We start from the raw sequence: 57,671 nt of genomic DNA, 5'->3' as shown, positions 1-57,671 counted from the left end.
ACTTGAGAAATATAGCCTGCCGGTAAAGGAATTTATGGAGATCACTACCGATAAAGGCAATAAGCTGAATGCGTGGATGATCAAGCCCAAAGATTTTGACCCGAATAAAAAATACCCTGTGTTCATGTACCAGTACAGCGGCCCGGGTTCGCAGCAGGTGAACAACGAATGGAATGTCTCCGACGATTACTGGTTTATGATGCTTGCACAACAGGGCTACATCGTGGCTTGTGTTGATGGCCGCGGGACAGGCTATAAAGGCGCGGAATTTAAAAAAGTAACCTACAAGCAGCTTGGCAAATATGAAGTGGAAGACCAGATCGATGCGGCTAAAGTAATAGGCAAATACAATTATGTTGATGCTTCCCGCATTGGTATCTTCGGGTGGAGCTACGGAGGTTTCATGTCTTCAAACTGCATCCTGAAAGGCAACGATGTATTCAAAATGGCGATTGCTGTGGCTCCGGTGACGAACTGGCGTTTTTACGATTCGGTATATACCGAGCGCTACATGCAGACACCGCAGGAAAACGCATCGGGCTATGATGACAACTCGCCGATAAACCACGTGAGCAAGCTGAAAGGCTCGTACCTGCTGATCCATGGCTCTGCAGACGACAACGTACATGTGCAAAATACCATGCTGATGGTTGAGGCACTGGTGCAGGCCAACAAGCAATTCGACTGGGCGATTTACCCGGACAAGAACCACGGTATCTACGGCGGCGCGACAAGGCTGCAGCTTTATACGAAAATGACTAACTTTATTAAAGAGAAACTATAATTAACAACACGAATTTTTATGGATAAGACAGCTACACAAAAAGGCCATCCTAAGGGTCTCTGGTATTTATTTGGCACCGAAATGTGGGAAAGGTTCGGCTACTACCTTATGCTTGGCATTTTTGCATTATATATGATGGACGGATGGAATAATGGCGGAATGGGCTTTAGCGCGGTTAAGAAATCAGATATATATGGAACCTATCTGGGGCTGGTTTATCTTACCCCGTTTATCGGAGGTTTGCTGGCCGACCGTGTACTCGGTTACAGGAAATCGATCGTTATGGGTGGCCTGATGATGGCAGCCGGTTACTTCCTGTTGTCGATTCATGATAATACAAGCTTTTATGCCGGATTGTTCTTTATAATCCTGGGTAACGGCTTCTTCAAACCGAACATCTCTACGCTGGTAGGGAATCTTTACAGCACAGATGAGCTTAAGCATAAAAAGGATTCGGGTTACAACATTTTCTATATGGGTATCAACGTAGGCGCCTTCATCTGCAACTTCGTGGCGGCTTATATGAGGCTTAACTTCGGCTGGAACTTTGCGTTTATTGCTGCGGGTGTGGGTATGCTTATAGGCGTTGTTATATTCCTTAGCGGTACAAAACACATTAAGCATGTAGATGTTATCAAGCCTTTGCAGGCGGGTGATATGCCTACAGGTAAGATATTAGGGTCTACTATATTGCCAATGTTTGTGTTCGGTATTCTTGGATACCTTATCCCGGGAAATATCCTTGGATCTGACACGAATGACGCCTTCATTTTTGGATGTGTGCCGGTAATTTTGTTCTTCATTTACCTTTGGTTCAAATCGTCAGGGCTTGAAAAGAGGGCTATTGCGGCGTTGCTTGCGGTGTTCTCGTGCGTGATATTGTTCTTTGCGATATTCCACCAAAATGGCGATGCGCTTACCGTATGGGCGGAAGACTTTACCGACAGGGAGATGCCGGCATCGGTAGCTACAGTTGCCGACAAAGTGGACATGGCGCAAACTGTGGAGAACAACGCTATCGTACAGCTTGACGATGCCGCTTTTAAGGCAAAAATGGAGCAGCTTACGGCAGAGGAAAAAGCAATGCCTGAAGTGACGAAAGAGGAAATAGCGGCTAAAAAAGAAAAATCGAAACTAATCGCGGGCTATGAGTCGTCGCGCAAATACTTCCACAACCTGGGTACGGATAAAGTCCCGGCAGAAGGAAGCAGCCTTAAATTATATTCTACTGAACTCTACCAATCGATAAACCCAATGTGGGTGATTGTGCTTACGCCAATATTGGTGGGCGTTTGGGGTTTCCTTCGTAAGAGGAAAAAAGAGCCGAGCACACCTACAAAGATCGCATTAGGTCTATTGATCACGGCGCTTTCGGCACTGGTGATGGTTGGTGCGGTATATGCTACTAATGACCTTACCATGAAAGCCGGCAGCTGGTGGCTGATGGCATCTTACGGTGTGATCACGCTGGGTGAACTTTGCCTTTCGCCAATGGGGCTTTCGCTGGTGTCCAAACTGAGCCCGCCAAGGATTACAGCGCTTATGATGGGTGGTTTCTTCCTGGCAATCTCGGTGGGTAATAAGCTGGCTGGTATGCTTTCGAGCCTTTGGGAAGATATGGAGCATAAAGAAAATTATTTCTACCTGAACTTCGGACTTGTACTTGGCGCCGCAATTTTATTGTTCCTGATGTTGAAATGGCTTAATGGCGTGATGAGAGAGAATAACGTAAATTAATTTTAGCATTTAAATGGAGATATCTAATCATACGGTAGAACTGGAAAAGATCCAGGATTTCAAAGGCAAATACCCAAAACAGCTTTGGTATCTTTTCCTTGTGGAAATGTGGGAGCGCTTTACGTTCTACGGGATGCGGGCGCTGTTGGGGCTTTATATTTCGCACCTTATCCTTACGGCCGATTACAAGCCGCTGGAGCCTGCCGAACTGGAAGCCAAAAAAATTGAATTCCAGAAGCAGAATCACGAGGAACTGACGAAAGACCATCCTAAATATTATATTGAGACTTCCCAGCAAAAGTATAAAGACGACGCGGAAAGTACATCCAATAAACAATATGGATTGATACAGGCTTTCATATATGCGATGGCATTTGTGGGCGGCATGTTCGCTGATAAGATATTCGGTTTCCGTAAATCGGTGTTCTGGGGTGGTATCCTTATGGCTATCGGTACCTTTACCATGGCATTGCCGGGAGCGTTTCCGTTTTATCTCGGGGTCAGTATACTCATTGTAGGGAACGGATTCTTCAAGCCTAATATCTCGACCATGGTTGGGGCATTATACCGTCCCGGCGACCCGAGGAGGGATGCAGGGTTTTCGCTATTCTACTCTGGCATTAATATAGGGGCCCTCTTGAGTGGCCTCACTATTGCATACGTAGGTACATCAATAAGCTGGTCTCTCGGTTTTGCTATGGCAGGCGTTTGTATGCTATGCGGACTGGCGCTGTTTTTGTACACGCAAAAAACGCTTGGCCCTATAGGGCTTCCGCCGGTGCCTGAAAAGCTTAAAGAAAAAAAATTCGGTATCAACAGGAATATGTGGGTGTATATTCTCTCAATAATATTCATTCCTTTCTTCTTCGTGCTTGTTTATTTTCCATTCGATGTTGACATGACGTTCCTGTTTGGGACGGAAACGAATAAAGCAGGAGAGATTTTACCTTATGTAGTGCAATTCAGTGACTTGTTCATGATCTCTATTGCAGTGATCATTTTTGGATTCCTGGTTTACACAACGATCAATGTTGCTAAAGAAGAGAAAAGCAAGATGTTTGTGGCGATCGTACTGATATTATTCTCGGTATTGTTCTGGTCGTTTTTCGAGCAGGGTGGAGGGTCATTGAATTTCTTTGCAATAGGAAATGTGAACAATCACGGGCTCAACATGACACAGGTGAATAACTCCGTTAATGCGCTGTGGGTAGTCCTTGCTGCGCCTTTTATAGGTATGCTGTGGATCGCCCTGAGTAAAAAGAAAGCGGAGCCGAATACCGTTGTAAAATTCGGATTAGGCTTTTTGTTCCTTGGGTTAAGCTTTTTAATATTCTACTTCAGCAAATTCCTGGCTACAGACAAAGGACTTACGCCGCTGTGGACATTTATCTTTGCCTATTTGGTAATGACAATAGGTGAATTATGCCTTTCGCCAATAGGATTATCGATGGTGACGAAACTTACACCGGGCAGGCTGCATGGCGTAATGATGGGAACGTGGTTCCTGGCCAGTGCTTATGGCCAATATGGCGCGGGACTAATAGGATCTAAGCTTGCAAAAGTAGATACATCCATTAAAAACCCAACTAACCTCGATAAGCTGGAGCAATATACTAATGGATACCAAAGCATTGCTTACATAGCTATAGGTGCCGGTATCGTGCTTCTGCTCATATCGCCGATACTTAAAAAGCAGATGAAAGGCGCGGGATAATTTTTCGGCATTGTTTTTGTCTAATACATAAAAAACGAATTATAAAATGAAAAAATTACTTTTAGCATTGTTTATAGGGCTTGGCACTTTGGCTGCCCAGGCACAGGAAATAAAGTGGATGAGCATGGATGAGGCGCTTGCCGCCCAGAAGAAAAAAGCGAAGCCAATTTTCATGGATGTGTATACCGACTGGTGCGGACCATGCAAAATGCTTGATAAAAATACCTTCCACGACCCGGCAGTAGCAAAATATATCAGTGAGAATTATTATGCTGTAAAATTCAATGCCGAAGGCAAATCTGACATTACGTATAAAGGTAAAAAATACAGTAACCCTGGCTTTGTTGAGGGCCGTAGCGGCAGGAACGCCGTTCATGAGTTTGCAACATTCCTGCAGGTGCGCGCTTATCCTTCGATGATCGTGTTTGATGCGAAAGGCGAAGTAAAAGCCCCGATAGTAGGTTATTACCAGCCTGAGCAACTATTGGAAACGCTAAAAAAATAGGTTGATTATTTAATTCCGTAAAATCCCTTTTCTGCCGTGGCATGGAAAGGGATTTTTTGTTTTCGGCAGGTTGCCGCCCACCGTGCCACATAAGTTTTATAGTTGGTTGCGTCGGCAACAACCTGTTTTGGCTTTAGCTGCTCCAGAATCCTTTCGAAGTTCACTTTAGGTGACTGTGTAAGTAACAACACGTCCGGTTTCATTTCGGGGCTGTAGGCTGCCGTACTGTCTATCACCAGAACCTTGCTGCCCTTCCTCCATAAAACGTCTGCTAAGGGCTTTACTATAACTTCTGTTGCAAAGCTGCCTTTACGGTAGGATTTTACGACAGGGTTTTTCAGTGCCAGGCTGTCTTCGCTCATTAGAGTGATACGGCTATTCTCTTTTACGGCAAGCAGCGTACTGTTCCTGTTATGGAATACAATAAGCTCATCGTGGTTCTTGCTGTTCCACACCGTTATGGTATAAACGGATTGGAACAGCAGCACCGATAACAATAAAGCAGCTGTGCGCGTGTAACTCTTTTTATAAAGCCACAGCACCATCAGGATGATCACTGCATAAAGCGATATGTTTAGCAGCAGTGTAAAAGGAATGTCCTTTAAAATAAAATTCTCGAATGAGGCGATCCATGCGATGAAGCCGTTCATTGCTATAATCAGCCATTCTAAAACATGCCCGACAAAATTGGCCACAGGCGGCGCAATGAAATTCAGAAGCAGGACAATTAGGCCTGTTACTAACACCACGTTCGATAGCGGGATCACCACAAGGTTTGCCAAAACGAACAGCAGCGGGAACTGATGGAAATAATACAGGCTGAGTGGCAGCACGCCTATTTGAGCGGCAAGCGATATGAGAACTGTATCTATGGCATAGTTAACTGCCCAATATCTTGAAACGTGCGCTCTCTTATACATTGGCTGTAGCCAAACGATAGAAAATACGGCAATGTAACTTAATTGAAAGCCGACATCGAACAGGAACATCGGCTTAGCCAAAAGCAGCACCAGCATCGATACGGCGATGGAATTGTATATGTTGGCGTTCCGGTTGAAGTATTGTCCCATCATTATAAAGCTGAACATCACTACCGAGCGCACTACGGATGCCGATAACCCGGTGATGAAGGCAAATCCCCATAACAATGCGAGGATAACTATGAGCTGCAACAGCTCGCCTTTTCGCCGAAAGCGGTTTAATGGTTTGAGGAGGGTGGTGAGGATAAGGAATAGCATCGAAAAATGCAGTCCCGAGATGGCGAGTATGTGGAGTACGCCAGCATTGGTGTAATTGTCGGACGTTTCCTGGTCCATGTCCTGCCGTTGGCCGATGAGCAATGCGTTGATGACATTGCGCGTTTCGGGGCTGTAATTATGGATATCAAAGCTATGGATGAGTGTTTCCCTTAGTTTCCCCACATAAGCATCAAAGCTATTGATATGGCCTGCCTTTATAAAGTTATCCTTCAGGCGTACCTGGTGGAAAACACCCTGCTTTTCCATATAGGCGGCATAATCAAACTGGCCCGGATTCATCGCGCCCGGTATAGGCTGGAGTTCATCGGCAATAATAAAAGCATCACCGGCATGCAGCAACCTGTTCAGGCTGTCTTTAGGGACTGTAACCAATAGTTTTCCGGTGGCTGTTTTTCCGTTAGCAGATAATACCTCAAAATAGTACTTTTCAGAAAAAGCATTTGGTTTCAGCCTTTCGGAAACAACGGTTTTCAGGACAGGAATATCGTCATTCAGAAAGTTTGTGTAATGCAGCTTTTGGTTGGGCGGGTAGTGGAGCGTTTGCACCAGCATTCCGATAATGAACGCAAACAGCCAGGCCGCACTACCGAAATAAGGTTTCTGGATGAGGTGTTTTTTTGCGATGAGGTATGTTCCCAAAACCAATGCCGATGCGCCGCCGGAAATGATGTAAAGTAAAGAAGGGGATAGGCTAAGGTAATAGCCGGCCAGGATGCCCAGTGCAAGAAAAAATGTGATGGCAATAACGGGATATCTCAATACCTTCATACGTCGGGGATTGAAACAAACATACGGAAAAATCTTATTTGTAAAGCATATGTGGATTTTTTACCACAAGGAACACTCAAAGATTTTCACTAACTACAAAAAAAACTGGCTGATCCTATAATGTGCACACTGTATTACACATACAGTTTTGTGACCCTTATGTAAATACTTCGTGGCTATGTGGTAAAAAACCTTGTGGTAAAAAATTTACTCTTCGATAACCCTGTTCGCCTGAACGAATGTCCTTGCATTGTAAGGCTCGTTCATAGAAGATACCATAACGCCTGAACTTGTGGAAGAGTGGAGGAATTTAATTTCGCCCTCATCTGTGATCTCAACAACAATACCTACGTGGTTGATGCCTCTCCTGTTGTGGCTGTTTTTGAAAAGAAGCAGGTCGCCCCTTTTAACTTCAGAAAGCTGTACTACCCTGCCTGCTGCTGCCATACCGGCTGAACTGCGTGGTAACGTGATGTCGAATATCTTAAATGTGGCATAAACCATACCTGAGCAATCCATTCCTTCTTTTGTAGTTCCGCCTGCCCTGTAGCGAACGCCTTCAAAATCCATGGCATTGTTTACGATCTGCACCGCAAGGTAGCTTTCGGCAGATTCCGGCACGAAATCCGGCTCTGTAGTATCGTCCAAAATTACAGTTCCTTTACGTGCAGGATTTTTCTTTGGCAGTTCAATTTCAGATTTTTTTGGGCCTCCCCTGCCTATTTCTTTTTTCTGAACAGGTTCATAAGCAAGAATATCCCTGTCGTTTAATGAAGCTATTTCTTTCATAACGGCAGCCTTGTCTATAGACGGTGCCGGTTTTGAAGCTTGCTTTTCAGTGTAAGAATAGATACCCTTTTTTTGGGCTTCTTTTTTAGAAGTTACTATTTGGGCCGAAGCGGTAAATGACGCTATCAGAAACAAAATCAGGGTTGTGGGACGGAGGTTTTTCAAATCTTTAATCTTATAATTCTACATCGGTTTGGAGCAAATATAGCAAAATAATTTTAAAGAAATTTTAAGAACCTATGTTAAATGTTTGATTATGAGACTGGCTGTTTTTTCACTTGCACCAATTCCGCCCAGCCTTTCTTCCAGTAAATCGTACTGTTTCAGGAGGTTCCGTCTATATTCGGGTGTTAATAACTTTTGGAGTTCTTCTCTTATGTTTTTTTTGTTAAAGTCATCCTGAATAAGTTCTTTCACCACCTCTTTATCCATGATAAGGTTCACCAGCGAGATGTATTTCAGGGTGATAATCCGCTTGGCGATTTGGTAGGAAATCCATCCGCCTTTATAGCAAACTACCTCAGGAACCTTGAACAATGCAGTCTCTAAAGTTGCCGTTCCCGAGGTCACCAAAGCCGCGTATGCAATGCTCAAAAGGCCATAGGTTTTGTTCGAAATAAACTTTACATTGCTGTTGTTTAAGAACTGCTCATAAAATGAATAGTCCAGCGAAGGCGCCCCTGCAATCACAAACTGGTAATCGGGGAAATCATCGGTCACAGAAAGCATCACAGAAAGCATCTTGGCAATTTCCTGCTTCCTGCTTCCGGGCAGCAGCGCAATAACCGGCCTTTCGTCCAGTCCGTGCTCTTTTTTGAAGGTTGCCGCATCGGTTTTTTCACGGTTGTGTACGGCATCGATAAGCGGGTGGCCCACAAACTCGACAGCGAAATTATGCTTGTTCTCGTAAAAGTTTTTTTCGAAAGGCAGTATGATATACATGTGATCCACATCGCGCCTGATGGCCTTGATGCGGCTCTCTTTCCAGGCCCATATCTGCGGTGAAATATAGTAATGCGTTTTGATGCCCAGCTTTTTCGCCCATTCGGCAATGCGCATATTAAAGCCTGGGTAGTCTATAAAAATAATCACATCCGGCTGGAAGGCAAGGATGTCCTGCTTGCAGAATTTTATGTTGTTCAGGATCGTTTTCAGGTTCTGTACTACTTCGGCAAAACCCATAAAGGCGAGTTCGCGGTAGTGCTTTACCAGCGTTCCACCAGCAGCCTGCATGAGGTCACCGCCCCAAAAACGGATATTGGCCTGCGGGTCTTTCTTGAAAAGTTCCTTCATCAGGTTCGATCCGTGCAGGTCGCCCGATGCTTCCCCGGCTATAATGTAATATTTCATTGCCTGTAGTTTACAAGCCCAAAAGTAGTATTTATTGGCAAGAGGAACACTGATGACACGGATATTTTTGATGTACACAGATAACCATCGAAGGCAAATCAGTGGCCATCCACACAATCGGTGTCATCCGTGTCCATGTTTGTATAAATCTTATGCCAATAAAAATGCCCCACATAAGCAGGGCATTTAGATGTTATTCGATAATGATTACTGTTTGGTAAATACCAAAGTAGCATCAATGCTGTCATAGGTCGTCTGGCCGTTTACAGTTACTTCTACCTCATAAAAATCAGGCACCATTGCAGTAAGGGTGTTGCCGCTTTGTGTGTAAACGGTAGTTTCGGTGTCGCCTTCATAGCTAACGGCAACCGATACGCTGTTCCCGTTTACACTATATGAGCCATCTGCAGATGCAGAGAAACAGTTTTCCTCAAACATAGGAGCACTAATGAAGTTTGTAACGGTGTTGTTGGCGCCGAACTCCAGATACGAATTCGTAAAGCACGTGCCGCCTTCTGTAATAAGATTGGTAGACGTTACACCATCACCATTGCCGTCAACGGCGTGAGATGCAGTTACCTTGGTAAGCATCCATTTTCCGGATACTGCTACATTGTTTGTAGAATTGTTGTCGTCATCTGAGCACGAGAAAGCCATAAAGGCTGAAGCCGCAAGGGCTAACATGGTAAGTTTTTTCATTGTTGAAATTGATTGAGAATTATTTTGTTAATGCCAATGCGTTTGCAACAAGCATGCCGTAAAAAATAATTTAATGTATATATTTTTAAAATATTTTTATTTTACTAAATAAATCTTTAAAAGTCAATACATTAACTATTTAAAAATTCAGGATTTAATTAAATTTTTAATCAACAGTACCGCTTTTTCAAACTTTTCGTCAAAACTTCCGCCTATCTCTTGGTAGGGGATTTTATGGTCGTCTAAAACCTGCCTGTGGGAAACATCGAGCAGTCGGGCCTTCGCTTCATCAAGCCTTGTCCCGTCCTGGAAATAGCCGCTATCGTTGGTGAGGTAGATGTAGAGGCTGGCTTTGTTTGCAGTATAAATAATATCACTCACCTTAAGCTCCTCACCAAAAGAATATTGTGCATACGACTTTGTAATGTGCACATCGGTATCAATAATAATGAGCGGGCTGTTGCCTTTTTCGGCTTCCTGTATCCTTCGGGCATGTTCACGGGCGGTGGTATACAGGTCTTCTATTGTAAAAGAATTCGAATTGAGAATGATGTCCCTAGCGGCCTCGCTTACAAGCGTGGCATTAAAGTGCGCCGACAGCCTTTCGGCCAATGTAGTCTTCCCGGTAGATTCGGTGCCGAGTATTACAGCCTTAACGCTGTAATAGGGCTTTACGCTATCCGGCAGATAATCCCACCATTCAAAAACATCGTTCCGTATAAGCGTTGCCGATACGGGATACAGCTGTTTCGGGATATCGAAAGCGATGTGCCTGATGCCCATGAATCCGGCAACATAATCGCCATAAGGTTCGGAGGTGATGAGGAGGGAATGATCCAGGAATAACTTACTGAATACCGGTGCCCAGATTGCCGATACCTCTTTAGATGAGGCTGAAGTATTGGGGAACATACTTTCCTTATAATCCAGTGTGAGGACTTCGATATTGTCGTTTCCTTCAAAAGTTGCATCTATCCAGCTTTTTCTTATTTCGGCAGGAATATTTTCCTTATCGCTGGAGCAAACAAGCACCGAGACAAAGTCTGCTTGTGTTAATGCAAAACGTATCATTGCCTCATGCCCTTTATGGAAAGGCAGGAATTTCCCAAAGAGGAACGCCTTAACCATGATGTTGTTTTTTATGCCAGTTGTACAATCCGTAAGAAGCCAGCACGAGAAAAACCACATATTCGAGTGAAAGAAAATATATGCCCTTGGTATAGTACACCATTATGCTGGCAATATTCACCATGAGCCACAAGTACCAATTCTCTATTTTCTTTTGTACCAAAAGCGTCGTTGCCGTAATGCTGGCCACCATGATAAAGGAATCGGCGTAGGGATAGGCCGCTTGGATCTTGAAATACTGCGGCAGGTATTTGTGGATATGGGAGAATAAATAACCTGCAATAAGCGTCGCGCACACTACTACGGCTCCGGTGACGAACCTGCCTTTTGCCTGGAGGGTTGTAATATCCTTATCGTCTTTCTTTTTATTCCAATAGTACCAGCCGTAGAGCGTTACGATGAAAAAATAAACCTGCAGGAACATATCGGCATACAGCTGCACCTGGTAAAAAAGCACGAACAGGAATACCGCATTGAACGTACCCGTGGGCCAGGTGAGGATGCTTGCCCGCGATGCACAATATACCGATACCAGCCCACTCAGGGTGGCGAGCAGCTCGATATAGCTTATCGGGTAGCCGTACACTTCGCCTATGATATTTGATATGTCAAAAATGTCTGTCACAGGCGGTACTCTAAGGATGCGTAAACATTCACCGGTGCCTGCACAAAATATTTTTTGGTACCATCCGTCTCCACATAGCCGTTATTGAAATATTTGGTATTGGTGATGTTGTTGGCAAAAACGGCAGCCTCCAGTTTTCCGAAGGTATATCCGGCGCGGGCGTTCAGCAGGAAATAGCCGTCTATTTGTGCACTGTTGGCAAAGTCGATATACGATTTATCCTGGTAGCGGCCTGTAAGGGAAAAAGAAAACTTCTCAAAAGTATAGGCCGCTTCCTGGTTGATGATGAACTTAGGGCTCAGTATCGGGCTGAACGATTCGTCCTGCTCTTTAATGCGGCTGTGGTTCCATGAGGAATTATTGGTAAACGTAAAGCAGCCCATTGTATACGAAGCGCTCAGCTCCACACCGGCGCGGATACTCTGTTTCACATTGTTGGTAAGCGCCAGTCCGTTCGGTCCGAATTTCCCGTCAAGCACAATTTCGTTTTCAAAATCCATATAATAGGCATTCGCATCAATGTGCCAGCTGCCTTTGTTGTAACGAATGCCGATTTCATGGTCGGTCACCTGTTCTGCTTTTTTGATGAATAGGAGGGCATTGCCATTCTCGTCTGGCAGGAGGTCATCGCTTCCGCCAAAAATGTCGTTTCGGGTGGGTTCCCTTTTAGTCTTTCCCACGCTGTAATACAATGTCGCCGTTGCGGAAGCTTGGTAACTAAGTCCGGCCTTCGGGTTGAAAAAATCCCATTTCATAGCATCGAAAGGCACGCTGCCGTCATAACTGAATTCTACATGGCGGTATTGCAGGTCGGCAAAAAGACTGAACCTGCCGATGGTATAACTCGCTTTTGTGAAAACGCTTTCCTCGTGCTTATGGCCTGTGTTTTCGTAAAGCTCGCCCAGTGTTTTCTCGCTTCCGGTATGCCTGCGGCTGTAGGTATTCGCATGTATGCCGGTTGTCCAGCTGAGGTTATTTTTGGAGAACGTGTAATTCGAAAATACTCCTGCAAGGTTCGACAGGAAGGCGTAATTGTATAATTCTGAAGACGGAGGGTAGCCGTAATTGTTGGGGTCGAAATCATAGTTGCCTTTCAGGAAGGTGTAGTATACCGAGGATTGCAATGTCGATACCGTGCTTATCCGCCAGGTATTGAGTACCTGCGACATCGCCTGTACAAAATGGTCGTCTTCGTTATTGTTGACATTTGTCCTGCGGTCTCTCGCGATAAGCGAATCGGCAACACCAAGCCAGGCCAGCTGGTTTTTCTGCTGACCTGCAAGGAGGTTAAGCTTCCAGTCCGACTTTTTCCCGAAAAGCCCGCCGCTTAGGAAAACGGATTGCGACTTGTTGGAAGAGTGGTATTTGTATCCGTCAGAATATATTTGCGATGCCCGTGCATAGAGTGCCTTATTATTTTTAATGCCGCTGTTGTATTCGGCGAATGCCCTTGCGCTGTTGAACGAGCCGTACCCAACACCAACGGATGCACTTTTCTTATCATAAAGATCTGGTGAAAAAAGCTGTATGCTGCCACCATAGCCTGCGGTTCCGTTTTTAGAAGTGCCAACGCCGCGCTGCACCTGTACATTGCTTACGGAATTGAATATGTCCGGGTAGTTAGAAAAATAAGCGCCTTGGTCCTCTGGGTCGTTGAGCGGTACGCCGTCGAGGGTCATGTTAATGCGCGTCTGGTCGATGCCCCGCAACCTGAAATACGTATAGCCCTGTGTATTGCCGCCATCGGAATAAACAGTGATAGAAGGTGTTTCGGAAAGTAGGAAAGAAGGCTCCTGCCCAACAGATTTCCTGTCAATCGTGGCCGCATCGATATTCATATACGTTACCGGCGTTGTGCGCCCTGCCTGGTAGGTAAGCTTTACTTCGGGCAAACGTGTTATCGTATCGGTTGGTATGGTATCCTGGGCGTGTGCAAAACAAGTAGCGAAAATAAGGAAGGGCAGTAGGCGGTATTTTTGTATCATCGGGCGGTGCGCTGAGGCTGTTATTAGTTTATTGGCTTGGTTGTGATGCAACGGTAATGCAGCTGCAATGTCAAAAATACAATTTTTTATTTGGGGTTGTATCCAATAAAAAATGCCCCTGCGTTGGCGGGGGCATTAATCCAATTCAGAGAGGAATTATTCTTTCGTAAATATCATTTTTGCATTAAGGGTTACAGTATTGGTTACTCCGTCCCCGTCATCATCTGCTTCAACTTGGTATATGCCCGGAATTGACAGCATGAGCAGGTTGCCGGTCTTAACATAGGTCGCGTGATCTTTAGTTCCATCGGTATGGACAAAGGTCGACTCTACTTTATACTGAACCATTTTGTAGGTTCCCTCTTCCGTAGTTGTAGTACAAGCTGTTCCCTCTGAAGGAACCAGGCTCATAAAGCTTTTAATGGTATTACCATTGCCAAATTCCAGATACGAATCGGCATAGCATGACCCAAGTTCGGCAAGCATGTCGGTAGATAATGTGCCATCCCCATTACCGTCAAAAGCCCGTTGTGCGGTTGCTGAAGTAAGTTTCCATTTTCCTTGTAATGCCGGGGTGTCAGTAGTCTGGTTGTCGTCGTTTGAGCATGAGAATGCCATAAAGGCGGCTGCCGCGAAAGCAGCCATTGTGATTTTTTTCATTCTAATTGATTTGATTGATGATTATTATTTTCAGTTGCGAACAACTTTCCAATAAGTAGACTGATAACGGTATTTGTTACACTTTTCTTATAAAAAAATTCAAATATTTATCATTTTTTTGTTGACTGAAAATATGTAGTTGATTTATAGTTAATTGTATTTTTTAGTAGAGGATAAGATATAGGGTTTTAATCGGGGCGAATGTGGCTTTTTTGTATTTTCAATAGTAATGCTCAATAAAAGCAAGGCATTTATAAAATGTGTTTGGTAATTAGTCTTTTGTGAATTCATTATGGCAGAGATATGTTCAAGTTATGTGTTGATTTGTAAGCCGTCGATAATTTTTTGAACTAGCTCATCGAAATCTCTTTCTGAGTAATCTTTGCTTTTAAAAGCGCTAAAATCTAATGTGTTTACTCGCTTAATTTCTTCAATATTTTCCCAATATTCATTTGCTAACTCTATTGGTCTTATATTGATTTTTTTAATTTCAAAAAGATAATTATCAATGGATATTGGGAAGAAAACATTTTCCCAAGAGGCTTCTTGCTTTTTCCTTGCTGTAGTTAATTCGAATTGACAAGCTCTGCTTCGTATGGAGTTTTTAGATGCAATAAATAAAAGTTTATCATGAGCGCTTATATTCGATGTCATTATTTCCTCCAAAGGTTTTCCTCCAGGAGCGTCTTTTTCCCAAATAAAGGTCCTGATGCCATGATTATTTAATCTTTCTGCGATTTTTTTTGCAAAATCCGAATCTTTAAAACTATACGATATAAAAACTGTTGAAAAATTTTTTTGTGTTGTCATACCAGAGATAATTTCTTTAAGATTTACTTTATTTTTAATATTAAAATAATATGATAGAGTTTTTTGTCCAATATCTTCACTTTGTAAAATAGTTTGAAAATCCATACTAGCATAGCTTCCATATTGTAATTCCTTATTTAATATAAAGCTTTCAGTTTCTAAAACACAATCCATAAAACCAACTTTATATAGAATAGAATCGACAAAGCGACCATTTTTAAAGTCCATTCTATGAAAGTTAGTGCTGGTTAAATTACAATCTTGAAATAATATATCAATAAACTCATCATCTCGATTTACCACTTCATCATATTCATAGTGTTGCATAGATTGGAAAAGTGAGTCATCTATATTGGAATTATAAAATCTAATATTTTCAGAAGGGATAAGGCTTATAAAACTGCAATTATTTAAATGACATTCATCGAAAGTTAGGTTAAAAGCGCAACCTTCATCTATTTCGATATTTCGAAAATAACATCTAAGGAAATACACCGCATTCCAATCTAATTCTAAGTGAGAAAACCTGCAATTACGAAAAGAACAATCCTCAAATTCACATTCTTGTAGTAAACAGTAAAACCCCCAAATTCCTTCAAATTCACACCTTTTAAATTTTACTTTTTTAAACTCAATACTATGAAAATCGCCTTTGAAAGTAATATTTCTAAATGTTTTTCGAATTATAGTGTTCTTTGGAGGGAAGACATTGGCAATATTAGTTTTAATGCTTTTTAGCGAATTCTGTTCCAAGTATTCAATTAAGCCAGCAGCATGTGTTATGGTCAGATTCGTTTTCTTTTTAGTCATAAAATAAACTGGTTAAGTGATGAATATCTGTGTTAGTTTATAGGCGATAAAATTAAAATACTATATGAAATTATAACTTATCAATCAGCTTTTATTCAAATTCCAACCATTAAGCCCCTGTATCGCATGGTGCGCGGTAAGGTCAAATTGTACAGGTACCATCGAGATGTAGCCATTCGCCAAAGCCCATTCATCGGTGTCCTCGCCATTGTCAAGGTTGACGAACTTGCCGCCCAGCCAGTAATAATCGCGCCCCATCGGGTTGGTACGTTTATCAAAACTTTCTGCCCACATCGCTTTTGCCTGGCGGCACACCTTTATGCCTTTGATGTCTTTCTCCTGTAGTTTTGGGAAGTTCACGTTCAGGATAACGCCTTCCGGCAACCCTTTCTCCAAAACCTGTTCTGCAATTTTTTTAATGAAAGGCTTTGCAGGTTCAAAATCGGCATTCCAGTTATAGTCCAGAAGGGAAAACCCAATGGCGGGAATACCCTCGATACCGGCCTCGACAGCCGCGCTCATTGTGCCGGAATAAATAACGTTGATGGAAGAGTTGGACCCGTGGTTCACACCGCTAACGCAAAGGTCGGGCTTGCGGTGCAGTATCTCGTTTACGGCGAACTTCACGCAGTCTACAGGCGTTCCGCTGCAGCTGTATTCGGTCTCAAGGTCTGGGTCTATATTTACTTTGTTGATATAGAGGGTGCTGTTGATTGTGATGGCATGCCCGGTAGCCGATTGCGGGCTGTCCGGCGCGACCACGACCACATCGCCTAACTGCTTCATTACCGATATAAGTGCGCGTATGCCGGGAGCCGATATACCGTCGTCGTTCGTAACCAATATCAAAGGTTTTTTCTTCATAGCTATGACAGAATTAAAAATAAGTATTGTACTTTTACGTTTGCTAAATTACGCAATTTTGCAAAGCCTGCCTTTTGATGAAGTTTTTTTGGATTGATGAATGTTTGGCACGCTTTTTAATGTAATGTTGATAATACGATAATCTAATGAATGCCGTTATAAAGTTTATGAAAAGAAATTATAAAATAGTTATAGTTGTCGCTGTGCTTTCAGTGGCGCTATGGAGTTTTATGCCCGGTAAGCCGAAAAAAGCCAACGATCCCGAAAAGGATAAACTGCTTCTCGAGCTCCTGACGTTTGTAATAGAGAAAGGCCACTACGACCCGGCTGCAATTGACGATACATTTTCTAAAGGCGTTTACAAAAGCTACCTGCAGCAAATAGACCCTTCCAAAAGGTTTTTTACCCAGGCAGATATCGATGAGTTTTCAAAATATGAAGACAAGATAGACGATATGATCAACGAAAGGGACCTGACGTTTTTCGACCTTACTAATGAAAGGTTGTTAGACAGGATCAAGGAATCTCAGGGCTTCTATAAAGAAATATTAGCTAAGCCTTTCGACTTTACTAAAAACGAGGATTATAGTGTTGACTATGATAAGCAGCCTTACGTAAAAAATGATGCCGAGCTGAAGGAGCGTTGGGAAAAACAACTGAAACTATCGGTATTGTCAACGATTACCGATAAGCAAAAGCTACAGGAAGAAGTGGCGAAGAAAAATACTGATAAAGCATCCGAACCGCAAAAATCATTTGCTGATCTTGAAAAAGAAGCACGTGAGTCTACCCTTAAGTCACTTAATGATTACTTCACTTTTATGAAGGACTTCAAGCGCGACGAATGGTTCAGCATTTACCTGAATGCCATTGCAGAGCGTTTCGACCCGCATACCTACTACTTTGCACCGGACGATAAAGAGAAATTCGATACCAGCATGAGGGGTTCCCTTGAAGGTATTGGTGCAAGGCTCCAGAAAAAAGGCGATTATATTGAGATATCAGAATTGATTCCGGGCGGCCCGGCATGGAGGGGCAAAGACCTGGAGCAGGGCGACCTTATCATGAAAGTAGCGCAGGGCACTGGCGATCCGGTTGATATTGCAGGTATTCGCCTTGACGATGTGGTTAAAAAAATAAAAGGGCCAAAAGGTACCGAAGTGCGTCTTACCGTTAAAAAAGTGGATGGCTCTATAAAGGTTATCCCGATTATAAGGGAAGTGGTAGAGATCGAGGAAACCTACGCTAAATCGAGCGTGGTGAACAAGGATGGTAAGCTTTACGGCATCATCAACCTTCCGAAATTCTACATTGACTTTGAAAATAAAGACAGCCGTGATGCAGCAAAAGACGTTGCGCTTGAAGTGGAAAGGCTAAAACAACAAGGGGTTGAAGGTATCATCATGGACCTTAGGGATAATGGTGGTGGCTCTTTAAAAACGGTTGTTGAGATGGCCGGGCTGTTTATCCAGGATGGGCCTGTTGTTCAGGTAAAATCGAAAGAAAAGAAAAAAGAAGTGCTTAACGATACCGACTCAAAAGTGCAGTGGGATGGGCCTCTTGTAGTGCTTGTAAATAATTTCTCGGCTTCGGCATCAGAGATATTCGCAGCAGCCATACAGGATTACCACCGCGGGCTTATATTGGGCAGCAAGCACACCTACGGTAAAGGTACAGTGCAGAATATCATCGACCTGAACCAGTTTGTAAGGGGCAATTCGTTGGGCGACCTTGGTGCGCTTAAAACAACTACTCAGAAATATTACAGGATAAACGGCGGGTCTGTACAAAGGGAAGGCGTTTACAGCGATATCATCATGCCGGACAGGTATGCTTACATCGACATGGGCGAGCGCGATACCGACAATGCCATGCCTTATGATAAAATTGATGCAGCCAACTATAAAGCGGTGAAAAATAACTTTGAAGGTGTTATTGCCAACAGCAAAAGAAGGATGTCAGTTAACCCGCAATTCAAACTGATGGATGAGAATGCGAAATGGGTGAGCGAGAAAAAAGACGACAATACCTACAGCCTGAATGCAGACAAGTTTAAAGCTGAGGTTGTGAAAATGGAAGCAACAACCAAAAAATTCAAGGCACTTAACGACTATAAGAACAGCCTGAAATTTGAAGCCCTGCCTTACGAAAAAGAGATCTTCAAGAAAGACCCTTCTTTGGCAGAGAAAAAAGAAAGATGGTATGAAAGTTTGTCAAAAGACATATATGTAGAAGAAGCGTTGAATATCCTTAACGATATGCAGCCGAAAGCTTCAGGTAAAAGTGCGGCCAATGTTCAGAAGCCGTCACTTGGCAAAACAAAATAATGATTGATGGATAAAGCAAATCAATCGCTTACAGGCTTAGCGCTCCAAAAATTCAAAAAGAATTTTTGGGGCGTTTTAAGTTTAGTGTTTATTGCAATCCTGGTGTTCATTTCGATTTTTGCCTATGTGCTTGCACCTGATAAGACAAAGGATGCCAACTGGGGCGACCTTTCCATACATTCTAAATCACCGGGCTTTACCGTAAAGATGCTTCATTTCCCATCAGACGGGATGACATTCGGGGAGTACTTTACCGGAAGGGAAACACCCGAACAAAAAATCCCCATCCTGAGATATGAGGTCAAGGGGGACAGCCTTACCTACTACGACTATACCGACGAGCCTTCGCTTGCGGTTTCCAAGACCATTCCCCTTTCCGATTTCGGACCTAAAGCTACTGCACAAACCGTTGCCAACGACTATTTAAAAGACCAGAAATTTATCCTCGGCACCGACAGCCAGGGGCGCGACCTCCTGAGCCGCCTTATGGTAGGATCAAGGGTTTCAATCGCTATAGGATTTGTGGCGGTATTCATTTCGCTGTTGGTCGGGATTTTCTTCGGGGCGATTGCAGGCTACTATGGCGGCAAAGTCGATGCGTTTGTAATGTGGCTTGTCAACATCATCTGGTCAATACCCACGCTGCTGCTGGTTATTGCCATCACGCTGGCGCTTGGCAAAGGCTTCTGGCAGGTTTTTGTGGCCGTAGGACTCACCATGTGGGTTGAGGTTGCAAGGGTCGTAAGGGGGCAGGTGATGAGCATTAAGCAGATGCAGTTTGTCACTGCAGCTCGGGCGTTAGGTTACCGCAATTCGAGGATTATCTTTAACCACATACTACCTAACAGCATGGCGCCGGTAATCGTTATCTCGGCAGCCAATTTTGCGTCTGCCATATTAGTCGAAAGCGGCCTGAGCTTCCTTGGACTTGGCGCGCAGCCGCCGATACCAAGCTGGGGCGGAATGATAAAAGACCACTACAACTACATTATATTAGGCAAGCCTTACCTGGCACTTGCTCCCGGAATTGCGATGCTTTTATTGGTACTTGCCTTTATGATGGTGGGTAATGCACTGCGGGATGCACTGGATGTGAAGAGCGAGTGAATCGATTGGCCTCACCCCAACCCTCTCCAAAGGAGAGGGGGCAGCTTCACTCATGCTGAATACTTTGTTCGATATGTTATCCTCAAGAAATCAGTGCATATCCTTCCAATCGGCTTTATCCGTGTTCCCTTCTGAAAACTGCGACTGCGACTGAAAACTAATCTACCACTCATTCACCTTATTCGCATCCATCTTAATAAAGACGAACAGCAATATGGTGAACGCCCACAGGCTCGATCCTCCATAGGAGAAGAAGGGTAGGGGAACACCAATTGTTGGGAACAGCTTGATAAGCATTGTTATATTCACAAAGAAGTGTGTGAAGAGAATGGCCGCGACACAATAGCCATACGTCCGGCTGAATTTTGACTTTTGCCGCTCGGCGAGGTATAGAATACGGAGCAATAATGTTACAAATAGTCCAATTACAACCAAAGCGCCCACAAAGCCCCATTCTTCACCCACAGTAGTAAAAATGTAGTCGGTATGCTGCTCCGGTACAAAGCCTCCTTTGGTCTGCGTACCTTCCAGATATCCTTTGCCCAGCCATCCGCCGGAACCTATCGCAATCATCGACTGGTTAAGGTTATACCCTTCGGCCTGTTGGTTCACATCTTTGTCAAAAAGTACATTTATGCGGTCTTTTTGGTGGTCTTCGAGTACGTTTTCATAAACATAATCGACCGAGAAGACAAAACCGCTTATCCCTACGAATATGAGCGTGGAAAGTATAGGGTTGCGGAAAGCCCTGCGCGTAAGTATGAACTGCACAATGATGATTACCAATGCAGCCCCCACTATAAAATAAGGCTTTACTAATAACGCCAGCAGGAAAAGCAATATTGCCACAGCACCGGTAGAAAGGTACCAGCCCGGCAGCCCTTCGCGATACAGCACAAGGAAAAGCGATGCAAATATCATGGCGCTGCCAGCATCGGGCTGCATCATGATTAGTAGTACAGGAAGTATTAGTATGGCAAATGCCAAAAGCTGGTGGTTAACTTTTTGCAGGTTTATCTGCACATCGCTGAGGTATTTCGAGAGCAGGAGTGCGGTGCCTATTTTGGCAAATTCCGAGGGCTGCATACTGAATCCGCCAAAGGAATACCAGTTCGTTTGCCCCTTTATGGTCTTACCTAATACAAACAAACCCGCCAGCAGCACGAGGCCTAGTGCGTAGAATACAAGCGCGTACTTTTCATAGATCTTGGCGTCAACAGTAAGCACTACGATAATAAGCGGGATGCTGGTCATGATGAACATGATCTGCTTGCCGTATATCTGCCCTATATCAAATATAGAAGTAGTCTGGTCGGGCAGTGAAGCCGAGTAGATTGTCATCCAGCCCATGCCAACCAGTAGTGCATACAGCAGGATGGTTATCCAGTCCAAATTCCCTACAACGCTCTGGTTCTTCATTTTAGTTATTAATCGAAAAAGGCTGCCCGCTCGTTACTTTGGCATATTCTGCCTTAAGCCCCTGAGTCAGCATTTTGGTTTCAAGATCGGTACGGGATATGGTTCCCTTCAGGTATTTCTCAATCATTAGGCTGGCGATAGGGCCTGCCCAGCGTGCACCCCAATAGCCATTTTCTACAAATACGGCAATGGCGATCTTCGGGTTGTCGCGTGGTGCGAAAGCCACGAAAATAGAGTGGTCGCTCAGCTGTGTCCGCACGCCGTTTATCTTGGTGAAGTTCTCTGCCGTCCCTGTCTTTCCGCAAATTTCAATACCTTCAACTCGTAGCCCGCGTGCGGTTCCGAGATTGTACACATCGAATAGTCCATCGATCACCGGCTTGAAATACTGTTTGTCGATAGTGGTAACATGTTTTGTCCTGAATTTTTTGTCTATCTCACGGCCTTCTATTTTCTTGATCATGTGTGGCGTGTAATAGTATCCCTCATTCGCTACTGTTGCCATCATGTTCGCAAGCTGTATAGGTGTCATTGATACCTCTCCCTGCCCAATAGAGTTGGATATAATGGTAGAGCTTCTCCATCCGCCATTAGGATAAAAACGCTTGTAAAATTTAGAATTCGGTATGTGCCCCTTACGTCCCGGAGGGAGGTCATAACCCAGGAATCCTCCAAGCCCGAAGCTCTTCAGGTGGCTGCTCCAGGCATCAACGCCATAATCCGGTTTAGGGTACTTGTCTATCGTGAGTTTAAAAACATTGGCAAAGTAGGCATTGCACGATTTGTAAATACCATTGTGCAGTTGTATAGCACCGCCCGGGCAGTGGCATTTCATAAAGGCACCACGTCCGTAAGAAAAGCCGTGGTTACAGATAAACGTGCTGTTTTCATCGATAACTTCTTCCTGCAAGCCTACCAGCCCCGAAAGGATCTTGAACGGCGAACCGGGAGGATATTCTGCCAATAGCCCGCGGTCGAACAGCGGCATGGCGATAGTGTCATTATACATTGCAGTGTAGTTCTTTGAACGCTCACGACCCACTAACAGTGCAGGGTCGTAAGACGGTGCGGTAACCAAAGCCAGTATTTCGCCTGTTTTTGGTTCGATCGCAACAATACCACCGCGTTTTTCGAACATCAGTGCCTCACCATATTTTTGAAGTTCGGCATCAAGCGACAGGGTGATGTCCTGTCCCTGTATAGCGATAGTATCGTATATGCCGTCTTTAAACGAACCGATCTCTCTGTTAAACCGGTCTTTCTGGATATATTTTACGCCCTTAACGCCGCGCAAAATTTCTTCATACATTTCCTCAACTCCCTGTTTTCCAATATAATCGCCACTTTTGTAATACGGGTTACTTTTAATTATGGGGTCGTTTACCTGCTGTATGTACCCAAAAACATTCGCTCCTACATTTACCTGGTAATCGCGCAGGGAGCGCTTCACGATATCAAAGCCCTTGAATCTTCGAATCTTTTCCTGGAAAGCGGCAAATTCCTTTTTACTCAGCTGTGGCAAAAATACCGATGGCAGCTTGTAGCTGTATACTTTTGCTTTTGCAACCCTTTCTTTAAAGTATTCTTTCGAAATGTTCAGCAGTTTGCATATCTCTAAAGTGTCGGTGCCTGTTTTAGGCATATCATTGGGCGTAACCATGATATCATAAGACGGTTGGTTTGCCACCAGCAGTTTGCCATGGCGGTCATAGATATAACCCCTTTCAGGATATTCATATTTGATCTTGATGGCATTATTCTCAGATTTCTTGATGTAGGAGTCGTCAAGTATCTGCAAATAAAAAAGCCTTGCCACTATCAGTAATGTTGCGGCAATTATAACTGCTGGCAGTAAGATCTTTCTCATTGTTGTTTGCCCGGCTTAATTAAGTAAATAATAATGATGCAGGTGATTAAGGTAAACACGGTGGTTAGCAGTGTCCGCACTAAAATATCCAGTATAAGGCTGAACCTGAATATCTCCAAAAGATATAAAATTAAATGATGCGTTACAACAGAAATCAGGATAAAAGAAAATCTTTCGGGGGAAAGGCGGTCGTTTATCCGTACGGTCTGGTATTCGTAACTGATACCGAAGGAGAACTTAAAGAACACAGGACGAAGATAGGCCAGCGTTACACAAGCCACAGCATGTGCCCCGCCCGAATTCATGAACATATCCAGTACAAGCCCTAAAAAGAATGCCGATACCAAAAGTCCGGCCTTATTGCCATTAACAGGATAAAGCAGGATAAAAAGGATATAGGGATAAGGGTCTATAAAACCAAAAAGGTCAATATTGTTGCATACTACAACCTGTAGCGCAAGCAAAAGTATAAACCGGACTATATTTATGATGACAGTACTATTCATTCCCCGTAGTGGTTTCCTCCAGCTGTATTATTTCTTTTCTGTCTTTGTTCTCTATCACATACACGTGGCCCAGGCTGGTCATATCGTTAAACAGCTTTATTTCCAGTGTATAATAATTCGTTTTTTTGTCAACATATACTTTTTCGATAATGCCTACAGGGATATTCTCCGGGAATATTCTAGATTCTGCCCCGGTAACTATCGTGTCGCCTTTTACAACTGTGGCCAGGCGCGGAACATCGGTAAGCTGTGCAAAACCGGTGTTTTTTCCATTCCATGTCAGGGTGCCTATATGGTTGTTCTTCTTGATCTTTACCGGTAGCCTGAACTTAAGGTTCAATACGCTGATAACGGTAGAATAGCTATCTGATGTATTTTCGATAACGCCAATAATACCCAGGCTGCTTACAACCCCCATATCCTTGCTGATGCCATCTTTGCTTCCGCTATTAATCGTGAGGTAATTTTCGTACACGTTGTAGGAGTTCTTAATAACTTTTGACTGTATCACCTTGAAATTGCCAACTCCCGGCGGTACTTTTACCGGAGGTACATTAGCGGTGTCCTGTGTGTTGTAAAGCAGTCGTTTCAACTGTGCATTTTCGGCGGCAAGCGCATCATTCTGCGATTTCAGGTTCAGGTAGGCCTCTACGGTATTTATCTGTTCATACACATAGCCGGTCATGGCATTCGCCGAAGACACAGCGCGGCTCTTATGGTAGGAGTGCGACTGTATAGTGAGCGTTAATGATATGCCCAAAAGCAGCAAAAACAGTAATAAGATACTGTTTTTAAATATAAAATTAAATATTTGCTGCATCGGTTACCCCTTTATTTTATAAGTATGCTCCTGAATTTTTGTATATTTTTTAGCGCCATTCCCGTTCCGCGTACAACGGCCCTAAGCGGGTCTTCGGCAATGTAAACCGGGAGGTCTGTTTTTTGCGATATTCGTTTATCAAGCCCCCTTAGCATCGATCCTCCGCCGGCAAGGTAAATACCTGTGTTGTAAATATCGGCAGCAAGTTCGGGAGGTGTTTGCGATAAGGTTTCCATAACGGCATCCTCTATCCGCTGTATCGACTTGTCAAGCGCTTTGGCGATCTCACGGTAAGAAACATCTACCTGTTTCGGCTTACCGGTAAGAAGGTCACGACCCTGTACCGACATCTCTTCAGGAGGGGTTTCCAAATCTTCGATGGCTGCCCCTATGGTGATCTTTATCTTTTCTGCGGTGCTTTCCCCAACAAAAAGGTTGTGCTGGGTCCGCATATAATATACAATATCATTGGTAAATACGTCACCGGCGATCTTAACCGACTTGTCGCATACAATACCGCCAAGCGCGATAACCGCGATCTCGGTAGTACCACCGCCTATATCCACGATCATGTTTCCTTTAGGTTGCATGATGTCTACCCCAATACCTATTGCCGCTGCCATCGGCTCATGGATAAGGTACACCTCTTTGCCGTTTACCCTTTCGGCCGATTCCTTAACTGCACGCATCTCCACTTCTGTAATGCCCGAAGGGATACAGATAACCATGCGAAGGGCCGGCTGGAATAAACGTTTCTTGAGTGCAGGGATGCTTTTTATAAACATCTGAAGCATCTTTTCAGATGCATCAAAATCGGCAATAACACCGTCCTTAAGCGGGCGTATGGTTTTTATGTTTTCATGGGTCTTACCCTGCATCATGTTGGCTTCCTTGCCCACGGCTATTATTTTGCCGGTTACGCGGTCGCGTGCCACTATAGACGGGCTGTCGATGACTACTTTGTCGTTATGGATGATAAGGGTATTTGCGGTACCAAGGTCGATGGCAATGTCCTCGGTCATGAAGTCAAAAAATCCCATACTGGTGTATTATATTAAGGTTCTGTATTAAAAATAGTTTAAGCCTACAAAAGTAGTAAAATTAATGTTTAAAATGACGGGTTCCTGTAAATACCATTGCAACATTATTTTCGTTGCAATAGTTGATGCTTAACTCATCTTTTATAGACCCTCCTGGCTGGATAACGGCTGTGATGCCGGCTTCTTTTGCAAGTTCTACACAGTCTGGGAACGGAAAGAAAGCATCGCTGGCCATAACGGCGCCATTTAGGTCGAAGTTGAAGGAAACCGCTTTCTCTATCGCCTGCTTCAGGGCATCAACGCGGGAGGTCTGTCCTGTGCCTGCCGCAAGCAGCTGCCCGTTCTTTGCAAAAACGATCGTATTCGATTTGGTGTTCTTGCATATTTTTGAGGCAAAGATCAGGTCTTCAACTTCCTGTGTAGTAGGAGATGTTACGGTAACGGTCTTTAGGTGTGCTGCATTGTCGGTAACGGTATCTTTATCCTGTACGAGCAATCCGTTAAGGCAGGTGCGCACCTGTTTCTGCGGAAGCGCCACTTCATGCTGCACCAGTATGATCCTGTTTTTCTTCTCCTGTAGTATCGCTGCTGCATCGTCATCATATGCAGGTGCTATAACCACTTCGCAAAACAACTTAGTTATTTCTTCGGCTGCGGCCTTGTCAATTTTTGCATTCGATATCAACACACCGCCAAAGGCCGATGTCGGGTCTCCTGCAAGCGCATCAAGGTACGCTTCTTTCACCGTCCCCCTTGTAGCTATCCCACAGGCGTTGTTGTGTTTCAGGATGGCGAATGTCGGGCCGTCATTCTTGAATTCATTGATAAGCGTTACCGCGGCATCTACATCAAGCAGGTTGTTGTACGACAGCTCTTTGCCGTGGAGTTTGGTGAACATTTTATCAAATTCGCCAAAGAAAAACCCTTTTTGGTGCGGATTCTCGCCATAACGAAGCTCCTGGCCATTGCCAACGCTTTCTTTATAGAAGGTTTCCTCGGTATTGAAGTAGTTGAATATTGCAGTATCATAATGCGAAGAAACGTGGAAGGCCTTTGTTGCGAATTGTTTGCGTTCTTCTAAAGTTGTGCCGCCATTGTTTTGTGTAAAGGTGTCAAGGAATAGCGAATAGTCGTCAACCGAAGCTACAATCACGGTGTCCTTAAAGTTTTTTGCCGCAGCACGTATCAGCGAGATCCCGCCAATATCTATTTTCTCTATGATGTCGGCTTCAGACGCGCCCGAAGCCACTGTTTTTTCGAAAGGATAAAGGTCTACGATAACAAGGTCGATCTGCGGGATGTTGAATTCTTTCATTTCCTGCACGTCACTTTCGTTATCCTGTCGGTTCAATATGCCGCCGAATACTTTTGGGTGGAGCGTTTTTACTCTTCCGCCAAGGATGGAGGGGTAAGAAGTTACATCTTCAACCGGCACTACGGGGATGCCAAGGTCTTTTATAAACGATTCGGTTCCCCCTGTAGAGTAGATGGTTACCTCGTGTTCGTGTAGTTTTTTTACAATAGGTTCAAGCCCTTCCTTATCAAATACTGATATCAGTGCCGATGAAATTTTACTTACGCTCATGTTGTTGTGTGTTTTGAAGTTGCAAAAGTAGTTATTACAGGCTTAACATTAAAAAAGGCCATGCCTAAATTTGAGTGATTTTTTAAAAATTTATTGGTTTATAACACGGGGTTTTTAAAAAAATGCAGAATTTTACGCAAGTCAATATTATAAGTATGCTGCTATACCTCCGTTTGTTAAAAGAAAGCCTTGCATTTGCCATGAATGCGCTAAGGAATAACATGCTCCGTACGTTCCTTTCGCTCCTTGGCGTTACCGTTGGGATATTCTCGATCATAGCGGTGCTCGCTGCTGTCGACTCGCTCGACAGGAAGATCAAAGCCGATATGAGTAGTGTGGATAAAAACACCATGTACCTAAAACGGTTCTCTTTCGGGCCATCTGAAATACCCCGCTGGAAACGCGAGCAGTTCCCGGATGTAAGCTATGACGAATATCAATACCTTAAAGGGGCAGTAAAATCGGCGCAGGATATGGCCTTCCAGATTTTCACTAAAAACGAAACGGTAAAGTATAACGACGAGTCGGTAAGCAGTATTAACATGGTGCCGGTTTCTTTTGAATTTTCCAATATCCAGAGCGTTAAGATCGAGCATGGACGCTTTTATAATGAAGCGGAATCTAACTCAGGTTCCGGTGTTGCTGTAATAGGCTACGAAATAGCGCAAAAGCTTTTCGGGAATGAAAACCCGCTCGAAAAAAAGATACGCGTATACGGACGGAAGCTCACGGTAATTGGCGTGATCGAAAAGCAGGGGGCGGGCACCTTTGGGCAAAGCAATGACACATCCATATTTTTTCCTGTAAATTTTTTAAGGAAAATGTATGGCGACCATAACGACTTTATGACGCCCGTGATCGTGATCAAGCCTTTTCCCGGAGAAGAAGCCGAAGCGGTAAAAGCCGAAGTGGGCCAAAAGCTCAGGGCTTACCGGGGGATTAAAAATGGAGAGATTGACAATTTCATGATCGATATACTTTCCGGCTTTACCGATCTTATCGACCAGATGATAGGAATGATGAATATGGTAGGGTGGGGTATCAGCTTCTTTTCACTATTGGTGGGAGGTTTTGGTATTGCCAATATTATGTTCGTATCTGTAAAAGAACGCACCAACCTTATTGGTATCCAGAAAGCGCTTGGTGCCAAGAATAAGTTCATACTATTCCAGTTCCTTTTTGAGGCGATAATACTTTCGGTGATAGGAGGAATTGTGGGGATGCTGCTTGTATGGGGTATGACAATACTGCTCACGAAAGTTTTTGAGTTTGAATTTGTGCTCGGTCTCGGCAATGTGATTATAGGAACCGGGCTGGCTACTGCAATCGGACTCGTGTCCGGAATACTTCCTGCTATTTCAGCTTCGCGACTGGACCCTGTAGAAGCTATTCGCAGCGGCATGTAAAAAAATGCGATACGGTACTGCCCCCAATACCGTATCGCTAAAACAATTTTATAAAATTGCTGGAAGAATATATTCTCTTGCTGATATATTCGGGTACAAACTAAACACTTTTATGTCAGAAAAAATACTTTTTAGTATAGACAAAACCGCGACAAAAATGTATTTCACGCTGTTTTTCATGCAAATTGCGACAAAATTGAGTGGAAGGGTATTTGTAGGAGGACTTATGTCGTATCTATAACATTCAACTACTTGAAACCAATAAAATGCGTATACACAATCATTACACGAAAATCGGCGTTAACAATATAGTCTGTGTCATGCGTGTTCCCATAAAAAAATCCCGCTATTTGCGGGATTCATTTCTTATCGTACTGGTTGATTCTGTATCAGGTCCAGGTAGAGGTTTATTTTGTCTTTCAGTTCTTTTCTCGGGGTTATAAAATCCAGAAACCCATGTTCAAGCACGAACTCTGCGGTCTGGAAGCCTTCAGGAAGGTCTTTTCCGGTAGTGTCTTTTACAACCCTTGGGCCTGCGAAGCCTATCAGCGCGCCCGGCTCAGAAATGTTCACGTCGCCAAGCATGGCGTACGATGCGGTAGTACCACCTGTTGTAGGGTCGGTACAGAGTGAAATATAGGGTATCCCGGCATCGGCAAGTTGTGCCAGCTTGGCCGATGTTTTGGCAAGCTGCATAAGTGAGTAGGCTGCTTCCATCATCCTGGCACCCCCGGATTTGGAGATCATCAGGAACGGAATTTTATTTTTGATAGAATAGTCTATGCCACGTGCAATTTTTTCTCCAACCACAGCGCCCATAGAGCCGCCGATGAAAGAAAAATCCATACAGGCGATCACAATGTCTTTGCCTTTTGATTTTCCTACGGCTGTCCTTACGGCATCCTTCAGTTTGGTTTTCTCCATAGCATCTTTAAGCCTGTCTCCATACTTTTTAGTGTCAACAAACTTCAGTGTGTCTTTGGATGTCATGTCCTTATCCAGCTCCTTGAATTCATTATTGTCAAAAAGGATATTAAAGTATTCCTTACTGCCAATCCTTACATGGTAGCCATCTTCCGGGCTTACATAAAAATTCCTGGCAAGCTCTTCTGCATCTATAATTTTACCCGTTGGCGATTTGTACCATAATCCTTTGGGTACATCTTTTTTGTCTTCGGTAGCTGTTGTTATCCCTTTTTCCGTTCTTTTAAACCAAGCCATAATTCTTTTGGATTTATGGGTTGTCAGTTGCCGGTTCTAAGGAAATCCCATTAACCGGCAGCGATCAACCATCAACTATATTATAATGTATTCACGTTGTTTAGGTCGGCAAAAGCCTGCTCCAGCCTTTTGTTGAAAGTCAGTTCACCTTCCCTTACCCATTTCCTTGGGTCATAATGTTTTTTGTTTGGCGACTCCGGTCCGTCAGGGCTGCCTATTTGTGTTTTCAGGTAGTCAATTTTGCCTACCATATAATCACGGATACCTTCGGTAAATGCAAATTGCAGGTCGGTATCAATATTCATTTTGATAACACCATACGAAATAGCTTCCCTGATCTCCTCAAGCGTAGAGCCTGAACCACCGTGGAATACAAAGTCTACCGGGTTAGGCCCTGTGTTGAATTTGTTCTGTACATATTCCTGTGAGTTCCGTAGGATCTTTGGTGTAAGCTTTACGTTACCTGGTTTGTAAACACCGTGTACGTTTCCGAAAGCAGCTGCGATAGTGAATTTATCAGATACTTTACTAAGTTCTTCGTAGGTGTGTGCTACCTCTTCAGGCTGGGTGTAAAGTTTTGAGCTGTCAACATCAGAGTTGTCAACGCCGTCTTCCTCACCGCCGGTAATACCCAATTCGATTTCAAGGGTCATGCCCATTTTGCTCATTCTTTTAAGGTATTGCACGCAGATCTCAATGTTTTCTTCGAGAGGCTCTTCCGAAAGGTCAAGCATGTGTGAGCTGAACAATGGTTTTCCTGTTTCGGCAAAATGTTTTTCGCTGGCATCAAGAAGGCCGTCAACCCACGGAAGCAGTTTTTTCGCGCAATGATCGGTATGTAGTATTACTGTTGCACCATACGCTTCAGCAAGGGTGTGTATGTGTTTTGCACCGGCAATGGCTCCAAGGATGGCTGCACGCTCTCCCTCATTAGAAAGTCCTTTACCCGCGTTGAAAGCAGCGCCGCCGTTTGAGAACTGGATAATTACAGGGGCCTTTAGCTTTGCCGCTGTTTCAAGGACACCGTTTATGGTGCTTGAACCGGTTACGTTTACCGCCGGAAGGGCAAAACCTTTCTCTTTGGCATATTTAAAGATCTCCTGAACCTGGTCTCCCGTAGCTACGCCGGGCTTAATATTATGGGCCATTGTTTTTTGGGTTTTAAAAAATTGATTTACAAAAATAGTATTTTTATTTTGAGACAGTTGAAATTTTCGATAAATATGATGAACTGTATAGCGGATAGTTTGGAAGATAACGTTTAAGCTAAAGGTAGCGCTAAACCATGAGTCACTAACTTTTGTGCACTGTTATACATCTGGTATATTACCTGTTTTTCCATTCACTATATCGTTTTGTGATTATGGGGGCAATTAAATCATAGTTTTCCCGGTTGTCTTCAACATGATATAAGGTTCCATACTTGTTGAAAACTTCAGTATAATCATCAATATATTGCCTGTAACCATTTTCATCGGAATAATAAAAATTTGCAAACAGATTGCCTTCCTCATTTAAGTCTTCCGGCCAAAATTTACTGTCACATTCTTTAATTAAAAAGTCCCTGCCTGTCATCAGGCGATCTTTTACTTTTTCAATTAACCTTACAGGGCTTTCAGTATGTAATGCCCCTATTAAATCATTATTGATCATCCAGGCGAGAAACATCCCGATATGGGTACCGCCATTTTCAGGATGCAGTTCCGGTGGAAAATTATTTCTTGAATGCCAGTCAATTTTATCGTATGTCATAACTCATATTTATTTTATCGACGCTCAATTCTGTCCTCAATAATTGATAGTTTGTATACTTTTTAAAACGGATAATTTATCCCCACATTATAAACGCACCTGGACATATTGTATTCCTTAAACCAGCGCTCGCCTTCCGGCTTGCCCGGGTTGTAGGTTTTGAAGCCTACGTCAAAGCGAACAATGAAGAAATTAAAGTCATACCGGAATCCAACCCCTGAACCGAAGGCAAGGTCTTTAAAAGATTTCAGCCCGTTAAAGGTAAAGTTGGGGTCGTCTACCTCATCAAAAATATTCCAGATATTGCCCACATCGCCAAAGATCGCGCCATTAAGCTTTCCGAATATATTAAAGCGCAGCTCGGCGCTGTAGGCCATTTTAAGGTTGGCTTCGTTAAAGTCGTTCACCCCGCCGCTGCGGCCCGGGCCAAGGCTGTAGGACTGCCATGCCCTGTTGTCGTTGGATCCACCGGCAAAATAGCTTCGCGCAAAAGGTATGGATGTAGAGTTGCCATAAGGCACTGCCAGCCCAAAAAAGGCACGCATAGCGAGCACTTTTCCGCGCCTGAGGTCAAAGTGCTTTACAAAATCAAGTTCACCTTTTATATATTGGGAATATTTCACATCGAATAATGTCCTGTCACCTACCGCTACATCCTTGTTTTCAACCATAAAGGGTGCTATCAGCGAAGGAATGCTGCCCGCGGCTTCTACCTTGGTTTTGAAAATAAAGAAGGTATTGTCAACAAGCCCTTCTTTTGAATTGGTAGTGTAAGTAAAATTCGTGGCAAATATCAGGTTGTTCTCGGTAAGCCTTTGCCTGCGTTCCTCAATCCGGTTGATGTTTTTGCGGTCTTCTTCGTTCACCGTTATATTGTTGTCCTGAACGTCGGTAATAAAGCCGGTCGTGCCTGATTCTATCTTTAGGTCCTTAGCATCGCCCGGATTTAGAGGTGCATTAAAATAATCCGGGTCTACCTGGCTTTCGTAGGCATTGGCATACTCATTTAGCCGGTTGTAGGATGATCTGTATACGTTGAAGTAATTGCCCGCATTTACGTTTCGGATGTACTGTATATTAAAGAGGTCCAGCTTTGCTGTCCGGCCTCTTTGCGGCGTCCAGTTATAGTTCAGGATGCCTGTAAAATTCTCTTTATCAAGCCCGATGTTCCGCTGCCTGCTGATGCCGAAACTCATTATCGTAGAAGGTATCATGCTTTTAGGTATGATCTTTTCCGTGTTGAAAGGGAAAAATATCCGTGGAAAGGTGAGTTTGAGGTCGGCGCCATATTCCAGTATATTGAAAAAGGACCTGTCCGGGATGGCAACGTCTCGTGACGAACCGATATTGCCACGTGTGGAGATCTCCAGTATTTCAGCGCCCTTAAAGATATTCCGTATCGATATCCCAAGGCTTCCCTGTATACCAAAATCCTGGATATTGGAATGGGTAAAATCGACACTTGGGGTAAACCTGAATTTCTTCCTGGGATTCAGGTAGATGTTGGTAATCAGCGATGTGCCGGTCGGGTCTTTGGGGTCTTCCTTATATTCAATAGTCGGATAGTTAAAAACCCTCAGGTTGGTAAGGTACCTCGAAGTAAGCACCCTATTGCGATCAGAAAATATACCTCCCTGCGTTATGAATACGGCATCCGTAAGCGCTTTTGGCCTGTAGTTCAGCTTTCCTGTACTGTACAGGTTAAAGCCGTTAAAGCTTACGCTGTCAATGGCCTGCTCCGGGCTCGTTGGGTTTTTGGTATAAATATTTACCTGGCTTATTTTGTATAGTTTGAAAGGCCTTACAAAGGTAGAATCTCCCTGCTTTACGGTTTCATTGTCAATAATTAAATCAACATTGGCCTTGTAATTGTTGCCGACGGTATCTATAATGTAAGATATGTTATTCTGTTGAAAGGTATAAGCCCCGCGATTCCGGAAATAGGTAGTGATCCTTTCCCTTTCACCCGTAAAATTCGCCTCGTTATACTGGTCGTTTTTCTTTATCAGCGATACTTCTTTGGTAGTGTTGTAAAGGCTGTCGAGCGCAGGAGTTTCTATAAACGCTGCAATAGAATCCAGGATATAGGGCTTTCCGGTTTCAACGTCATACCGCACTTCGGCACGTTTTTTTTCAAGGGTATCAATGGTATATTTCACATTTGCTCTGAAATAACCTTTTTTGTAATAAAAGGCAAAAAGCCTGTTGCGTGATTTTTTTATCCTGTTTGGGTCGATGATTACCGGTGGCTCGCCGGTTTTTTTGGCAAAGTTACTAAAGCCCGAGACGAAAAAGGAGTTACCCAGGCGCTGTACCTGCTTTTCAGAAAGTGTTTTTCTGAAAAAATTATGCCATCCGGGATTTTTAACGAGCCATGCCTGGTAGGAAGAGTCGGCGTCCTTGTTGGCAAGGTTGTAAATGCTCAGCCGTACGTGCCATCCCAGGACGCTGCTGTTCGGCAGCTGGTAGAGCTGTGCTTTGTGCTCGTCGTCGTTTTTTTCTTCGCCGTTTACCCTTACATCGTTTTTCTTCAGCAGGTGTTTCCCTTCCGGAACGTTCTTTACAAGCGAACAGGAATATAAAAACCAACCCGATACAAGAATTAGTGCTATTTTTGTTGTTATATTTCTCAAGGCAATTGCGGCAAATAGTAATTCAAAAATACATTTTTTATGGTTAGCAAAAACCAAATTAAGACAATAACGGGTTTACAGCAAAAAAAATACCGGAAGCAGCACAAATTGTTCTTTGCCGAAGGGATAAAGGTAGTGCAGGAATTGCTGAATTCCAATTTTGAGTTACACCAATTGTTTACCACGGGGGAGATATTCAACGGTATTCCGAAAGATAAGATTATACTTATCACTGAAGCTGAACTAAAAAAGATCAGCGCCCTGGCAACACCCAATGCCTGCCTTGCCCTGTTTGTTATTCCCGAAGAAAAACCCGTGCCTGAAAACGGGCTTATCGTTGCACTTGACGCTATACGTGACCCTGGCAACCTCGGTACAATTATCAGGCTTTGCGACTGGTTTGGAATTGGCCATTTGGTATGTTCCGAAAACTGCGTAGATGTATATAACCCAAAAGTAGTTCAGGCTACCATGGGGTCTATTACAAGGGTGAATGTGGTGTATACCGATCTGCCGTCCTATATTGGCAAAACATCATTGCCGGTATTCGGCACCTTTATGGATGGGGCGACCATTTATAGCGAAACACTGCCGGAGAATGGTGTCATCGTTATGGGTAATGAAGCTAACGGTATCTCTCCCGAAATTGAGGCTTTGGTGACCAATAAGATCGCCATACCGCGCTTTGGCAACCTCCAACTTACCGAGAGCCTAAATGTGGCAACGGCAGCAGCAATTACTTTAAGTGAGTTCAGGAGAAAATCAGTATAGTATATTTTATAGAGGTGTTTGTCATTCTGACGCAGGAAGAATCGCTATCGTAAATTGAGATTCTTCACTCCGTTTCTCTTCGTTCAGAATGACAAACAGGGTTCAATATCATTAATGAAAAGTAAAGTTGACGAAAACCCCACGCGTTTTCATAGAGCCAACATTCCCGGTATAAGGGCTGTTCGGGTCGTTATCCCGTATGATCTCATCATCAATGCCGAACACCCCGCGTATTGAGGGCGAGAACTTGAAGTATTCGAAGTAAAGGTCAATACCAACGCCCAGCTCATAATTGCTGGTCCATTTCACCATCCTGAAGTTACCGCCGGTCATATTATCGTCTTTGGCATCGGCATTACTGCCAAGGTTCCAAGAACGCGAAAAGCCTCCCAAAAGGTACGGCCGTATATTGCCGGTCCTTTTAGCAGAAAATTTCAGCAACAGTGGGAAATGGATGTAAGTAGATTTTACTTCCCTTTTATTATCAACAAGGCCGTTCTCATAAAAAGTAAGGTCGCGTTGTGTATAATACAACCCCGGCTCAAACCTCAGGTCGAGGTATTCAAAAATCCTCAGGTTGCCCACAAGGCCCACGTTAAAGCCGGTTGTGCCTTTTACTTCAATGTCTTTGCCCGGATTGTTAAGGTAATCGAATTTAAAATCATAATTATTGAAACCAAGAAAATACCCCCAGTGTGTACGCTGCTTATCGAAGTTTTCCAGGTGAATAATAGGGTCGCGGCCAAATATGCGGGTGCCAAACTGCGCCTGGCTTGCAAGGCCCGATAACAGGAATAGGTATAAAAACAGTTTCTTCATTTTATTGTTTTGAAGCGGAATAAATAGTGGCCACACCAAAAGTCTGCGGCATATTCTTAACCTCTATAAACCCAATTTTGCGTAAAATATTGTTCAGTGCCTCACCATGAGGGAAAACTGAGGCCGATTCGCTTAAGTAAGCATACGCCGAGCGATCTTTAGAAAACAGCCTCCCTATCATCGGAAGCATGTATTTACTGTAAAATGTATAGCCCTGCTTAAAAGGGAATTTTTCAGGGACCGATGTTTCGAGTATCACAAAAATACCGTTGGGTTTCAGTACGCGCAAAATTTCTGCAAGGCCTTTTTCAAGGGTTTCGAAGTTGCGTACACCAAAAGCCACGGTTATCGCATCAAAGTGGTTGTCGGCAAACGGCAGGTTTTCGCTGTCGCCAAATACCAGTTTTACCCTGCTGTCAAGGGTTTTCTCGGTCACTTTTTTGCGCCCGACTTCCATCATCCCTTCAGAGATGTCCGCACCGATTATCTCTTTGGCGTTGGTTTGCCCCATAAGTATCGCCAGGTCGCCGGTACCGGTAGCAATATCCAGTATCCTTTCCGGATTTTTGGCAGCAACAAGTTTTAGTACTTTCTTCCTCCATTTCACGTCGATGCCAAAGGATATTACGCGGTTCAACCCGTCATAATTGCCTGATATGGTATCGAACATCTGTGCAACCTGTTCTTTCTTGCCGAGGCCGGAATCTTTGTATGGGGTGATCTGTTGTGACATTGCTTTTATTTACGGCGCAAAGATATAAGAAGTTTTGTTAATGGGGAGTTATAATGAATGGATTGTGTAGTGCTATTTTTCTGGATTTCTCCTCAATTGCATTGCAGTCCAAATGGAATCAGGCTACTTTGTCATTTCGAACGCAGCTTGCGGAGTGAGAAATCTCTTTCACAAACGATACTCCATATCATACAAATCAAATCCCTCCGCCCAGTAATCTTTGACAACTTCCTTCAGCCTAAAACCCATCTTCTCATAAAATTTATAAGCGTGCTGTGAGGTACGGATACCAATAGCGATCCCCATTTCCTGCATCTTTGCAATCCTGAATTTTACCAAAGCGCTGCCTACACCCTTACCCTGAGCATCCGGATGGATGATATCCCATGACAATACACCCTTACTGCCATCAGCCGCAATGTTGAACCCACCGCAGCCCATGATCGCTCCATCGATCTCTACAATATAATAATGGTCGATGTGGTTTGCGAGGTAATCAACAAGGTCAGCTTCTTCGCTTTCTGCAAAATATTTTGGCGTGTTCAGGCGCAACAGTTCAAACAGTGCCGGGTCATCTGAAGGGGAGTAGGAGCGGATGGTCATTATACTAAGCAGCAGTATTTTCTACCGGCTTAATGTTTTCAAACTCATCCTGTTTGGAATTGCTTTCTTCTTCCAGGTCATAATCGTCCTGTAAGCCAAGCCAGAATTTTGCCGAGGTTCCAAAATATTTGGCAAACCGCAATGCAGTATCAGCAGTGATCCTGCGGTTCCCTTTGATGATTTCACTTATCCTTGTTTGGGGAATGAAAGTTTCCTTAGACAGCCGATAAGCGCTTATTGCTAATGGTTCAAGGAATTCTTCTTTAAGTATTTCTCCGGGATGTATATTCTTTAATTTTTCCATAAAATAAAATATTAATGGGAATCTACAATTTGGACTTCAAAGGCGTTGTCATTATTCCAGTTGAAAATGATGCGCCATTGTTTATTAATCCTGATACTGTAAAATCCTGACAAATTCCCACTGAGTTTTTCCAAATGATTTGCCGGAGGAATTCTAAGGTCATTAATGTTTTGGGCATTATTGATTATCCTTAATTTCCGTCGGGCTATATTTTGGATATCGGCAGGAAGCTTTTTTGACTGAATGCCATTCCATATTTTTTCAGTCTCTTTATTTCCAAAACTTCGTATCACATATCAGAATTTATTACTAACGCCAAAGATAAGTAATTGTTTTGATTTTGAGAATTAATTATTTCCTCAACCACGTTTGAAACGCCATATCATACGCATGCTTCTCATCTTTCGGATGAAAAACCTCTTCCGCGAGTTTCCATTTTTCAGGGTCAATTTCCGGAAAAAAAGCATCGGCTTCGGGAGACGTGCCATATACTTTGGTAAGCTCTATTTTGTCGGCTCTGTCGATGGACTGCTTATAAATTTCGCCACCACCTATTACAAAAACCTCTTCATCCTGTGGGCAGGCTGCGATAGCGGCATCGAGGCAGTTTACTACAATGCACCCTTCGGCTTGATAAGCTGGCTGGCGTGTAATGATAACGTGCGTCCGGTTCGGCAACGGCTTAGGAAAGCTCTCAAAAGTCTTGCGCCCCATGATGATATAGTGGCCGGTGGTAAGCTGCTTAAAACGCTTAAAATCGTCCGGCAGGTGCCATATCATCTGGTTGTCTTTGCCCAGGGCGTTGTTCTCTGCGGCAGCTGCAATAAGGGTAAGGGTCATTATAAAGGAGTGTTGTTGTCTTTTTCTATTTTCTTTTCAAGCTGGCTTATTTTCCGTTCCTGGCGGGCTACAAGTTTAGCTATTTGTTCCTGTTCCCATTTCTTATTGATGAAGCTTTCGGTTACGAACACTTTTATAAAATGCAGTATAAAAAGGAAGGCCCATGCGGTTATGGCCCAAAGGTACCAATCGTCCTGCGGGTCTACGTCAAGCCACTTGTTGATGATGTAAAAAAAGATACTGCTGACAAAAAACAGTATGAAATGGACATAAACATGTTTTTTATGCTTTAACCGCTTTCGGGCATATTCGTAGAGTTCCTGTTGATTTTGTTCCATATTTCCCTGATTTTTGGAACCTAAAGATAGCGATTTTTTTTATACCGCCACTGCTCCTTTAATATGCGGGTGCGGATCGTAGTTCTCAAGGGTGAAATCCTCAAACTTGAAATCGAATATATTTTTCACATCCGGGTTCAGCTTCATTTGCGGTAATGGCCTTGGGTCGCGGCTCAGTTGCAATTCAAGCTGATCCATATGGTTATTGTAAATATGCGCATCACCAAAGGTGTGGATGAAATCGCCTGCTTCCATATCGCATACATGGGCGATCATCATTGTAAGTAAAGCATAGGAGGCAATATTAAAAGGAACACCCAGGAAAATATCCGCACTGCGCTGGTACAGTTGGCATGATAGTTTCGGTTTTCCTCCCTCTTTAGAAGGTGGGCCTACATAGAATTGGAAAAAAGCATGGCAGGGTGGGAGTGCCACTTTACCATTGGCAACATTTTCGGCGAATGACTTTGAGGTATCCGGCAGCACGCTTGGATTCCATGCCGAGATCAGCATCCTGCGGCTGTTCGGGTTGGTTTTCAGGGTTTCGATAAGCTCGGTGATCTGGTCGATCTCCTTGTCGTCCCAGTTGCGCCATTGGTGGCCATATACCGGGCCAAGATTGCCGTCCTCGTCAGCCCATTCGTCCCATATCTTTACGCCGTTCTCGTTGAGGTAGCCAATATTGGTATCTCCATTCAGGAACCATAGCAGTTCGTATATAATCGATTTAAGGTGCAGTTTTTTGGTTGTAACCATAGGGAAGCCTTCGCTCAGGTCAAAACGCATCTGGTATCCAAACACACTCTTTGTGCCCGTGCCTGTGCGGTCGCCTTTCTCGTTGCCGTTCTCTAAAACATGCTTTACTAAATCTAAATACTGCTTCATATTACCAATTCTCTAAATTAAAAATGTATACAATGTATCAATTCTCTACTGCTGCAAATTAAAAAATATAATGGAGTAAAATTTAAAAAGCAACGGTTTTTATAAATGGAGTTATTCACAAAAAAAGCCATCCTTTCAGGTAGCTTAAATTGTTATATTAGAGAATTGAAAAATTGATATATTAACTTTCTCTTTTAGATATTTCATCGCGGATCTTTGCCGCTTTTTCATAGTCTTCATTCTGCACGGCGCCTTCCAGCTGCTCGTGGAGTTCCTGCAGGTTATACTGCGAGTAGCCTTCTCCCGAAACGGACTCGGTACCAAAAGTCTGGGGCTGCGTGAGCACGTCGTCGTTTTCTGTTTCAGCATGTTCGGCTTCAGGGTTTATCTTCAGGTAGATGCCTGCTTTGTCCAAAATGTTCTTATAGGTAAATATAGGTGCATTAAATCGGAGTGCCAATGCTATCGCGTCAGATGTGCGTGCATCGATGATCTCCTCGATCTTGTCGCGTTCGCAAATGATGCTCGAAAAGAAAACACCGTCAACCAGCTTGTGGATGATCACCTGCTTTACCACGATATCAAAGCGGTCGGCAAAATTTTTGAATAAGTCATGGGTGAGGGGCCTTGGCGGCTTGATCTCTTTCTCCAGGGCAATGGCGATGGACTGGGCTTCAAATGCCCCGATAACGATCGGTAATTTCCGTTCTCCGTCCACTTCATTCAGGATCAGGGCATACGCTCCGTTTTGCGTCTGGCTGTATGAGATCCCTTTAATAGTAAGTTTTACTAAGCTCATATAATCTTGCTGTAATACAAAAAAGGCTATCCGGACAAAGATAAAACTATCGCGTTCCGGATAGCCCTTTAAGGGGCACAATTTATAATAAAATTATGAGTTTTGAGCCTTAAAAGCTTTAATTTTTTCTGTCAGTTTAGGCAGGATATCAAACGCATCGCCCACAACACCATAGTCAGCTACTTTAAAGAATGGCGCATCGGCATCGGCATTGATCACCACTTTTACTTTAGAAGAGTTGATACCTGCAATATGCTGTATCGCTCCCGAAATACCTACTGCAATGTACAGGTTGGCAGCTACAGGTTTACCTGTCTGGCCTACGTGCTCGCTATGAGGCCTCCACCCAAGGTCAGATACGGGCTTAGAGCATGCTGTTGCCGCGCCAAGCGCTGTGGCCAGGTCTTCTAATAAATGCCAGTTCTCCGGGCCTTTAAGTCCGCGCCCACCAGATACTACTACTTCAGCATCGGCTATCGTTACTTTTCCGGTAACTTTTTCAGATGATTCTACTTTTACAGAGAAATCATTATCGTTCAATGATGGTGCAAAATCTTCAGCAGCTGCAGCGCCATTCGATTCAACAAGGCCGAAAGAGTTTTTGCCAATTGCAAGCACTTTTACATCGGTGTTGATTTCAGTGAAGTTGAACGCTTTGTTCGAAAAAGCACTTCTTTTCACGCGGAAAGGCGAAAGGCTCTCAGGAAGCGCAACCACATTCGATGCATAACCGGCCTCAAGAGCCACGGCTACAAGGGGTGCGATGTATAAGCTGTCGGTAGTTGAAGAGAACAGCAAAATCTTAGCACTCTCTTTCTCCGCGGCTTGTTTAATAGCATCGGCGTATGCCTTTGCATTAAACGCAGTCAGCTTGTCCGATTTTACGTTAAGCACTTTATCCACGCCATAAGCGGCAAGGGCAGAAGCTTCAGGGCCGTTTACGGTAAGCGCAGTTACTGTAGTTCCGGTTTCCCCGGCTATTTTTTTTGCGTAAGAAGCAAGCTCGAACGCTGTCTTTTTGAATTTACCTTCTGCTGATTCAGCATATATTAAGATTGACATTTTTCTAATTTTTTAATTTGTTAATGTATCAATGTAACAATTTGGTTGTACGCGAAATTGCTACATTAAAAAATTGATTCATTGTTACATTAGATGACTTTCGCCTCATTATGCAGCAGGCTCACAAGCTCGTCAAGGTTGTCAGGGCTTATCAGCTTCACTGCCGATTTTGGCGCAGGCTTCTCGAACTTAACCGCTTTGGTGGCAGCGTTTGCAGTAACAGGATCCAGTACAACAAGGGCTTTCTGCCTTGCCATCATGATGCCGCGCATGTTCGGGATTCTAAGGTCTTTCTCTTCAACAAGGCCTTTCTGTCCGCCGATAACCATTGGCAATTTCGCGGTAAGCGTTTCTTTACCGCCGTCTATTTCGCGTACTGCTTTGGCATCATTATCGGTCACGTCCAGTTTAATGCATGAGTTCACGAAGTCGAAGCCTAAAAGGCCTGCAAGCATCCCGGGAACCATTCCGCCGTTATAATCCAATGACTCTTTCCCTGCTATAACAAGGTCATAACCGCCCTGTTTTACCACTTCGGCAAGCTGTTTTGCAACAAAAAAGCCGTCGGTAGGTGCAGCGTTCACACGGATAGCCTCATCGGCCCCGATAGCAAGCGCTTTCCTTAAAGTTGCCTCAGCATCAGGCCCGCCCACGTTCACTACTGTAACGTTTGCGCCCTGCTGTTCTTTAAACCATATCGCCCTTGTTAAACCGAATTCGTCGTTAGGGTTGATTACAAACTGAACACCGCTGGCGTCAAACTCGCTGTCGCCATTGGTAAAATTGATTTTTGAAGTAGTATCAGGCACGTGGCTGATGCAAACTAATATTTTCATCTTTATAAGGTTATGAAGTTGATTGTTTTCAGGTTACGAAAATAATACTTTTATCTAAATAAAAAACTATGCATGCATAATAAATGATAGTTTTCTAAAAATTTCAACATTAAAATTTGATTATCATAAAATATACGCGTTTAAACACTTATTATTGCGAATATGGGCGTGTTTATGATAAACCTCTGAACAAACTATTTATTTGGGAAAAGGCAGGTATTTAATAACTTAAAATTTTTATTTTTGCCATTCCATTTAATCCGAAAAACATTTACATGAGAACGATACAATTTAGGGAAGCAGTTTGCGAAGCCATGAGCGAGGAAATGCGCCGTGACGAAACCATATATTTAATGGGTGAAGAGGTAGCTGAATATAACGGTGCCTACAAAGCCTCAAAAGGGATGCTTGACGAATTCGGACCGAAAAGGGTTATTGATACCCCGATCGCAGAACTTGGGTTTGCCGGTATTGCAGTAGGAAGCGCCATGAACGGCAACAGGCCGATCGTGGAGTTCATGACCTTCAACTTCTCACTGGTTGGTATCGACCAGATCATCAATAACGCTGCAAAAATGCGCCAGATGTCAGCCGGGCAGTTCAGTATGCCAATGGTATTCCGCGGGCCTACAGCTTCTGCAGGACAGTTGGGCGCCACGCACTCACAGGCTTTTGAGAACTGGTTTGCCAATACACCGGGCCTTAAGGTAGTTGTGCCGTCTAACGTTTACGACTGTAAAGGCCTTTTGAAATCGGCTATCCGCGATAATGATCCCGTTATCTTCATGGAAAGCGAGCAGATGTATGGCGACAAAGGCGAAGTGCCTGATGGGGAATATACAATCCCTCTTGGCGTTGCCGATGTGAAGCGTGAAGGAAAAGATGTGACTATCGTATCTTTCGGTAAAATTATAAAAGAAGCCTTTATCGCGGCTGAAGAGCTGGAGAAAGAAGGCATAAGTGTTGAGATTGTCGACCTTCGCACCGTGCGCCCTATGGACCACGAAACTATACTGAACTCGGTTAAGAAAACAAACAGGCTTGTGGTTCTTGAAGAAGCGTGGCCGTTTGGCAGCGTAGCTTCGGAGATCACGTATATCGTGCAGGAAAGGGCTTTTGATTACCTGGATGCACCGATTCAAAGGATTACTACTGCGGATACCCCGGCACCATACTCGCCGGCACTGCTTAAAGAATGGCTTCCGAACGCGGGAGATGTTGTAAAAGCTGTGAAGAAAGTTATGTACAAAAAATAGAAGAAAACAACTATATTTGAAACTTCATCATACTATTTGGTGAAGTTTTTTGTTTTAGCATATATGAAGAAAAAAATACTGTTTTTACTGGGGTTGCTTTTTGCTGTTACAGGTTCGCTTTTGGCGCAGACAAAAATAGGGGGTGTGGTGCTGGACAATACGAACCAGCCGCTACCGTATGCCAACGTATATTTTAAAGGCACCAGCGAAGGTACCATTACAGATGAAAACGGCAAATTTTACCTTGAATCGCAAACGGCCTATACCCAGATCGTTGTTTCGTTTGTGGGTTTTAGTACCAAAGAAATCACACTCGACAAGTCAATTACACTCGATATAAAGGTAGTCCTCACAGAAGCACAGGAGCTCAAGGAAGTGGTGCTTTATTCAGGGAAGACCTCCAAGAAAAATAATCCCGCTATCGATATCCTCCGCAAGATTTGGGAACGCCGCCGGAAGAACGGGCTGAAAATGTTTAAACAATACACTTACGATAAGTATGAGAAGGTAGAATTTGACATGAACAGCATCGACAGCGCTTTCATGAAAAGCAAGGTATTCAGGGGCATGGAGTTCATTTTCGACCATGTGGACACCTCCAGCGTAACAGGTAAGACCTACCTGCCGATCTTCATCAACGAGGCATTGAGCAACGTATATGGCGACAATGTCATTAATACTAAAAAAGAGGTTGTCCGCGCCAATAAAAACTCGGGCTTCAGCAACAACCAGCAGGTTATCGCTTTTATAAAAGACCTGTATGCCGAATACGATATTTACGACAATTACCTTAAATTTTTCGATAAAGACTTCGTTAGCCCGCTCTCCAGGACGGGTATCAACGTGTACAACTACGTACTTGCCGACAGTACCTTTATCGACAAGAAATGGTGCTACAACATTGTGTTTTACCCAAGGCGCAAAGCCGAGCTTACCTTTAAGGGTAATTTTTGGGTAAATGATACCACCTTTGCTATCAAAAAGATAAGCATGGCTGCCAGCAAAAGCGCCAACATCAACTGGGTAAAGGACATTTACATAGAGCAGGAGTTCGATGTGCTCAACGATTCGGTATTCCTGCTGAAGCGCGACCACATGATGAGTGACTTTGCCATAAGCAAAAAAGAAGAATCAAAAGGGGTGTACGGGAAGCGGACAACGCTTTTCAGGGATTACCAGTTCGATATTAAGAAACCCGACGAATTTTACGCGGCTGATGTTAACCTTTACGACGAGCAGGTCCACGAACGGCCCGAGGAATATTGGGAAGAGAACCGTTTTGAATCCCTAAACGATGACGAACGGGGTGTTTATAAAATGCTCGATACCCTCAAGACCGTCCCCAAATTCAAGCGGTTGTACAGCCTCGTAGCCACGCTGGGCAGCGGTTACTACCAGATAGGCAACTTTGACTATGGGCCTATATTCTCCACTTTTGGCTATAATGATGTAGAAGGAATAAGGCTCCGAACGGGCGGGCGCACGTATTTTGGGCAGAACGACCCCTGGCGTATCGAAGGATACACGGCGTATGGCTTTAAGGACAACCAGTTCAAGTACGGCATTTCGGGCAAATGGATGGTAGATAAGAAAAACCGTATTATCATATCGGCCGGAAACAGGCGTGATATAGAGCAGATAGGTGTAAGCCTCACCGCAACCAATGACGTGCTTGGCAGGAGCTTTGCCTCGTCATCACTTTTCTCCAACGGCAGCAACAATAAATTAACGTCTATAAATTTTAGTACTATTGGCTTCGAGATCGAGCCGGTAAAGAACCTTACCTTCCGATCCAACTTTAATTACCGCACACTAAAATCGGCATCGTCTGTCTTTAGCCTCGATTATTATAATGACCCGTCAGACCCTTCAAAAGGAGTCGAAGGCTTTGTGAAACAGTATGAGTTTGGCGCCCAGGTAGACTATACCCCAAGGAGAAGGACAGTAGGCTACGGTGTGGAACGCAGTGACGTCGACCTCAACTACGCCAGGCTTTACCTCAATTTTTCGCAGGGAGTAAAAGGCATTTTTAATAGCGATTTCGATTACCAAAAACTCCAGTTCTATTACAGGCAGCCAGTGTTGGTGGGTGGTTTCGGACGCTTATTCACAACCCTGGAAGCCGGAAAGATATTTGGTAATGTACCGCTCGGTCTTATGGGTGTTATACCGGGTAACCAGTCGTATTTTATTATAGAGAATACTTATAATCTCCTTAATTACTATGAGTTTGTAGCCGATGAATATGTTTCGCTGCATCTGGAGCATAATTTCAATGGGAAGCTGTTTTCAAGAATACCAGGGCTTCGCGAACTCAATCTGAGGGAGATCGTTGGTATAAAAGGCGTTTGGGGAACGGTATCAGACGGAAATAAAAGACTCAATGCCTCAACGCTTGAATACCGCGCCCCCGAAGATGTGTACTGGGAATACCATGCAGGTATCGGGAATATCTTTAAAGTTTTCAGGCTCGATTTCGCGTGGAGAGGCAGCTACCTGAACCTTCCTGATGCCAACAAATTCACTATTAAAGGTTCCTTTGGCTTTTATTTTTAATTTACCTCATTTAACAAAATTTTTGTAATTTCGTTTTGCAACCAATCCATAAGAATTTATGAAATGCATATTTGCGGTATTTCTTGCCTTACTAGTGCTGTCGTGTAAAAAGGAAACAGCCGCCGCCGGTTCAGGCAGTATTTATCCTGAAGAGGCTGTAGGTGCCAACCATAACGGAACCTATACTATTACTGATGAAAAAGCGCTCGCAGCGGCCTGGGAAGCCAATGTTGACGGCCCGGAAAAACTCACAGCTTTTGAAATAGTTAAAGGGACGACCGAAGGCGATGTGGCCGAAGATTTTTATATGCTGGTAGCCAGGACGCAAGACGGTACCGCGAAGGTAGCCTCCTTACTCCAGTTAAAGGGTGATAAATTTTATTTTGGCTCAGAAGACCATGACGGATCGGAGTCCTATCTGTTGGTTATCTGTAAGGGCGAGTGTGATGGAGGGTGCCTTCCTGTGGCACGAAAAAAAGACGGGGTAAAGCATCTAATATGTTCATCGTGCGCTGATTGCGAGAAGAATGAAAAAGAAGCCCGTTAAGCATACCCTACTTAAATAATTAACATTTTGTTGTGGCTGCCATTTTGTTTTATATGCTACTTTCGTAAGACACATAAAAAACAACTGCCATGAAAACAAACTTACTTAAAATCGGAGCCTGCCTCCTTTTTATCGCTACAATAGTGGCCTGTAGCAGTGATTCAGATATAAACCTTACGGATGCCGCAACCCCTGAAAGGGAAAACAGAGCCAGTTTTTGGGAAGGCGAAATAGGTGTGGACAATGGTGATGGGGATATACAAATAACCGCCGACAAAAGCGCCATCATAGCTAATTTTGAGGATATACTTCAGAAGGAAGGAAATGCAACCACTCTTGAAAGCCTTAAAATAGTAAAAAAACCGGCACTTAATGATCCATCCAACATAGGGTATATGCTTATTGGAGCCGATGGAAGGAATATCTCTATTGGTGTGATGCTTATCCGCAACGGATCCGGTTCGCTGTCGCTTGATGAAGCCTTTGATGTGATCAAGACTACGAGCTGCCGTGGCTGTGCGTCAGGATGTAACCTGGAATATTTGTACGTGAATGGTAAGAAAGTGCCTATTTGCAATGAAAATGGCTGCATATCGGACTGCACGAAAACTGAGACTGAGCTTTAATAATAAGCTTCAAAACTAATAGGAAAGTCCCGGCAATACCGGGATTTTTTTTATGCCGATAACTCAGGCAGCGGTATTTCGCTAAGCTCGAAAAACGATGTTCTAAGGCTTATATGAATTGAGATGGAAGCAATTTCCTGTTTTTGATATAAATGGAATTATTTTATTAAAATTTTGAAGATATTGTTTTTAAACTTTATGTAGTCGAAGCAGTTATGGTATTAATTTTTTGTAAAGTATTGATTTTACTGGATTTTTCAATCGTAAAACTTTGTTCGTCAATATTTTTTGCTGTACTTTCGCACCCGCTAAATAAGAAAAACAGTTAGAGATATGACAGCTGCAAAATTAAAATCGTTTGATGTCCTGATAGAGATACCTAAGGGAAGCAGGAACAAATATGAATACGACTTCAAATTAAAGAAAATACGTTACGACAGGATGCTTTTCTCATCCATGATGTACCCTGCCGATTACGGCTTTATACCGGAAACCCTGGCGCTTGATGGCGATCCGCTTGATGTGCTGGTGTTGGTTCATGAGGCTACATTCCCTGGCTGTGTTGTCGAAGTGAAGCCTATCGGGGTTTTCCACATGGCTGACGAAAAAGGCCCGGATGAAAAAGTAATCTGTGTGCCGATATCCGACCCGATATGGAACAAATACAATGACCTTAGCGACCTTAACCCACACCGCCTTAAAGAGATCGAGCATTTCTTCAAAGTGTACAAAGATCTTGAGAACAAAAAGGTTGATGTAGAAGGATGGGGAGACGTTAATGAGGCCTACCAGATCATAGACGAATGCATAGAGCGTTTCGCAGCAATAGAGAACAGGCCTGAAGAACTTTTCAGTATAAAATAAGCCAAAAAGCTAAAAATACTCCATTAAAAAGCAACATTCTGTAAAAGAGTGTTGCTTTTTTTATTTTGGTTTTGTTACATTTACAAGATATTAACAAAAACCAAAACCAAAAAAATCTTATTTATGGAGTCAATAATGATTTACGTGCCGATTATCATGGCCGTTGTAGGGCTGCTATTTATGGCGGTTAAAAGATCATGGGTGTTAAAGCAGGATGCCGGTGATGGAAAGATGAAAGAGATTTCAGATTACATCTACGAAGGCGCCCTTGCCTTCCTTAAGGCAGAATATAAATTGCTTACTATTTTTGTTATTGTGGCCAGCTTAGCGCTTGCCGGGATAACCTTTCTTCCCGGTGCGACAACCCACCTGCTTATCGTGGTTGCCTTTATCTTAGGGGCATTCTTCTCGGCGCTTGCGGGTAATATGGGTATGAAGATAGCCACCAAAACCAATGTAAGGACCACACAGGCCGCAAGGACCAGTCTTCCGCAGGCATTAAAGGTGTCTTTTGGCGGAGGTACCGTAATGGGCCTTGGCGTTGCCGGCCTTGCAGTATTGGGGCTTACAACGTTCTTTATTTTCTTCTTCCATTATTTTATGGGAGGCGTTTGGACAAATTCAGCCGATATGACCATCGTGCTTGAAACTCTTGCCGGTTTCTCCCTTGGTGCCGAATCTATCGCATTATTTGCCCGTGTAGGTGGTGGTATTTATACCAAAGCTGCCGACGTAGGCGCCGACCTTGTAGGTAAAGTGGAAGCTGGTATCCCTGAGGATGACCCTCGTAACCCTGCTACCATTGCCGATAACGTGGGTGATAACGTAGGCGACGTTGCCGGTATGGGCGCCGACCTTTTCGGGTCGTATGTGGCAACCGTACTTGCCGCCATGGTATTGGGTAACTATGTGCTTAGGGATATTATAATCGCAAATCCGGACTTTACCGATATTTTCGGTGGAATAGGGCCGATCCTTCTTCCGATGGCTATTGCAGGCTTCGGTATATTGTTCTCAATTGTGGGAACACTGTTAGTAAGGATAAAGGACAACAACGCTAAAGAGGCACAGGTACAGGGCGCACTGAATATGGGCAACTGGGTATCGATTATCCTTGTAGCCATATCATGCTACTTCCTGGTACAATACATGCTTCCTAAAACAATGATAATGGAGTTTTATGGCGAAGAGCCTAAAGACATCTCGTCAATGAGGGTGTTCTACGCGACTATCGTAGGCCTTATTGTAGGTGGTGTAATATCATCGGTTACAGAGTACTATACAGGGCTTGGTAAAAAACCGATCCTTGCTATTGTGCAAAAATCAAGTACAGGCGCAGGTACCAATATCATTGCGGGTCTTGCAACTGGTATGATCTCCACCTTCCCAACAGTACTATTGTTTGCAGGTGCGATATGGTCATCGTATGCATTTGCAGGTTTCTATGGTGTTGCACTTGCCGCTTCGGCGATGATGGCTACAACAGCAATGCAGCTTGCAATTGATGCTTTCGGACCGATCTCTGACAACGCCGGTGGTATTGCCGAAATGAGCGAGCTACCTAAAGAAGTGCGTACACGTACCGATATTTTGGACTCTGTGGGTAATACTACAGCAGCAACCGGAAAAGGCTTTGCTATCGCTTCTGCGGCGCTTACATCACTAGCGCTATTCGCTGCTTATGTTACATTTACAGGTATCGATGGTATCAACATCTTCAAGGCTCCGGTGTTGGCGATGCTTTTCGTTGGCGGTATGATCCCTGTGGTATTCTCTGCATTGGCAATGAACTCTGTAGGTAAAGCCGCGATGGACATGGTTTATGAAGTAAGGAGGCAGTTCCGCGAAATACCGGGAATCATGGAAGGTACCGGCAAACCGGAATACGGTAAATGTGTGGAGATATCTACCAAAGCCGCCCTTCGCGAAATGATGCTTCCGGGTGTGCTTACTATCGGTTTCCCCATCGCTATCGTACTTTTGGGTATGCTTATCTACCCTGACAACAACCAGCTGGTAGCCGAAATGCTTGGAGGCTATATGGCAGGTGTAACCGTATCAGGTGTGCTTTGGGCTGTGTTCCAGAACAACGCAGGTGGTGCATGGGACAACGCTAAAAAATCGTTCGAAGCCGGTGTAATGATCAACGGCGAAATGACCTACAAAGGATCTGATGCGCACAAGGCAGCCGTAACAGGTGATACTGTGGGCGATCCGTTTAAGGATACATCAGGCCCGTCTATGAACATCCTTATCAAGCTTACATGCCTTATCGGCCTTGTTATCGCGCCAATATTGGGCGGGCATGCTGATGGCCACGAGACAATTGTAGAAAAAACGGAAACGGTTGTTGTAGAGCAGCCAGCCGTAGTAGGGCAGGAAAAAAGCGAAGAGATTACTGTTGACCGCCAGAAAGATTCAGAGGGGAATGTAAAAGCTACTGTAGTTATCTCTACGAAAGCCGATAACAACGAAATCAAAACTGAAGAAAAAACTTTTGAAGGCACCGATGCTGAAGTGAATTCCCAAATTGAGGCATTCAAAAAAGCAAGGAAATAATAAGCTTTATTACGGCTAATAGAAAAATCCCACGTTTACAGCGTGGGATTTTTTGCTTATGTTATTATGTAGAAAAACATTCAATGCGTCGCTACTTCGCGCGCCCCGGAACTTTAAACTTTAAACCTTAAACTTTTAAAACAACCCATTCACCTCCGCATTGATACGGTTGATGATCTGGCCAAGGTCTTCAGGGTTGTTCACAAAATCAAGCTTATCCACATCGATGATAAGGAGCTTGCCTTTGTCGTAGCCCTGCACCCATGCTTCGTAGCGCTCGTTAAGGCGGCTGAGGTATTCTATGGAAATAGAGTTCTCATAATCGCGGCCACGGCTGTGGATCTGCTTCACAAGGTTCGGGATGGAACTGCGGAGATAGATCAATAAGTCGGGTGCGCCAACGAACTTCTCCATCAGCTCAAAAAGCGATTTGTAATTATTGAAGTCGCGGTTGGTCATCAGGCCCATCGCATGAAGGTTGGGCGCAAAGATGTGCGAATCCTCATAGATTGTGCGGTCCTGTATGATGTTCTTCCCGCTTTCGCGAATCTGCATCACCTGGCTGAAGCGGCTATTAAGGAAATAGATCTGCAGGTTGAACGACCAGCGCTCCATCTGGTCGTAAAAATCATCCAGGTAGGGATTGTCCACCACATCCTCATAGTGGGGTTCCCATTTAAAATGCTTGGCCAGCAATCCGGTAAGGGTGGTCTTTCCGGCGCCTATATTGCCTGCAACAGCTATATGCATTATTGTTGTAACTTTAGTTGATAGTAAGTAATTCCGTGGTCGGTAAAAATAGATAAAATTTCCCCCGAATAGTAAAAACTTTCAAAGCTTTTTTCCACAACGGCGATTGGTGCCTTTGCTCCGGTAACAGTGTTAAAATGGTAAAGCACGCCGTCTTTCGCCTGTAAAATCAGGGTAGGAGAAACAATCTGCACCTGGTCATAATCCGGCAATATTCCTAACGAACTTACCTTGCCGAACAGGTTAACAACATAGCACTTGTTGGCCGTATCGATCCAGTAAAAATAATTGTAATCGTTATGATAGTATTTAATGCCATCGGTAAATGGCGGCGTCAGCGTCCGGAAAGTACCGGGTGCCAGGCTGTACAGGCCGATCTGTTGGGTGGTGACATCGTACATCCAAAGGCGGTTTTGCGAAGCAAGTCCAATGGCCTCGGCAATGACAGGCTCCTGTATGTTCGAGAAATTGATGCGCGAAGTTTCGTTCATCTGGTTATCCAACAGCACTACTGTATTGAATTTACGGTAGAACAAAATGATCTGCAACGGATTCTGGATATCCGCACGGTAAATTTCTCCCAACGAAAGCGCCTTATATTTCAGCATCCTGCCGTCTTTCTCCTTACGGAACTCGTTGTCCAGCACGGTGTATTGCCATCCATAGCTATCAGACCCGATGTACCGCTCAGGCCCTGACTTTGCGCTACTCAGGAACTTTGCGGGAATGGCAACTTCCTGTGCCGAAGCGGCAGCGAATAAAAGAATAGCGAGAAGAGGAAGCAGCTTTTTCATTATGGCAAAGTAAAGAAAAATAACGCATGGGGAGTGTTTAATATTTTGGCATACTACATCAAAAGCCAAAGACTTCGCGAAGCAGGAGTAAGTATGGCACCTTCACCTCAGTGCGTTATCCTTGCGAGGAGGAACGATGAAGCAACTATTCTTTTCAGATATTCGTAGTCCTTCGTAAATCTTACCAGGACAGTAAGGAATAGCTAAATTTTGACGAACAGTACCCGTTCATGGCTCCCCTCTCCTTTGGAGAGGGGTTGGGGGTGAGGCCTGTAATGCAATAATCAGACACTAAAATACTTCATAAATTAACAACTCCCCTTTGTAACAAAACAATTTCTCATTCGTCATATCCACAATTAAAGAAATACCATGAAAAACATAGTTTACATTTTTGCAGCATTGGTTTCGATGCTAACGGTAAAAGCCCAGGAATTCCAGGGAGTTGCTACGTATGAATCCAAGACCAGCATGGACGACATGAAGAAATTCAGCGGCGGTAACAAAGAGATAACGCCCGAAATGCAGAAAATGATCGAGGAGCGGCTGAAACCGATGTTCGAAAAAACATTCATACTTAAGTTTGACCGTACCGCTTCCACTTACGAAGAAGAGGAAAAGCTGGATGCGCCTGGCGACCAGATGGCACAGGGCTTCAAGATGATGGGCTCGATGTTTGGCGGTGGCGGAAAACACTACAAGAATGTAAAAACCAAAACCATGCTTCAGGAAAAGGATATTTTCGGCAAGGAATTTTTGGTAAGTGATTCCCTTCCCGGTATCAAATGGGTGGTGGGAACCGAATCAAAAAAAATAGGTAACTATACCTGTTACAAAGCGACAGCTGTGGTACCGGTAGATAAATCGAACATGATGAACTACCGCCCGAAAAAAGGTGCTGAAGAAGAAATGAAGAAAAAAAGTGAAGAGGAGATGAAAAAGACCAACTTCATGGATATGGTAGAAATGCCGACTGAAAGGACAATCACTGCATGGTATACCCCTGAGATTCCGGTAAACCAGGGGCCGGCAAACTACTGGGGGCTGCCGGGACTGATACTGGAGGTTTCTGACGATAAGACGGTACTTCTTTGTTCTAAAGTAGTGCTTAACCCCAAAGAGAAATCGGAAATTAAAGCCCCTAAAAAGGGTGAGAAAGTGACCCAGGAGCAATTTGCCGACATCATGACCAAAAAGATACAGGAGATGCAGGAAATGGGTGGCGGCCCCGGCGGTGGCAGGAGAGGACGTTTTGGCGGATAGATGGTACTTTCATAGAATTTAGTTTTTTGGGATAGGAGAATAGTGCTGGCGGCAATTCTGAATGTAAAATTAAACTGAATTTTTAGTTTCATAACTATAGAAATAGTTTTATAACTAAATTTTTAGTTCATTTGTGTAAACTTAAAAATAATGGTATGAAAAAGTATTTACATTGCCTGATTATTCTGGCTGCATTTTCAGCTAAAGCACAGGATTTCAGAGGCGCTGCCGTTTACGAATCGAAAACATCGATTGATTTCTCAAAGTCAGAATCAGATTCTGAAAAAGGAAACGAATTGCCGCCGGAGTTGGAAGCCCAGTTACAGGAACAGCTTAAAAAAGCCTTTGAGAAAAAATACACCCTGAATTTCGACAAGACATCTTCGATCTATGAAGAGGAAGCCCAATTATCTCCGCCATCAGGTGGCAACATATCAATAAGTATAAACAATTCAGAAGGTGGCAGGCAGTATAAGAACCTGAAAGATAAGAACACGATCACCGAGAATGAGATATTCGGCAAGGAGTTTCTCATTGTCGATTCGCTTCACAAATACGACTGGAAATTGGGAAGTGAGACCAAAAAGATTGGCACCTATACCTGCTATAAAGCCACCGTTACTATCAGGGCGCGCCCGCTTCCTGAAACGGTTAAGGCAATTTCCCTGACCGATGGGCCGGAAAAAGACAGGGTCATTACAGCGTGGTATACACCCGAAATACCGGTGAGCCACGGCCCCGGAGGCTATTGGGGGCTGCCCGGCCTTATACTCGAAGTAAACGATGGCAATACAACATTACTTTGCTCCAAAGTTGTGTTGAATCCTAAAGATAAAGTAGAAATAAAAGCCCCGAAGAAAGCCCCGAAAGTTTCTCAGGCCGAATTTGATAAAATAGTAGAAAAGAAGATGGAAGAGACCAGGGAAATGGATGAGCCTGCTCCCGGATCTAACACCACCACTACCAGAAGGGTTATCCGGATAGGAGGCTAACCCGAAACCAACAACCAATTAACACACATGAAGAAATTATTATTTGCCGTAACGTTATTGTTATCAGCCTTATCCTATTCACAAAACATACGCTACGAGGGCGTCCTGAGGGATTCCCTTGGTACGCCGCTCGAAATGGGCAACGTTATGGCTGTGAATAAAGCAACCAACGCGATGGATTCCTATTCGATTACTAATGAAGCGGGAAAATTCCAACTGGTGCTCAGTCCCAATACACAATATATACTCAGGGCGAGCTATATAGGCTATACTCCTTATGAGGAAACCATTACCACCGGAAAGGAGAATATGGTAAAAGTAATAGTGCTGAAGCAGGGAATCAACATGGCCGAGCTGGAGATCGTACACGAAATGCCGGTAACCATAAAGGGCGATACCATTGTATATAATTCCGATTCATTTACCAATGGCACAGAACGTAAGCTGGAAGATGTGCTTAAAAAGCTTCCCGGTGTCGAGGTGGATGCCGATGGCGGTATAAAGGTAGAGGGCAAAAGCGTATCGAAACTGATGGTGGAAGGCAAGGATTTCTTTGATGGCGATACCAAGCTGGGCGTAAAGAACATTCCCGCCGATGCGGTGAGCAAGGTGGAGGTGCTGCGCAACTATAATGAAGTAAATCAACTGAAGGGCGTAACCAATAACGAAGATAATATTGCCATGAACATTAAGCTGAAGGATGGCAAAAAGAACTTCTGGTTTGGCGACATGACGGCCGGTGCCAGCATAGGCGAAGGGGAGCGTTACATTGTAAACCCAAAGATATTTTATTATAGTCCCAAATACAGCCTCAACCTGATAAGCAATTTCAACAATACGGGTGAGCTTCCGCTAACCATGCAAGATTATTTCAAGTTTAGCGGCGGTTTCCGCAACCTGATGCGAAGGAGCGGCACATCGTTGAACATAGGCTCTAACGACCTGGGCCTTTCGCTCATGCGGAACAACAGGGCTAAGCAGATAGAAACCAAATTTGGCGCAGGCAACTTTAGTTATAATGTTACCCCAAAATGGTCGTTGAGCGGGTTCGCCATCATCAATTCCAACAAGACCGAAATGGAAACGGTAAGCCGTAACGTATTGCTCGATCCGGTGACAGGCGACCCTCAAACTACACAAAAAAGCGAGCAGACATCAGAACAAAAAACACAATTTGCATTATTCAAGCTGAGTTCCAGTTATAAGCCCAGCGCTAACCTTGAGTTTGATTATGATGCCTTTATGAAGACTTCTGACCAGTGGGAGATGTCGGCACAGCTTTCAGAGGTTTTTCCGGAAACATCGCAAAGCCAGGATATTTATACGAAGCAAAAGCAAAAGCCTTTCTCGTTTAACCAAAACCTCAACCTGTATTACACCCTCAACGACAAAAATGTATTTGCATTCGAGGCGCAGCACCTGTACCAGGACGAAGACCCTTTGTACAATGCCAACCTTGCCAACAACCCGTTCCCTGCCGGGCCATCCGCAGACCCTGCACTCTCGTTAGGCCTGTTGCCAGCTACACGCTATGATATTTCACAGCAACGGTTTGTCAGGACCAATAAGGCCGATGCCAAACTGGATTATTACTACATGGTAACGCCAAAGAGCAACATCAACTTTACGCTGGGAAATACCTACTCGTTCCAGAATTTCAACTCAGCAATTTTCCAGACAATGGACGACGGCTCGGAGAACAGCCTGAACGACAACACGAAGAATAATGTGGATTATGTTTTTAACGACCTTTTCCTCGGTGCGCATTTCCGTTGGATAACTGGCAGTTTTGAGTTCAATCCCGGAGTAACGCTGCATAAGTATAATGTGTTTAATGAGCAGTTGGGAAGCAAGGTAGAGAACAACTTTACGAGGTTGCTGCCCGATGTTTTTGCACAATACAACATCAGGAAGTCAGAGCGCCTTACCTACAACTACAGCATGACGACCAACTTTACCGATGTAGCCGATTTTGCGCGTGGATTGGTGCTCAACAGCTATAAATCGTTGTTCCAGGGTAACCGCAACCTTCAGAACGGCCTTTATCAAAACCACTCGCTTAACTATTTTAAATACAACATGTTTAACTTCACCCAACTGTACGGTGCAGTGAACTACAGCCACATGATGGATGCGATAAAGAACCTCTCCGCCTTCAGTGGAATCAACCAGGTGGGTACAGTAGAGAATTCACCCTATGCCGACCAGACATTTTCGGCCTATGCCGGCTATAACAGGAGCTTTGCCCGGTTTTACAAGGTATCCACAAGTGCATCGGTAAACTGGAGCAAGTTCAATAACTTCAGGTTCAATCCGGGAACAGGTGATGGCACCGCAAGCATAGCAAATTCTCTAAGGCAGGTAAACGAGCAGTTCTCGCAAAGCTACACAGCAAGCTTCGCTACCAATTATAAAACCCTCCCGAATATCGAAGTGGGCTATTCGCTTAGTGTAAACGACTATAGCAGTAACAAGTTTTACAACCACAAGCCGTTTGCTAACATCAGCTATTACTTTTGGGACGCCTTTACTATTAGGGCCGATTATGAGTACAACCACTATTTCAATAGTGACAAAACCAGTGACAATGAGTACGATTTCCTTAGCGCCGACATCATGTACCGCAAAAAGAACAGCAAATGGGAATTTAAAGTAGGGGGTACCAACCTCCTCAATACCACATCGCTTAACGATGACAGTTTTAACCAGTTTTCCACCTTCACTTCGCGCTACAGGGTACAGCCAAGATATTTGCTGCTTACAGTAAAGTATGATCTGTAGTGTATTATTTATAGATAAATTTTATAATTAACACATTTGTCTATAGATAATGATTATATTTGTTGTAATTAATTTAAATTCAAAAGAATGGCTACAGATTTCCAGGTTAAAAGAGAAAAGTTCAGTTCCCTTGCATTCCAGATAAGGGTGGATAACATGGACTTTTTCAGAGGTAAAACGCTCTCTAAAGTCTTTATTATCGGCAAATCACGCGATGACAATCCTGCTTTACTGTTTCCTAAAGGTATTCCTGATGATATTCAAGACAAGCTGAATGATGCTTTTAAAGAAGTTTTCGGTTAAGATAATTATATGAAATGAGAACGGGCTACCTTTTGGATAGCCCGTTTTTTATTTGGTTAAAATAATTATTTAAAAATTTTCAAAAGCAGCGCCTCAACCTTATGCCTGATCTTTGCCGGGATCTCCTTTCGGTAATCTACCCCTGCGGATTGTATTGAGATATAAGGCGAACACTCGCGTGAAAGCCTTACGCCATTTAATTCATCTTTGTTCTCTGTCT

The 57,671-nt window shown here is 43.8% G+C and carries 52 protein-coding genes (2 of these 52 running past the window's edge); 18 read left to right on the top strand and 34 right to left on the bottom strand.

Going from position 1 to position 57,671, the window contains the following annotated elements; genetic code table 11:
- The 4 genes in view from AAEO56_RS05660 to AAEO56_RS05645 are tightly spaced (at most 46 nt apart) and all read left to right on the top strand, a layout consistent with a single transcriptional unit that may run on beyond the window.
- Positions 1-784, top strand: the 3' portion of a protein-coding gene (locus AAEO56_RS05660; protein WP_341696053.1) for a S9 family peptidase. The gene continues 1,388 nt to the left of window position 1, outside the view; 784 of the gene's 2,172 nt are visible here — the last part of the coding sequence; its start codon lies beyond the left edge, outside the window; its stop codon occupies positions 782-784.
- A gap of 18 nt (positions 785-802) precedes the next feature.
- Entirely contained in the window at positions 803-2,521 is a 1,719-nt protein-coding gene (locus AAEO56_RS05655; protein WP_341696052.1) for a peptide MFS transporter, read from the top strand.
- 13 nt (positions 2,522-2,534) lie between these two features.
- Complete coding sequence (locus AAEO56_RS05650; protein ID WP_341696051.1) at positions 2,535-4,235, top strand: peptide MFS transporter; 1,701 nt, start codon at positions 2,535-2,537, stop codon at positions 4,233-4,235.
- A gap of 46 nt (positions 4,236-4,281) precedes the next feature.
- Positions 4,282-4,740 carry a thioredoxin family protein gene (locus AAEO56_RS05645; RefSeq protein WP_341696050.1) on the top strand — a complete coding sequence of 153 codons (459 nt, stop codon included), beginning with the start codon at positions 4,282-4,284 and terminating at the stop codon, positions 4,738-4,740.
- Between the two features lie 5 nt (positions 4,741-4,745).
- Here the strand turns inward: AAEO56_RS05645 and AAEO56_RS05640 are convergent, their stop codons facing one another.
- The 10 genes from AAEO56_RS05640 to surE form a co-directional block, all read right to left on the bottom strand.
- Positions 4,746-6,767 carry a ComEC/Rec2 family competence protein gene (locus tag AAEO56_RS05640; RefSeq protein ID WP_341696049.1) on the bottom strand — a complete coding sequence of 674 codons (2,022 nt, stop codon included), beginning with the start codon at positions 6,765-6,767 and terminating at the stop codon, positions 4,746-4,748.
- 207 nt (positions 6,768-6,974) lie between these two features.
- Positions 6,975-7,721: a C40 family peptidase gene (locus AAEO56_RS05635; RefSeq protein WP_341696048.1), complete on the bottom strand. Its 747-nt coding sequence runs from the start codon at positions 7,719-7,721 to the stop codon at positions 6,975-6,977.
- 72 nt (positions 7,722-7,793) lie between these two features.
- Positions 7,794-8,906 (bottom strand): lipid-A-disaccharide synthase, encoded by a 1,113-nt coding sequence (gene lpxB, locus AAEO56_RS05630; protein ID WP_341696047.1) that lies wholly within the window; start codon positions 8,904-8,906, stop codon positions 7,794-7,796.
- A 207-nt stretch (positions 8,907-9,113) separates the two neighbouring features.
- A complete protein-coding gene (locus tag AAEO56_RS05625; RefSeq protein ID WP_341696046.1) occupies positions 9,114-9,605 on the bottom strand; it encodes a lipocalin-like domain-containing protein in 492 nt (163 codons plus the stop codon).
- A gap of 147 nt (positions 9,606-9,752) precedes the next feature.
- Positions 9,753-10,733, bottom strand: coding sequence for an AAA family ATPase (locus AAEO56_RS05620; RefSeq protein WP_341696045.1), 981 nt, complete (start codon positions 10,731-10,733; stop codon positions 9,753-9,755).
- Positions 10,726-11,358 (bottom strand): nicotinamide riboside transporter PnuC, encoded by a 633-nt coding sequence (gene pnuC / locus AAEO56_RS05615; protein ID WP_341696044.1) that lies wholly within the window; start codon positions 11,356-11,358, stop codon positions 10,726-10,728. Before pnuC ends, AAEO56_RS05620 begins: the two co-directional genes overlap by 8 nt.
- Positions 11,355-13,343, bottom strand: a complete 1,989-nt coding sequence (locus tag AAEO56_RS05610) for a TonB-dependent receptor (RefSeq protein WP_341696043.1) — start codon at positions 13,341-13,343, stop codon at positions 11,355-11,357. Before AAEO56_RS05610 ends, pnuC begins: the two co-directional genes overlap by 4 nt.
- Positions 13,344-13,499: 156 nt before the next feature.
- Positions 13,500-14,003, bottom strand: a complete 504-nt coding sequence (locus AAEO56_RS05605) for a lipocalin family protein (RefSeq protein ID WP_341696042.1) — start codon at positions 14,001-14,003, stop codon at positions 13,500-13,502.
- Between the two features lie 312 nt (positions 14,004-14,315).
- Entirely contained in the window at positions 14,316-15,623 is a 1,308-nt protein-coding gene (locus AAEO56_RS05600) for a TIR domain-containing protein (protein ID WP_341696041.1), read from the bottom strand.
- A gap of 84 nt (positions 15,624-15,707) precedes the next feature.
- Entirely contained in the window at positions 15,708-16,487 is a 780-nt protein-coding gene (gene surE, locus AAEO56_RS05595) for a 5'/3'-nucleotidase SurE (protein WP_341696040.1), read from the bottom strand.
- Between the two features lie 146 nt (positions 16,488-16,633).
- On the opposite strand from surE, the gene AAEO56_RS05590 reads away from it, so the two are divergent.
- Together AAEO56_RS05590 and AAEO56_RS05585 are read left to right on the top strand one after the other, a co-directional pair.
- The gene (locus tag AAEO56_RS05590) at positions 16,634-18,814 is read left to right on the top strand and encodes a carboxy terminal-processing peptidase (protein WP_341696039.1); all 2,181 of its coding nucleotides are present in this window, start codon (positions 16,634-16,636) and stop codon (positions 18,812-18,814) included.
- Positions 18,815-18,820: 6 nt separating this feature from the next.
- Positions 18,821-19,921, top strand: a complete 1,101-nt coding sequence (locus AAEO56_RS05585) for an ABC transporter permease (RefSeq protein WP_341696038.1) — start codon at positions 18,821-18,823, stop codon at positions 19,919-19,921.
- A gap of 162 nt (positions 19,922-20,083) precedes the next feature.
- Here the strand turns inward: AAEO56_RS05585 and rodA are convergent, their stop codons facing one another.
- The 6 genes from rodA to purH all read right to left on the bottom strand — a co-directional run bounded on the left by rodA (position 20,084) and on the right by purH (position 27,158).
- The gene (gene rodA / locus AAEO56_RS05580; RefSeq protein WP_341696037.1) at positions 20,084-21,340 is read right to left on the bottom strand and encodes a rod shape-determining protein RodA; all 1,257 of its coding nucleotides are present in this window, start codon (positions 21,338-21,340) and stop codon (positions 20,084-20,086) included.
- A 1-nt stretch (position 21,341) separates the two neighbouring features.
- Entirely contained in the window at positions 21,342-23,207 is a 1,866-nt protein-coding gene (mrdA, locus tag AAEO56_RS05575; protein WP_341696036.1) for a penicillin-binding protein 2, read from the bottom strand.
- The gene (locus AAEO56_RS05570) at positions 23,204-23,713 is read right to left on the bottom strand and encodes a rod shape-determining protein MreD (RefSeq protein ID WP_341696035.1); all 510 of its coding nucleotides are present in this window, start codon (positions 23,711-23,713) and stop codon (positions 23,204-23,206) included. The genes mrdA and AAEO56_RS05570 overlap by 4 nt, the downstream gene beginning before the upstream one ends.
- Complete coding sequence (mreC, locus tag AAEO56_RS05565; RefSeq protein WP_341696034.1) at positions 23,706-24,533, bottom strand: rod shape-determining protein MreC; 828 nt, start codon at positions 24,531-24,533, stop codon at positions 23,706-23,708. Before mreC ends, AAEO56_RS05570 begins: the two co-directional genes overlap by 8 nt.
- Before the next feature lie 11 nt (positions 24,534-24,544).
- Complete coding sequence (locus tag AAEO56_RS05560) at positions 24,545-25,573, bottom strand: rod shape-determining protein (protein WP_341696033.1); 1,029 nt, start codon at positions 25,571-25,573, stop codon at positions 24,545-24,547.
- A 61-nt stretch (positions 25,574-25,634) separates the two neighbouring features.
- Positions 25,635-27,158: a bifunctional phosphoribosylaminoimidazolecarboxamide formyltransferase/IMP cyclohydrolase gene (gene purH, locus AAEO56_RS05555; protein ID WP_341696032.1), complete on the bottom strand. Its 1,524-nt coding sequence runs from the start codon at positions 27,156-27,158 to the stop codon at positions 25,635-25,637.
- Between the two features lie 155 nt (positions 27,159-27,313).
- Between purH and AAEO56_RS05550 the strand changes: the two genes are divergently transcribed.
- The gene (locus AAEO56_RS05550; protein WP_341696031.1) at positions 27,314-28,564 is read left to right on the top strand and encodes an ABC transporter permease; all 1,251 of its coding nucleotides are present in this window, start codon (positions 27,314-27,316) and stop codon (positions 28,562-28,564) included.
- A gap of 366 nt (positions 28,565-28,930) precedes the next feature.
- On the opposite strand, the gene accD is transcribed toward AAEO56_RS05550, so the two are convergent.
- The 4 genes from accD to tamL form a co-directional block, all read right to left on the bottom strand.
- A complete protein-coding gene (gene accD, locus AAEO56_RS05545) occupies positions 28,931-29,785 on the bottom strand; it encodes an acetyl-CoA carboxylase, carboxyltransferase subunit beta (protein WP_341696030.1) in 855 nt (284 codons plus the stop codon).
- Positions 29,786-29,865: 80 nt separating this feature from the next.
- Positions 29,866-30,933, bottom strand: coding sequence for a class II fructose-bisphosphate aldolase (fbaA, locus tag AAEO56_RS05540; protein ID WP_341696029.1), 1,068 nt, complete (start codon positions 30,931-30,933; stop codon positions 29,866-29,868).
- A 178-nt stretch (positions 30,934-31,111) separates the two neighbouring features.
- A complete protein-coding gene (locus tag AAEO56_RS05535; protein ID WP_341696028.1) occupies positions 31,112-31,537 on the bottom strand; it encodes a DUF7832 domain-containing protein in 426 nt (141 codons plus the stop codon).
- A 62-nt stretch (positions 31,538-31,599) separates the two neighbouring features.
- The gene (tamL, locus tag AAEO56_RS05530; protein WP_341696027.1) at positions 31,600-34,170 is read right to left on the bottom strand and encodes a translocation and assembly module lipoprotein TamL; all 2,571 of its coding nucleotides are present in this window, start codon (positions 34,168-34,170) and stop codon (positions 31,600-31,602) included.
- Between the two features lie 39 nt (positions 34,171-34,209).
- On the opposite strand from tamL, the gene AAEO56_RS05525 reads away from it, so the two are divergent.
- Positions 34,210-34,941: a TrmH family RNA methyltransferase gene (locus tag AAEO56_RS05525; RefSeq protein WP_341696026.1), complete on the top strand. Its 732-nt coding sequence runs from the start codon at positions 34,210-34,212 to the stop codon at positions 34,939-34,941.
- A 111-nt stretch (positions 34,942-35,052) separates the two neighbouring features.
- Here AAEO56_RS05525 and porT read toward each other — a convergent pair whose 3' ends face one another.
- The 11 genes from porT to AAEO56_RS05470 all read right to left on the bottom strand — a co-directional run bounded on the left by porT (position 35,053) and on the right by AAEO56_RS05470 (position 42,160).
- Positions 35,053-35,760 carry a type IX secretion/gliding motility protein PorT/SprT gene (gene porT / locus AAEO56_RS05520; RefSeq protein ID WP_341696025.1) on the bottom strand — a complete coding sequence of 236 codons (708 nt, stop codon included), beginning with the start codon at positions 35,758-35,760 and terminating at the stop codon, positions 35,053-35,055.
- Between the two features lies 1 nt (position 35,761).
- Entirely contained in the window at positions 35,762-36,493 is a 732-nt protein-coding gene (gene ubiE, locus AAEO56_RS05515) for a bifunctional demethylmenaquinone methyltransferase/2-methoxy-6-polyprenyl-1,4-benzoquinol methylase UbiE (RefSeq protein WP_341696024.1), read from the bottom strand.
- Between the two features lie 168 nt (positions 36,494-36,661).
- Positions 36,662-37,096, bottom strand: a complete 435-nt coding sequence (locus tag AAEO56_RS05510) for a GNAT family N-acetyltransferase (protein ID WP_341696023.1) — start codon at positions 37,094-37,096, stop codon at positions 36,662-36,664.
- Positions 37,097-37,100: 4 nt separating this feature from the next.
- Complete coding sequence (locus tag AAEO56_RS05505) at positions 37,101-37,400, bottom strand: HigA family addiction module antitoxin (RefSeq protein ID WP_341696022.1); 300 nt, start codon at positions 37,398-37,400, stop codon at positions 37,101-37,103.
- Between the two features lie 11 nt (positions 37,401-37,411).
- Complete coding sequence (locus tag AAEO56_RS05500; RefSeq protein WP_341696021.1) at positions 37,412-37,693, bottom strand: type II toxin-antitoxin system RelE/ParE family toxin; 282 nt, start codon at positions 37,691-37,693, stop codon at positions 37,412-37,414.
- A gap of 58 nt (positions 37,694-37,751) precedes the next feature.
- Positions 37,752-38,240, bottom strand: a complete 489-nt coding sequence (locus AAEO56_RS05495; RefSeq protein ID WP_341696020.1) for a dihydrofolate reductase — start codon at positions 38,238-38,240, stop codon at positions 37,752-37,754.
- Positions 38,240-38,578: a 2TM domain-containing protein gene (locus AAEO56_RS05490; RefSeq protein ID WP_341696019.1), complete on the bottom strand. Its 339-nt coding sequence runs from the start codon at positions 38,576-38,578 to the stop codon at positions 38,240-38,242. The genes AAEO56_RS05495 and AAEO56_RS05490 overlap by 1 nt, the downstream gene beginning before the upstream one ends.
- Before the next feature lie 39 nt (positions 38,579-38,617).
- Positions 38,618-39,463, bottom strand: coding sequence for a thymidylate synthase (locus tag AAEO56_RS05485; protein ID WP_341696018.1), 846 nt, complete (start codon positions 39,461-39,463; stop codon positions 38,618-38,620).
- A gap of 181 nt (positions 39,464-39,644) precedes the next feature.
- Complete coding sequence (locus AAEO56_RS05480) at positions 39,645-40,262, bottom strand: bifunctional nuclease family protein (RefSeq protein ID WP_341696017.1); 618 nt, start codon at positions 40,260-40,262, stop codon at positions 39,645-39,647.
- Between the two features lie 93 nt (positions 40,263-40,355).
- Complete coding sequence (locus AAEO56_RS05475) at positions 40,356-41,324, bottom strand: electron transfer flavoprotein subunit alpha/FixB family protein (RefSeq protein ID WP_341696016.1); 969 nt, start codon at positions 41,322-41,324, stop codon at positions 40,356-40,358.
- 89 nt (positions 41,325-41,413) lie between these two features.
- On the bottom strand, positions 41,414-42,160 hold the full coding sequence (locus AAEO56_RS05470) for an electron transfer flavoprotein subunit beta/FixA family protein (RefSeq protein ID WP_341696015.1): 747 nt from the start codon (positions 42,158-42,160) through the stop codon (positions 41,414-41,416).
- 269 nt (positions 42,161-42,429) lie between these two features.
- Here AAEO56_RS05470 and AAEO56_RS05465 point away from each other — a divergent pair, with 269 nt between their 5' ends.
- From AAEO56_RS05465 to AAEO56_RS05440, 6 genes are all read left to right on the top strand, one after another.
- Positions 42,430-43,416, top strand: coding sequence for a pyruvate dehydrogenase complex E1 component subunit beta (locus AAEO56_RS05465; RefSeq protein WP_341696076.1), 987 nt, complete (start codon positions 42,430-42,432; stop codon positions 43,414-43,416).
- Positions 43,417-43,479: 63 nt separating this feature from the next.
- Positions 43,480-45,972: a DUF5686 and carboxypeptidase-like regulatory domain-containing protein gene (locus AAEO56_RS05460; protein WP_341696014.1), complete on the top strand. Its 2,493-nt coding sequence runs from the start codon at positions 43,480-43,482 to the stop codon at positions 45,970-45,972.
- Positions 45,973-46,030: 58 nt separating this feature from the next.
- Positions 46,031-46,519 carry a hypothetical protein gene (locus tag AAEO56_RS05455; RefSeq protein WP_341696013.1) on the top strand — a complete coding sequence of 163 codons (489 nt, stop codon included), beginning with the start codon at positions 46,031-46,033 and terminating at the stop codon, positions 46,517-46,519.
- An 89-nt stretch (positions 46,520-46,608) separates the two neighbouring features.
- Positions 46,609-47,145 carry a hypothetical protein gene (locus tag AAEO56_RS05450; RefSeq protein WP_341696012.1) on the top strand — a complete coding sequence of 179 codons (537 nt, stop codon included), beginning with the start codon at positions 46,609-46,611 and terminating at the stop codon, positions 47,143-47,145.
- A gap of 333 nt (positions 47,146-47,478) precedes the next feature.
- Positions 47,479-48,009 (top strand): inorganic diphosphatase, encoded by a 531-nt coding sequence (locus AAEO56_RS05445; RefSeq protein ID WP_341696011.1) that lies wholly within the window; start codon positions 47,479-47,481, stop codon positions 48,007-48,009.
- Positions 48,010-48,132: 123 nt separating this feature from the next.
- Positions 48,133-50,568, top strand: a complete 2,436-nt coding sequence (locus AAEO56_RS05440) for a sodium-translocating pyrophosphatase (RefSeq protein ID WP_341696010.1) — start codon at positions 48,133-48,135, stop codon at positions 50,566-50,568.
- A 135-nt stretch (positions 50,569-50,703) separates the two neighbouring features.
- On the opposite strand, the gene AAEO56_RS05435 is transcribed toward AAEO56_RS05440, so the two are convergent.
- Together AAEO56_RS05435 and AAEO56_RS05430 are read right to left on the bottom strand one after the other, a co-directional pair.
- Positions 50,704-51,318 (bottom strand): deoxynucleoside kinase, encoded by a 615-nt coding sequence (locus tag AAEO56_RS05435; RefSeq protein WP_341696009.1) that lies wholly within the window; start codon positions 51,316-51,318, stop codon positions 50,704-50,706.
- Positions 51,318-52,112, bottom strand: a complete 795-nt coding sequence (locus AAEO56_RS05430; protein ID WP_341696008.1) for a hypothetical protein — start codon at positions 52,110-52,112, stop codon at positions 51,318-51,320. The genes AAEO56_RS05435 and AAEO56_RS05430 overlap by 1 nt, the downstream gene beginning before the upstream one ends.
- 372 nt (positions 52,113-52,484) lie before the next feature.
- Here AAEO56_RS05430 and AAEO56_RS05425 point away from each other — a divergent pair, with 372 nt between their 5' ends.
- The 4 genes from AAEO56_RS05425 (at position 52,485) to AAEO56_RS05410 (ending at position 57,451) form a co-directional block, all read left to right on the top strand.
- Positions 52,485-53,375 carry a GLPGLI family protein gene (locus AAEO56_RS05425; protein ID WP_341696007.1) on the top strand — a complete coding sequence of 297 codons (891 nt, stop codon included), beginning with the start codon at positions 52,485-52,487 and terminating at the stop codon, positions 53,373-53,375.
- A gap of 155 nt (positions 53,376-53,530) precedes the next feature.
- Entirely contained in the window at positions 53,531-54,367 is an 837-nt protein-coding gene (locus tag AAEO56_RS05420) for a GLPGLI family protein (RefSeq protein ID WP_341696006.1), read from the top strand.
- A gap of 27 nt (positions 54,368-54,394) precedes the next feature.
- Positions 54,395-57,148, top strand: coding sequence for a TonB-dependent receptor (locus AAEO56_RS05415; protein WP_341696005.1), 2,754 nt, complete (start codon positions 54,395-54,397; stop codon positions 57,146-57,148).
- Positions 57,149-57,235: 87 nt separating this feature from the next.
- Positions 57,236-57,451, top strand: coding sequence for a hypothetical protein (locus tag AAEO56_RS05410; protein ID WP_341696004.1), 216 nt, complete (start codon positions 57,236-57,238; stop codon positions 57,449-57,451).
- 65 nt (positions 57,452-57,516) lie between these two features.
- On the opposite strand, the gene AAEO56_RS05405 is transcribed toward AAEO56_RS05410, so the two are convergent.
- Positions 57,517-57,671: the 3' portion of a hypothetical protein gene (locus tag AAEO56_RS05405; RefSeq protein ID WP_341696003.1), read on the bottom strand. It continues 46 nt past the right edge of the window; 155 of the gene's 201 nt are visible here — the last part of the coding sequence; its start codon lies beyond the right edge, outside the window; its stop codon occupies positions 57,517-57,519.

The sequence above is a fragment of the Flavobacterium arundinis genome (genome assembly GCF_038289855.1).
GTDB lineage: Bacteria > Bacteroidota > Bacteroidia > Flavobacteriales > Flavobacteriaceae > Flavobacterium > Flavobacterium arundinis.
This window is presented reverse-complemented; position numbering and strand designations above follow the sequence as displayed.

Coding starts and splice junctions, on each gene's coding strand:
- AAEO56_RS05655 (WP_341696052.1), top strand. CDS start 803: ATGGATAAGACAGCTACACAAAAAGGCCATCCTAAGGGTCTCTGGTAT.
- AAEO56_RS05650 (WP_341696051.1), top strand. CDS start 2,535: ATGGAGATATCTAATCATACGGTAGAACTGGAAAAGATCCAGGATTTC.
- AAEO56_RS05645 (WP_341696050.1), top strand. CDS start 4,282: ATGAAAAAATTACTTTTAGCATTGTTTATAGGGCTTGGCACTTTGGCT.
- AAEO56_RS05640 (WP_341696049.1), bottom strand. CDS start 6,767: ATGAAGGTATTGAGATATCCCGTTATTGCCATCACATTTTTTCTTGCA.
- lpxB (WP_341696047.1), bottom strand. CDS start 8,906: ATGAAATATTACATTATAGCCGGGGAAGCATCGGGCGACCTGCACGGA.
- AAEO56_RS05625 (WP_341696046.1), bottom strand. CDS start 9,605: ATGAAAAAACTTACCATGTTAGCCCTTGCGGCTTCAGCCTTTATGGCT.
- AAEO56_RS05620 (WP_341696045.1), bottom strand. CDS start 10,733: ATGGTTAAGGCGTTCCTCTTTGGGAAATTCCTGCCTTTCCATAAAGGG.
- AAEO56_RS05610 (WP_341696043.1), bottom strand. CDS start 13,343: ATGATACAAAAATACCGCCTACTGCCCTTCCTTATTTTCGCTACTTGT.
- AAEO56_RS05605 (WP_341696042.1), bottom strand. CDS start 14,003: ATGAAAAAAATCACAATGGCTGCTTTCGCGGCAGCCGCCTTTATGGCA.
- AAEO56_RS05600 (WP_341696041.1), bottom strand. CDS start 15,623: ATGACTAAAAAGAAAACGAATCTGACCATAACACATGCTGCTGGCTTA.
- surE (WP_341696040.1), bottom strand. CDS start 16,487: ATGAAGAAAAAACCTTTGATATTGGTTACGAACGACGACGGTATATCG.
- AAEO56_RS05590 (WP_341696039.1), top strand. CDS start 16,634: ATGAATGCCGTTATAAAGTTTATGAAAAGAAATTATAAAATAGTTATA.
- AAEO56_RS05585 (WP_341696038.1), top strand. CDS start 18,821: ATGGATAAAGCAAATCAATCGCTTACAGGCTTAGCGCTCCAAAAATTC.
- rodA (WP_341696037.1), bottom strand. CDS start 21,340: ATGAAGAACCAGAGCGTTGTAGGGAATTTGGACTGGATAACCATCCTG.
- mrdA (WP_341696036.1), bottom strand. CDS start 23,207: ATGAGAAAGATCTTACTGCCAGCAGTTATAATTGCCGCAACATTACTG.
- AAEO56_RS05570 (WP_341696035.1), bottom strand. CDS start 23,713: ATGAATAGTACTGTCATCATAAATATAGTCCGGTTTATACTTTTGCTT.
- mreC (WP_341696034.1), bottom strand. CDS start 24,533: ATGCAGCAAATATTTAATTTTATATTTAAAAACAGTATCTTATTACTG.
- AAEO56_RS05560 (WP_341696033.1), bottom strand. CDS start 25,573: ATGGGATTTTTTGACTTCATGACCGAGGACATTGCCATCGACCTTGGT.
- purH (WP_341696032.1), bottom strand. CDS start 27,158: ATGAGCGTAAGTAAAATTTCATCGGCACTGATATCAGTATTTGATAAG.
- AAEO56_RS05550 (WP_341696031.1), top strand. CDS start 27,314: ATGCTGCTATACCTCCGTTTGTTAAAAGAAAGCCTTGCATTTGCCATG.
- accD (WP_341696030.1), bottom strand. CDS start 29,785: ATGGCTTGGTTTAAAAGAACGGAAAAAGGGATAACAACAGCTACCGAA.
- fbaA (WP_341696029.1), bottom strand. CDS start 30,933: ATGGCCCATAATATTAAGCCCGGCGTAGCTACGGGAGACCAGGTTCAG.
- AAEO56_RS05535 (WP_341696028.1), bottom strand. CDS start 31,537: ATGACATACGATAAAATTGACTGGCATTCAAGAAATAATTTTCCACCG.
- AAEO56_RS05525 (WP_341696026.1), top strand. CDS start 34,210: ATGGTTAGCAAAAACCAAATTAAGACAATAACGGGTTTACAGCAAAAA.
- porT (WP_341696025.1), bottom strand. CDS start 35,760: ATGAAGAAACTGTTTTTATACCTATTCCTGTTATCGGGCCTTGCAAGC.
- ubiE (WP_341696024.1), bottom strand. CDS start 36,493: ATGTCACAACAGATCACCCCATACAAAGATTCCGGCCTCGGCAAGAAA.
- AAEO56_RS05510 (WP_341696023.1), bottom strand. CDS start 37,096: ATGACCATCCGCTCCTACTCCCCTTCAGATGACCCGGCACTGTTTGAA.
- AAEO56_RS05505 (WP_341696022.1), bottom strand. CDS start 37,400: ATGGAAAAATTAAAGAATATACATCCCGGAGAAATACTTAAAGAAGAA.
- AAEO56_RS05495 (WP_341696020.1), bottom strand. CDS start 38,240: ATGACCCTTACCCTTATTGCAGCTGCCGCAGAGAACAACGCCCTGGGC.
- AAEO56_RS05490 (WP_341696019.1), bottom strand. CDS start 38,578: ATGGAACAAAATCAACAGGAACTCTACGAATATGCCCGAAAGCGGTTA.
- AAEO56_RS05485 (WP_341696018.1), bottom strand. CDS start 39,463: ATGAAGCAGTATTTAGATTTAGTAAAGCATGTTTTAGAGAACGGCAAC.
- AAEO56_RS05480 (WP_341696017.1), bottom strand. CDS start 40,262: ATGAGCTTAGTAAAACTTACTATTAAAGGGATCTCATACAGCCAGACG.
- AAEO56_RS05475 (WP_341696016.1), bottom strand. CDS start 41,324: ATGTCAATCTTAATATATGCTGAATCAGCAGAAGGTAAATTCAAAAAG.
- AAEO56_RS05470 (WP_341696015.1), bottom strand. CDS start 42,160: ATGAAAATATTAGTTTGCATCAGCCACGTGCCTGATACTACTTCAAAA.
- AAEO56_RS05460 (WP_341696014.1), top strand. CDS start 43,480: ATGAAGAAAAAAATACTGTTTTTACTGGGGTTGCTTTTTGCTGTTACA.
- AAEO56_RS05455 (WP_341696013.1), top strand. CDS start 46,031: ATGAAATGCATATTTGCGGTATTTCTTGCCTTACTAGTGCTGTCGTGT.
- AAEO56_RS05450 (WP_341696012.1), top strand. CDS start 46,609: ATGAAAACAAACTTACTTAAAATCGGAGCCTGCCTCCTTTTTATCGCT.
- AAEO56_RS05445 (WP_341696011.1), top strand. CDS start 47,479: ATGACAGCTGCAAAATTAAAATCGTTTGATGTCCTGATAGAGATACCT.
- AAEO56_RS05440 (WP_341696010.1), top strand. CDS start 48,133: ATGGAGTCAATAATGATTTACGTGCCGATTATCATGGCCGTTGTAGGG.
- AAEO56_RS05435 (WP_341696009.1), bottom strand. CDS start 51,318: ATGCATATAGCTGTTGCAGGCAATATAGGCGCCGGAAAGACCACCCTT.
- AAEO56_RS05430 (WP_341696008.1), bottom strand. CDS start 52,112: ATGAAAAAGCTGCTTCCTCTTCTCGCTATTCTTTTATTCGCTGCCGCT.
- AAEO56_RS05425 (WP_341696007.1), top strand. CDS start 52,485: ATGAAAAACATAGTTTACATTTTTGCAGCATTGGTTTCGATGCTAACG.
- AAEO56_RS05420 (WP_341696006.1), top strand. CDS start 53,531: ATGAAAAAGTATTTACATTGCCTGATTATTCTGGCTGCATTTTCAGCT.
- AAEO56_RS05415 (WP_341696005.1), top strand. CDS start 54,395: ATGAAGAAATTATTATTTGCCGTAACGTTATTGTTATCAGCCTTATCC.
- AAEO56_RS05410 (WP_341696004.1), top strand. CDS start 57,236: ATGGCTACAGATTTCCAGGTTAAAAGAGAAAAGTTCAGTTCCCTTGCA.